The organism is Pseudomonas sp. FEN, from assembly GCF_904067045.1.
Taxonomy (GTDB): Bacteria; Pseudomonadota; Gammaproteobacteria; order Pseudomonadales; family Pseudomonadaceae; genus Aquipseudomonas.
Window position 1 is genome coordinate 287,748 of sequence record NZ_CAJFDC010000013.1, and the last position, 57,671, is coordinate 345,418.

Genomic DNA, 57,671 nt, shown 5'->3' on the forward strand with positions numbered 1-57,671 from the left:
ACATCGCCAGGTCAGCGGTATGGATCAATGTATCCATGCTCGACGCATGATCCGGAAATACCGCCACTCCCAGGCTGCAGCCGATTTGCGCCGATTGATCGCCAAGACTGATCGGTATCGACAACTCGCCGAGGATTTTCCCACACAGCAGGTGAACGTCCTCCAGCAGGCCATTGTCCTGCTGGGCCAGCCCTTCGAGGACCAACACGAACTCATCGCCACCGATGCGCGCCACCGTGTCCGAGCTGCGTATCAGGTTCTTCAGGCGGGTTGCCGTGGTGACCAGGATCCGGTCACCGGCCGCATGCCCGTAGCCATCATTGATGTCCTTGAAGCCGTTGAGGTCGAGAAACACCAGGATCACCCGGGAGGCCTGCTCGCGGGCATGCGCCAGCGCCCTGGACAGGCGCTCCTCCAGCACCAGTCGATTGGGCAGCCCGGTCAGCGCATCGTGGTGGGCCAGGGTATGCAGCTGGCTGGCCCAGGCCTTTTCCTCGGTGATATCCCGCACCACCCCCATCATCTTGATCGCCGAGTCGTGGACGTTTTTCACCACATTACCGGTCTCACGCAGCCAGTGGACACTGCCGTCCGGCCAGATCACCCGGTATTCCTCGTCGTGGTTCTCGCCGGTCTCGATACAGCGCGCCTCACCGGCCCGGACCCTGTCCCGATCCTCGGGGTGCACGCTGGCGCAGAACAGTTCGTAGGACGGGATCACCTCGCCCACCTTGTAGCCGAACATGCCATAGATGGCTTCCGACCAGTAGAGTTTCTCGGTATCGACATCCCAGTCCCAGGTGCCGATACGGGCAAAGTACTGGCTGCGCTTGAAGCGCTCGACATCGTCGCCGGTTTCGACCCGCCGCTGGCGTTCGCTCAATTGCTGCAAAAGTACCCGGCACTCGGCCAGCTCCCGGCGCGCCCTGCGCTCGCGACGCAACAACACACCGATCAAGGCAATCACGGGCACTGCGACAGCGACCTCAAGCCATGAGGTCAGCATTGGAAACCCAGGGATATGAACATGGACACACGACGAATAAATGGCCAGTGGCTATCTTAATCCACGCGTAACGTGCGCCCATGCTTTTTTAGTGATTCGTGGCTTCGGCCAGCAACGACTGATGAACACCGAAACCGGCCATCACCCCGGCCGCTGAAGCGAGCGTCGCGTTGTGCATCGGGCTGGCGGCATCCCCGGCGGCAAAAACACCCGGCACCGTCGTTTCCTTGCGGCCGTCCACCCGCAGGTAAGGTCCGCTCGGTCCTTCGTCGAACAGGCAACCCAACTGCTCCGCCAGCGGGCTGGCCATATGGGTTTTGGGGCCGGCGAACAGCGCCTGGACCTCGATCAGCCGACCGTCGCTCAGGCGCACCGCCTCGAGCGCCGGCGCCTGGCCCAGCAACTCGACCACCGGGGTTCGTTCGATCCGCACGCCGCGCGCTTGCAGATAGGCCAGTTGCTCAGCCTCGGGTTCATAGAGCCCCTGGGTGAAATACACCGTCGGGCCCCAATCGGGGATCAGCCCGGCCTGGTGCGCGGAGAGCGGCATGGTGGCCAATACCCCCAGGGCGCGATCACGCACTTCGTAGCCATGGCAGTACGGGCAATGCAGCACCGTGCTACCCCAACGCTCCTGCAGGCCGGGAATCGCCGGCAATTCATCGCGCAGGCCGGTGGCCAGGATCAACCTGTCCACCGGCGTTTCCTGGCCATCGGCCAGCACCACGGCAAACCCGGCCTCGACCTGACGCGCCGACACTGCCTCCCCCTGTACGAATTCGACGGTCGGATAACGCAGGAGCTGACGCAGCGCCTCATCCCGGATTGCCTGAGGTGACTGGCCATCCTGGCCGAGAAAACCATGGGCGGTCGCCGCGAACCGATTACGCGGCCGACCCGAATCGATCAACAACACCCGCTGGCGGGCCCGGGCCAACTGCATGGCCGCTGACAACCCGGCAAAACTGGCCCCCACCACCCCTACAAAATGTGACATGAGCGAAACTCCTCGTGGATTGAACTCACGAAACTTTATAAGTTACGTAACACTCTCGCGTCAACTCCCGTAACTCGTCTTGTTACAGACGGTCGATTTTGCTATACCTGCGTCTTGTTCTTTCACCAGCGAAACACCCCATGCGCAACGACAGTCGCCTCTCCCGCATGCTGCATGTGCTGATCCACATGGACCGACACGACCAACGCAGCACCTCCGAGACCATCGCGCAGATGCTCCATACCAACCCGGTGGTGGTGCGCCGGACCATGGCCGGGCTGCGGGATCATGGTTATGTGCACTCGGAAAAAGGCCACGGCGGCGGCTGGACCCTGGCCCGACCCCTGAGCGAGATCACCTTGCTCGATATCCATCGGGCCCTTGGCGCGCCAGAGGTGTTTGCCCTGGGCCTGTCACGGGAAGAACCGCAGTGCCTGGTGGAACAGGCGGTCAACGCCCGTCTCACCGATGTCCTGCAGGAAGCCGAAGCGCTGCTGATCATGCGCCTGGGACAAGTGACCCTGGCCGAGCTGGCGAATGATTTCGACCGACGCCTGGCACAGAAACGCCTGGAAAACCCCGAGCTGGAAATCCCGCACGGACCATCGACCCTGGAGAAGTCATGACAAACACTGAATTGCAGGTCACCGACCTGCTGGAAGGCGACGGCAAGACCGTGGTCAAGGGCGCCCTGATCACCACGCACTACCGCGGCACGCTCGAGGATGGCAGCGAGTTCGACTCGTCCCATGGCCGTGGCAAACCGTTCCAGTGCGTGATTGGCAGCGGCCGGGTGATCAAGGGCTGGGATATAGGCCTGATGGGCATGAAAGTCGGCGGCAAACGCCGGCTGTTCGTGCCGGCACACCTGGCCTACGGTGAACGAGGCATGGGCGCGCTCGTCGCACCGGGTGCCGACCTGACCTTTGAAATCGAGCTGCTGGAAGTGCTGACACGGGACGATTGAGCGCCCTTGCGTCTATCCTTGGGCTTTGATCGCGGCGATTCGTACCGAGGCAAACGCCGCTCATCGTCGTGTCATCCGCTCGATAACCGGAGATGTCCCATGCCCGATCCGCAGGTCAGCGCGGCCCTGGAAACGCTCTTGCCGCTGATGGTCGAACAGCCATTTCTGGTGCTCACGGGGGCTGGTATCAGCACCTCCTCCGGCATCCCGGACTACCGCGACAGCGACGGCGTGCGCCGTGGCAAGCCACCGATGATGATTCAGGAGTTCCTTGGCTCGCCCCAGGCCCGGCGTCGCTACTGGGCCCGGGCCATGCTCGGCTGGCCGCGGGTGCGCATGGCTCGACCGAACGCCGCCCACCGGGCGTTGGCCAGCCTGCAGACGCAGCAGCGTCTCAGCGGCCTGATCACCCAGAACGTCGACACCTTGCATGAGCAGGCCGGCAGTCACGATGTGATCGAGCTGCATGGCAGCCTGCACAAGGTCCTGTGCCTGGATTGTGGCATCCGCCTGGAGCGCGATGCCGTCCAGCTCATGCTGGAGGCGCAGAACCCTTATCTCGCCACTGTCGAGGCGGTCCAGGCACCCGATGGCGACACCCTGCTGGACAGCGTCTTCGAGTCGCGCTTTCAGGTGCCCCGCTGCCCGCGGTGTGCTGGCGAGCGCTTGAAACCCGACGTGGTGTTCTTCGGTGAAAACGTCGACCCGCTGACCGCCGCCCGGGCCCTGGCCAGCGCCGAGCAGGCGGCGGGCCTGCTGGTGATCGGTTCGTCGCTGATGGCCTATTCGGCCTTTCGGCTGTGCAAACTGATGGCCGAACGCGGCAAGCCACTGATCGCCATCAACCTGGGCAAGACCCGCGCCGATGAGTTGCTGAACTTCAAGTTCGAAGCCTCATGCGAGCAGTTGCTGCCGCTACTGGCCGAGCGCCTGGGCTGATCGGCAGGCGATAGACAACGCCTGGGGCGAACGGACGCAGCTCCTGCGCGCGGGTCGAGGCGTGCTGTTCCACCACCGTCCCGGCCCGCCGGGGCTCAACCCGGGATGGTCAGGCCCCTGATCACCGCCGGACGCGCCACGAACTGCTCCAGTGCGCGAAGCACATGGGGGAAGTCCTTGATGCCCACCAGGTCGCCGGCCTCGTAGAAACCGATCAGGTTGCGAATCCACGGGAAAGTGGCGATGTCGGCAATGCTGTAGTCGTCGCCCATGATCCAGCGGCGGCTTTCCAGGCGCTGGTCCAGCACGCCGAGCAGGCGCTTGCTCTCGGCGACATAACGGTCGCGTGGGCGCTTGTCCTCGTAGTCCTTGCCGGCGAACTTATGGAAGAAACCGAGCTGACCGAACATCGGCCCGATACCGCCCATCTGGAACATCACCCACTGGATCGTTTCATAGCGCCGGCCCAGGTCCTTGGACATGAAGCGCCCGGTTTTCTCGGCGAGATAGATCAGGATTGCCCCGGATTCGAACAACGGCAGCGGCTGGCCGTCGGGGCCGTTGGGGTCGATGATCGCCGGGATCTTGTTGTTGGGGTTCAACGACATGAATTCCGGCGTCAGTTGGTCATTGCTGGAGAAATTGACCAGGTGCGCTTCATACGGCAGGCCCAGCTCTTCGAGCAGGATCGAAACCTTGACACCGTTGGGCGTAGGCAACGAATACAGCTGGAGACGGTCTGGATGTTGAGGGGGCCATTTATGCGTGATGGTGAACTCGGAAAGATCAGTCATGGAAAGCATCCAGCAAGCGGTAGGGAATGCGGCAACGGGTCAGGACCATCCACCCGTCCGGGCGCTGATTATAGGCACAGCCGATGGCCATGCCTGTAGCGTCGGGCATGACATTTTTTTTGCACCACAAAGCGCCAATCACTGAAACAGAGAGGACGTCATGAATCTGAAAACTCTTAGCCTGCCGTTGCTGGCAGCAGCGTTCCTGGCCTTGGCGGGCTGCTCCACGCCCACCGTGGTGACCTTGCAGAACGGGACCCAGTACCTGACCAAGGACACGCCCAAAACCCACTCCGCCGATGGTTTCTATGAGTTCAGGGATATTTCCGGCAAGCAGGTGCGGGTCAAGGCGTCCGATGTGGCGACGGTCAAACCGAAGGATTGATACCCGGGGCCTTGATGAGTCGTGATCTTGCCCGCGAAGAGGCCGGCACAGACACCACACACCCAGTCCTCAGCGAAAATCCCGGCTGCGCACGCTGATATCCGCCAGCATCTCACCCAGGTCGCTCAGGCGCCCGGCAATCACATGCCGCACGTCGCCCTCGGTTTCCAGGCGTCCGTCGACTTTCAGCAGTTGCGCGCCCACCAGCACCTGCCGTTGCCGTTCGGCCAGGTCGCGCCAGACCACCACATTGACGTTGCCGAATTCGTCCTCGAGGGTGACAAAGGTCACCCCGCTGGCCGTACTCGGCCGTTGGCGACCGGTGACCAGCCCGACAATGCTCACTGGCCGCCCGTGTTCGACCTCCAGCAGCTCCCGCGAACTGCGACAGCGTAAAGCCTTCAACTGCCCGCGCAACAAGGCCAGCGGGTGCGGGCCCAAGGTCGTGCCGAGGCTGGCGTAATCCGCTTGCAAGTCCTCGCCGACACTCGGGCGCGGCAAGGCCACCGGCGTTTCGGTTGCCCTCGGCAACCCGGCGAACAACCCCAGTTGCGCCTCGACCCCAGCCACTTCCCAGCGCGCCTGATAACGATCACCAGCCAGACCGCGCAAGGCTCCGGCATCGGCCAGCAGTTCCTGGGCCCGGGTATCGAGCCGCGCCCGCTCGCCGAGGTCGGCGATATCCTCGAAGGCCCCGCCCCGGCGGGCCGTTTCGATCCGTAGCGCATCCTCCTCGCGAAACCCACGGATCATCCGCAAGCCCAGGCGCAACGCCGGCTGCGGGCCTTCGTTCGGCTCCAGGCTGCAATCCCAGGCGCTGGCCCGGACATCCACCGGACGAATCTGCAACCGGTGACGCCGGGCATCCTGGAGGATCTGGTCCGGGCTGTAGAAGCCCATCGGCCAACTGTTGATCAGCGCACAGGCGAACGCCGCCGGCTCATGGCACTTCAGCCAGCAACTGGCATAGGTCAGCAAGGCAAAGCTGGCGGCATGGGACTCGGGAAAACCGTAACTGCCAAACCCCTTGATCTGCTCGAAGATCTGCGCGGCGAACTCCGCTGAATAGCCGTTTTTCGCCATGCCCTCGGCCAGCCGCAGGCGATGCGGCTCAAGCCCGCCATGACGTTTCCAGGCCGCCATGGAACGGCGCAACTGATCGGCCTCGCCCGGCGTGTAATCCGCCGCCACCACCGCAATCTGCATGACCTGCTCCTGGAACAGCGGCACCCCCAACGTGCGTTTCAGGACCTCTTCAAGCGCCGGCGATGGATAGGTCTCGGGCTCCTCCTTGTTTCGCCGCCGCAGGTACGGATGCACCATGCCGCCCTGGATCGGACCCGGCCGGACAATCGCCACTTCGATCACCAGGTCATAGAAATTCTTCGGTTTGAGGCGTGGCAGCATCGACATCTGCGCCCGTGACTCGATCTGGAACACGCCAATGGTATCGGCCCGGCCAATCATCGCGTAGGTCGGCGCGTCGTCCGGTGGCAGGTTCGCCAGCGTCCAGCGTGGCCCACCGCGGTACTGCTGAACCAGGTCGAAACAGCGGCGCAGCGCGCTGAGCATGCCCAGGGCCAGGACATCGACCTTGAGCAAACCGACCTTGTCCAGGTCATCCTTGTCCCACTGGATAATCGTCCGCTCGGCCATGGCGGCGTTTTCCACCGGCACCAGGGTGTCCAGCGGCGCCTCGGAAATCACGAACCCGCCCGGATGCTGGGACAAATGCCGGGGAAAACCGATCAGTTGCCGGGTCAGCCCCAGCACCCGGCGCAGCACCGGGCTGTCGGGATCGAAGCCGTTCTCGCGCAGACGCTCAGGCGCTGGCGGCTCATCGCTCCAGTGGCCACAGGCGTCGGCCAGGGCATTGACCTGATCCGGCGGCAGGCCCAGCGCCTTGGCCACATCCCGCACCGCCCCCGCGCCATGGTAGGTGCTGACCACCGCCGTCAAGGCCGCCCGGCCGCGACCATAGCGCCGGAACACGTATTGCAGGACCTCTTCGCGGCGATCGTGCTCGAAGTCGACATCGATGTCTGGTGGCTCGTTGCGCTCGCGGGAGAGGAAACGCTCGAACAGCATGTTGGTGCGATCCGGGTTCAGCTCGGTGACGCCCAGGGCATAACAGACCACCGAGTTCGCCGCCGAACCACGCCCCTGACAGAGAATGCCCTGCTTGCGGGCGAAGTCGACGATATCCTGCACCGTCAGGAAATAACTGTCGTATTCCAGCTCGGCGATCAATACCAGCTCTTTTTCGATGAGGTCCCGAACCCGGCTACTGATCCCTTCGGGCCATCGGCGACGAACGCCCTCTTCTGTCAGGTGGCGCAACCAGGATGCCGGAGTCTGCCCTTCCGGCACCAATTCACGGGGATACTGGTAGTGCAACTGGCCGAGATCGAAAGTACAACGCCGGGCAATGACCTGGGTCTCGGCCAGCAAGGCCGCCGGGTAAATCCCGCGCAAGGTTTCGAGGCTGCGCAGATGCCGCTCGCCATTGGCATGCAGCTGCTGCCCGGCATCGGCCACCCGGGTGTGCAGGCGAATGGCGGTCATGGTGTCCTGCAGGGCACGGCGCGCACGCACGTGCATATGCACATCGCCGCTGGCCACGGCGGGAATCGCCAGCTCATCGGCCAGGGCCAGCAAGCGTGCCAGACGCCGGCCATCGTCCTGACCACAATGCAGCTCCACGGCCAACCACAGCCGTTCGGGAAAGCGCTCGCGCAACCAGCGGCCCTCGGCTTCGACGATGTCCCGCCCAGGCAGCCACAACGCCAGCAGCCCCGGCAGGTCCTGCAGGAAATCCTCCCGCAACACTTGATAACGGCCCTTTTCCGCACGCCGCCGGGCCTGGGTGATCAATCGGCAAAGGCTCTGGTAGCCCGCCAGGTTTTCCACCAGCAGTACCAGCCTGGGCCCATTCTCGACCTGCATTTCACTGCCGATGATCAACGGCAGGCCGCTGTCCTGCGCGGCCTGCCAGGCCCGGACAATCCCCGCCAGGGTGCACTCGTCGGTGATCGCCAGGGCTTGATAGCCCTGCTCCCTGGCCCGTTCGAACAACTCCTGGGCGCTGGAAGCCCCGCGCTGGAAACTGAAGTTCGACAGGCAATGCAGCTCGGCGTATGCGCCACTCATGCGAACCAACCCTGCAGCAGCAACGGGCCGCTTTCACCCACCGGACGATAGGCCCAGGCGTGGCGGCCGGCACGGGTCTCGATCAGGTAATAGTCACGACGCACATCCGCGCCGTCCCACCAGCCCGACTCGATCCGCTCCGGCCCCAGCAGGACCCGCGTCGACTGTTCGGGCAGTGCCAGCGGCACCTTGAGCAGCCAGCCGGGGCGCAACGGCCCAGCCACGGCCAACGGGCCGGGCGTGCTTGCCGGGAGCGGCTGCCAGGCGCACTCGGGACGGTGATCGGCCTGGAACCGCAGGCCCTGCACCGCGTCATCCCCCAGCCGGGCGCGCAGGCGTTCGCGCAACTGTTCCCAGGGCAAGGACTGTTGCGGGCGCTCGTCGAACAGTTCGCGGTGTTCCGGGACAAAGGCCGGCAGGTCCTCGGCCTCCAGGCGGAAGCCACGCACCGCCGCCTCGACCTGGACCTGCTCCAGGCGTCCGCGAGCCAGTTCGAAGAGCATTGCCGGATCGCGCTCGGCACTCAACAGGCCAACCTTGATCCGCGTGTCCGCGACTCCGGCATGCTCCAGGATCAGTTCGAAACGCTGCACACCGCTGTCACGGCCACAGAGAAACGCCGACAGGTCCGCGGTCAGGCGGCGCAAGGGAAACAGCAAGGCCTGATGCGAGGTCACGTCGAAATTCAGCTCGATCCGCGCCGCGAAGCGATCCGGCGGCAGATAGAACGCCAGGGCCAACGGCCGCTCGCCAAGCAAGGTATCAAGGTGCTTGAGCAGCGCCGCCTCGAAGCGTCGGGCCAGGCTGTGCCGGGGCAAGGCCAGCACTTGCGCCAGGGTTCGCAGGCCCATGCGCGACAAGGCCGTGGCCGCGTCTTTTTCCAGCCCGACCCGGTCGATCGGCATCTGTCCCAGGGTCTGGCGCAAGACCTCGTTGTCCGCCAGGGCCAGGCCATCGTAGGCATTGGCCAGGACCCTGGCCGCCGCCGGATTCGGGGCGACGACGATCCGATGGCGAAAGCCCAGGCCGGTCAGTTCCGCGCGCAAGCGCGCTTCCAACTGCGGCCAGGGGCCGAACAGGCCCAGGCTGGACTCGATCTCGAACAACAAGGTCCGCGGATAACGCAGGCTGACCTGGGAGCTGAAACGATAGGCCCAGGCGGCGAGAAACTGCTGCCACTGCTCGATTTCGGCGGGATCGTATTCGGCGCTGGCAAAGGCCTTGGTCAAGGCATGGGCGGCCGTCAGCGATTGCCCGGGACGCAGGCCCAAGGCCCGGGCCGCGGCGTTCACCGCCTGCACCACCCGACGCTGTGGCGAACCCGTCAGCAGCGCCAGCGGTGCCTCGGGCTCAGGGGTTCGACGCAGCACACCGTCCAGCGCCAATTGCGGAAAAACAATACAGACCCAACGCATGCCAACCTCAATGCCCCGTGTTGAAGGCAATCGGTGCCGAATGGGCCAAGCCACCCCGGCACTTGAGCACTCGCAACTGCGCGGGGCGAGCATCGACGGCAATCCGCAGGGCCGCCGGCGATGGATTGATCGCCTCCGCCAGCGAACGGTAGGCGAAGGCCAGGGTCTGGCCGGTTTCCGCCGCTACCTGCAAGCGCCGCAAGGCCCGGTCATCGGCCTGTTGCGGCCAGCACAGGACCGCCCCGCAACTGCCGGAACGCAGGCACTGCTCGGCCGCCCACAGGGCATCGCGCGGTGCCGCCTGGATCACCGCCAACTGCCGCAGGTCCACCCCCGCGCTCAGCCACGCCTGGGGGTAGGGCACATGGGGCGGCGCCACCAGGACGATGCGCTCGCCCCGGGCCGACAACCGCGCCAGGGTCGGCCAGACCAGCTGCAACTCGCCGACCCCCTCCCCGGCGATCAGGATCTCCGTCAGCGCCGCCGCCGGCCAGCCAGCACCGGGCAAGGCGGCGTCGAGGGCCGCATGGCCCGTGGGCTGGCGATCGGACTGCGGCTCGGCCAACGGCGCGACAGCGCGGCCTTTCCACACCCGCCGCTCGTCGAGCAGCGTGTCCAGGGCGACTGCCACGCCCCTCATGCCGGCCGCACCAGACCGCAGAACACGCCTTCGATGGCCAGCTCCTGATGTTCGGGATCGACGACGATGGGCTCATAGGCCGGGTTGCGCGCCAACAAACGGATGCCCGTGGCCGTGCGTTCGAAGCGCTTGATGGTGACCTCGCCGTCGAGCCGGGCCACGACGATCTGGCCGTTGCGCACCTCGCCGGTGCGGCGCACCGCCACCAGGTCACCGTCGAGAATGCCATCGCCGATCATCGAGTCGCCCTGCACCCGCAGCAGGTAGTCCGGGGTCCGGGAAAACAGCGCCGGGTCGAGCAGCAGCCGGCGATCCACCTGGGCATCGACATCGATGGGCCGCCCCGCCGCCACCCGGCCCAGCAGCGGAATATCCAGCAACTCGGCCCGGGGGGCTTGATCGAGCAGGCGGATGCCCCGTGCCTGATGGGCGTTGACCTCGATGAAGCCGCCCTCGGCCAAGGCCAGCACGTGCTTGCGCGCCACGCTGCGGGAGGCGAAACCAAAGGCCTCGGCGATCTCGGCAAGGCTCGGGGGCTGGCCGTTGCGCACGATGCGCTCGCGGATAAAGGTCAGGATGGCGGTACGGCGGGGGCTTAAAGTCGTCATGGAGTACATTTGTACTCCTGTGGGATTTCCCTGACAAGAGCCATCAGTCAGAGACACGAACCTGTACGCCACGGCACCGTGAACAGCGAGTGGCCCGGCCCCGATGGCAGCACGGGCGCTGCCTTGATGTGCGAACAAACCGACAGAATTATCCTGCATATAAAATATTGTAAGACTGTTCCGCAGACATCATTAATGTCTCTTTCAAATCCGCACTGCAAACTTCTTGAAAATTAATAACCACAACATTGAAAAATAAAATCACCTTGCTATATTCACTCAAACACTCCTTCACTGAAAACGGCCTCTCGGCCTGTTTCGTCCTGTTCAATTAAAAGTTTCAACCCTTATTGGAGATCGCCATGCCCGCTTCCCATACAAGCCACCAGGAACGTCTTGCAACCCTTCTGGGTCATGCGATAAGGGATGAACCATTCGCCATGGAGCTGCAGAAGAATCCACCCGGCGCCGCCAGGGGCCTGGGCCTGACCTTGCGTATCGACGAGGTGGTGGCGCTCAAGGGCCTGGACATTGGCCAAATGGCGGCGGCCGCGCAAACCCTGCGCAGCCCTCTCGCGACCCGCGCCACCTTCGACCAGCAGCAGGTGCGAACCGATTAAGCCCGCGCCTGCGTCCGTGCTGTATCGCGAAGTTTTCGTTACATACTCATTGAATAAATACCCCACGGGAAACTATTGATTCTCGCCGTTACCCAGGCACTGCCGAAACTATAAAAACCAACGCCTTTCTTTATTGAAGGCGCGTTATTGCATGTTTGTCATTCATCGAGTCAAACCCCATGAATAGCATGACCAGCCGGCTGCAATCCCAGCTCGACGAGCTTTTCCAGCACAACACTTTTTTACCCGACGCCACCCCGGAGCGCTTTCGCCGCCTGCTGGATCAACTCAGCCAGCAGCGCTACAGCAGGTTCGCCGCGCTCTATGCCGAATGTTTCCAAATCTTCGAGGGCAGTAGCAAGCTCGAACCGTTCTTCACCTGTGCGAACAACCTGATTCTGCTGCCGGTTACCCAGCGCCGCCTGGTCATCAACGACCCGGTGTTCCAGATCTGGATGACCCTGGCGTTTCAGCATGCCAATGCGGTATTGACCGACCTCGCGGACACCCCCTCGGCCTTGCAAAGCCTGCTCCTGGAGCTGCCGGCAGTCCTGCAACGCATCACCCAGACGGCGGTCGAGCACAAGTACTCGAACCACCCGCCGATCCGACGTTTCAATGTCGATCCGCTGATCGCCGCCGCGACCCCGCCCAACTATGAATTCCCTGAGGACGAAAGCACCCGCAAGCACCTGGAGCGCAGTGGTTACTCCATCCACTTCTTCCGCGACGTGGTCAGTGTCGCCCTGTCGCGCATCGCCAACACCTGGCCGGCCTGCTACGAACAGTTCAGGCATCTGGTCAAGCTGATCTGCCACCTGCCCGACGGCACCTTCCGCAGCTGTTCGGCGGCGCGCTATACCGGGGTCATCCTGTTGTCGGCCAAGGATCATTCGATCCTCGACATCGAGGAATCACTGGTTCATGAAACCACTCATCAACTGTTGTACAGCCTGGTCGAAGTCTGTCCGATCATCGATGAGCAGCACGCCGGAGAGCGCCTGTTCACACTCCCCTGGTCCGGGCTGAGGAGCGATCTGCATGGCTATGTCCATGCCTTTTTCGCCGCGCTCGCCCAGGTCAAATACCTTGAGCGCGTGCGCCAGCGCCCGGCCACGGAAATGCAACGGGCCGAAGAACGGTTGCTCGATCTCCTGAAGGGCCTGCTCAAGGCCTTGCCGGAACTCGAGGCCTGCGACGACTTCTCGCCCCGTGGCCGAACCCTCATGGACAATCTCGCCCAGGAGGTACATGCCCTGCGCCACCGCCATGCCGACCTGTTGAGCCGGCCGAGCGCGGCGACGGGCAGCCGGTCGACCCTGGGCATGAGCGTCTAGGAGCCGTCACCGGCGTGCGCCTGAGCGGCGCTCCCTCTGGGGGCGCCCAACCGGCTCGGAACAATCAACGAGGCTGATATCGACTATGCCTGCAGCCGTCTTACTCCCCCGCGGCGCAATGTCTAGACTCGCTTACCTCACCTGTTCCAGAGCCTTGAAGCCATGCCAACTCACCCCCATGCTGCCCCCGTGATGACCCGCTCCCTGGTGATGCTGTTCGCCTTCTGCTGTGGCGCCATCGTGGCCAATATCTACTATGCCCAACCGATCATCGACCTGATCGCCCCGGACCTCGGCATTTCCGCCCACAGCGCCAGCCTGATCGTGTCCCTGACCCAGATCGGCTACGCCCTGGGCCTGTTCTTCCTGGTGCCACTGGGTGACCTGCTGGAAAACCGCAAGCTGATGATCGGCACCGCGCTGATCGCCACGTTCAGCCTGGTGGCCGCTGGCCTGGCCCGGCAACCCGGGGTGTTCCTGGTGGTGTCGCTGCTGATCGGCTTCAGTTCGGTATCGGTACAGATCCTGATTCCCCTGGCCGCGCACCTGGCCCCTGAAGAATCACGCGGACGCGTGGTCGGCGGGATCATGGGCGGCTTGCTGCTGGGCATCCTGCTGGCGCGGCCGCTGTCCAGCGTGATCGCCGACCACTTCGGCTGGCGCACGGTATTTATCGCCGCCGCCGTGCTGATGCTGTTCATCATGCTGGTGATCCTCACCACCATGCCCAAGCGCCAGCCCAGCCACAGCGCCACCTACGGGCAACTGCTGGGCTCGCTGGGGAAGTTGTTCCGTGACCAGCCGGTGTTGCGCCAGCGGGCCTGGTACCAGGGCTTGATGTTCGCCACCTTCAGCTTGTTCTGGACCGCCGTGCCGCTGGAGTTGTCACGGGTTCATGGGCTGTCGCAGTCCGAGATCGCCCTGTTCGCCCTGGTCGGCGCCATGGGGGCCATTGCCGCGCCGCTGGCCGGTCGACTGGCGGATGCCGGGCATACGCACCGGGCCTCCTGGCTGGCGATGTTGCTGGCAACCCTGAGCTTTGCCCCGGCGCTGATCCATCCGGCCTACAGCGTGATCGGCCTGGCCGTGACCGGGGTGCTGCTGGACTTCGCGGTGCAGATGAACATGGTCCTCGGGCAGCGCTCGGTCTATGCCCTCGACGCCGCCAGCCGCGGTCGCCTCAATGCCCTGTACATGACCAGCATCTTCATCGGCGGCGCCATTGGCTCGGCCCTGGCCAGCGTGTTGTATGAACAAGGCGGCTGGCTGGCGATCATGCTGTTGGGCAGTGCGCTGCCGCTGGTGGCGCTGTTGAGTTTCCTGATAGTCGCGAACCGTGAGAAGCGGCAGATGGCGCTGGCATAGAAACATCTCCAGCGACCTCTGGGGCCCTTTCGCGGGCAAGCTCCGCTCCCACGGATTTGGCGGTACACACAGAACCTGTTTGGCAAGGCACAAGGAGCTTGTTTTTGCTGGGCACATGGAACTTGTGGTTGCCCCGGATCTAATGTGGGAGCGGAGCTTGCCCGCGAAGAGGATCTGACAAACACCACAGAGCCCCGACAAAAACACCGCTCCCCTTGTATGATCTGCGCTTTGCACACCACAGGGCGTGGATCATGACCGCAACGAAAGACCGGGTTCGCATCGTCGACAGCACCGTCCTCTCGGACGACTGGTACCTGCTGAAGAAGACCACCTTCGATTTCCTGCGCAGCGACGGCACCTGGCAGCGGCAAAGCCGCGAGACCTACGACCGTGGCAATGGCGCGACCATCCTGCTGTTCAACCGCGAAAAACAGACCGTGGTACTGACCCGACAATTCCGCTTCCCGGTGTTCGTCAACGGCCATGACGGCATGCTGGTGGAAGCCGCCGCCGGCCTGCTGGAAAACGCCTCGCCCGAGGACCGGATCCGCGCCGAGGCCGAGGAGGAAACCGGCTACCGCGTGCAGAACGTGCAGAAGATCTTCGAAGCCTTCATGAGCCCGGGCTCGGTAACCGAGAAGCTGCACTTCTTCCTCGGCGAGTACGATGGCGACAGCAAGGTCGGCCACGGTGGCGGCCTGGAAGCCGAGGGCGAGGACCTGGAGGTGCTCGAACTGTCCCTTGACGACGCGCTGCAAGCAGTACGACGCGGGGAGATCGTCGACGCCAAGACCATCATGCTGTTGCAGTATGTGGCCTTGAACAAAACCCTCGACACCCCGCGCTGATCCCTGCTCACACCGGCGAGCAGGGCAAGGCCCGCTTGTGCGCGGTCCTGGCGTAGGCCGCCTCGATGATCGCGCTGGCCTGCGCCGACACCGGCTGCCCCAACAGGTAGGCGTCGATCTCGGCATAGCTGCAGCCGTAGGCGAGCTCGTCCGGCTTGCCGGGCACCAGCTCCTCCAGGTCGGCCGTCGGCTCTTTGTAGACCAACGGTTCCGGCGCGCCCATGGCCGAGGCCAGCCGCCGCACCTGGCCCTTGGTCAAGCCGGACAAAGGCGCCAGGTCGCAGGCACCGTCGCCGAACTTGGTGAAAAAGCCCATCAGCGCTTCCGCCGCATGATCGGTGCCGACCACCAGCCCGTTGACGAAGTTGGCGAGCGCGTATTGGGTCATCATCCGCGCCCGGGCCTTGACGTTGCCTTTGACGAAATCCACCTGCGCCGGCGTTGCTTCCAGCGACTCGACATCAAGACTGCCCATCAACCCGTCCACGCAGGCCGAGATATTCGCGCTGCTGACCTGGTCCGGTTGGATAAATGCCAGGGAGGCCTGGGCGTCGCGTTCGTCAGCCTGGGTCCGGTACGGCAGACGCATGGCGATAAAGCGCGCCGTGCCGCCCTCCTCGCGCAACTGCTGCACCGCCAACTGACACAGCCGACCGGCGGTCAGTGAGTCGACGCCGCCGCTGATCCCGAGCACCAGCGCCTGACAACCGGAACCTTTCAACACGGTCTTGATGAAATCGATGCGCCGAGCCAGTTCCGCCGCCTCGTCACCCGCTGCCAGTTGCCGGTTCACTCCCAGCGCCATGGCAATACGATCCTGATTTTCGCGTCCCATTTCACACCTCCAGTTGCTGGTTGATTGGCGTCACGTTGAACACCTGCGCCGCATAGCGCAGGAACGACGGGTCTTCACACACATTCTTCACCGGGTCATCGGAAAACTTCACCACCGGTTCACCGTGGACCCGCACCAGTTTCATCACGATGCTCAGCGGCTCGACGCCGTCGACATCGCAAGCCAGGCTGGTGCCCATGCCGAAGCCGAACCGCGCCTTGCCCCTGATGTGACGCAGGATCGGCAGGCACTTCTCGAAGTTCAAGCCATCGGAGAACATCAGGTCCTTGGTCATCGGGTCGATCCCCAGTTGCGCATAACGTGCCAGCACCTTGTCGGCCCAGACAATCGGGTCGCCCGAGTCCTGGCGCAGGCCGTCGTAGAGCTTGGCGAAATACAAGTCGAAATCCTTGAGGAAAAAATCGGTGCTGATGCAATCGGTCAGAGCGATCCCGAGACGCCCGCGGTATTCACGCACCCAGTTTTCCAACGCCGCATTCTGGCTCTCGCGCAGGCGGCCGAGTTGCTGATGCACCATCAGCCATTGGTGGGCCATGGTGCCGATCAGCGGCAGATCGAACTTGTAGGCCAGGTGGGCATTGCTGGTGCCGACGAACACCCCGGGAAAGTCACGCCGCATGATATCCACCACCTCGCGCTGGGCACGGAACGACAAGCGCCGGCGGGTCGAGAAGTCCGAGACCCGCAGGTCGGCCAACTCGTCGCGACTGAGGTTTTTCTCCAACCACTCGAACTTCTGGTAGAGCTTGCGACTGACATCCTCCAGCGCCACCTCCGGGTATTTGTCGCGGTTGCGCAACTCGCTGACCAAGGCCAGCACCGGCTGTTCAAACATGATGCAGTGCAGCATCGGGCCACGGACACGGATGCTCAGTTGACCGTCGACTTCACCGACCTGGATGTAGCGCAGGTTGAACCGGAACAACTCGAGGAACTGCTCGAAGTCCGGCGTCAGGTACTCACGGAAACGCCGATTGAACAGGAAACGCAGTTCGCCTTCGCGCATTTGCAGGCCGGCGAGGTTTTCCAGCTCGACGCGCAGCTCAGGGATCAGATGCGTGAGTTTTTCCCGGGAGCGCACGATGAACTGATATTCCACCTCGACGTTGGGGTACTGGTGCAATACCGCCTGCATCATGGTGAAGGTGTAGTAGTCGGTATCCAGCAGTCCCTGGATGAGGCCGCCTTCGCGGTTGAATGCACTTTCCATGACTTACTCCTGGTGGCCCACGGCGCGGGCCAACTGTTCGCGACTGTTGACGACCTCGACACGCGCCTGTTGCAGGTCGTGGACCGCCTGCCGTGCGCCTTCGGCACTGATGGCGCGACAGGCCGGCAGGTAGACAATGACCTGGAAACCCGCCCCCGCCAGTTGCAACGCGGTGGTCTTGACGCAGAAATCCAGGGCCAGGCCGCCGACGATCACCTGCCGGACCCGCTGGGCATTGAGGTACTCGATCACCCCCGTGGACAGCTTGTGATGGAGGTCGTGGAAGCAGGCGCCGTAAGGGTGCAGTTCAGGCTCCACGCCCTTCCAGACGAAGTAGTCGTAATCAAGGGGCGTCGGCAACTCATCGAGCAGCGTGAAGCCATCGGTGCCGGGGACGCAGTGGCTGACCCAGGTCAGATCGGCGTGCTCAAGCCTCGTGGGCTTGAGCATCTGCTCGTGGGAGCCCACCACCCAGGGCGCCTGGGGACTGTGGGCGTCCTTGCTGCCGACGCGGATATCGGCCAGCGAGGCCATGAAGTTCAGCTCGACACCGATCAAGTGACCTCCCACCACCGGCAGCTCATCCGGGCAGAGTGGTGTGAAGCCCTTCTGGGCGTCGACATCGAAAGCGGCGATCTTGATGACTTGAGTGTTCATGGCGGGCTCTCCCTTGGCGATGGGATAAAGGTACACGTCATGTACTTTCAAATCAAGCACGATTTCACTCACTTATTCCTGACCAATTCAAATGGAAAGGAGTCATGAATTAGCCCTTGATACATAAGTACATGACGAGTACTTTTAAAACAAAGGAGACCGACTCATGTACGAACTCGCAATCTACGGTGGTGCCTTCAATCCTCCACACGCCGGTCACGCCCTGGTGATGATCGAAGCCTCCCGTCACGCGCGCTCGGTATGGGTGGTGCCGTCCTTCAGGCACCCCCACGGCAAACGCATGGCCGAATACGAACGACGCCTGGACTGGCTGCACGCGATCGTCGAACAGGTCCGGCCGGCCTGCTCGTCGGCGATTTCAGTGTGCCGGATCGAGCAGCAACTGGCCCAGGACAACGAGACGCCGGTCTACAGCTATGAGCTGCTGTGCGCCCTGGCCGGGATGACCGGCCTGCCCAGCCGCCAGATCGCCCTGGTGGTCGGGCACGATGTCGCCGCCCAACTGGCGGATTTCCATCTGGGCGCGCGGTTACTTGAACGTTTCTCGGTGCTTTGCGTGGCAGAACAAGCGGGCGTGCGCAGTACGCTGCTGCGCGAACGGCTGGCGCTGGGCGAAACATTACCGGCGCACTGGATGGCACCCGGGATGGATCCGGTAGACTACGACCTCTATGCCGCACACAGGAATTGATATGCCGGACCCAACACCCCGCGCGCCGAGGAAAAGCGACTACCTGCACACCATCGACTTGTGCGTGCTTTTCTACTGCCGGCACGCCCAGGCACTGCAGATCCTGCTGCACAAGCGCGAGGCCGAGCCGTTCCAGGGCCATTGGGCGTTACCCGGCCTGGTGGTCAACGGCGCGGTGCCCGACCTGACGCTGGAGGACGCGGTGGAACGCCTGCGCGCCAGTGACAAGGTCAACCTGCCGCTGGCCTGGATCGAACAGGTGGGTACCGTGGGCGATGCCTTTCGCGATCCGCGCTGCTGGTCGTCCTCGACCTTCTACCTGGCCATCGTCAGTGAAGAGCCGAGCCTGAACGAGCAACAAGCCTGGTTCGCCCTCGACAGCGTCGCCGACGGTTCGGTACGGCTGCCCTTCGATCACAACGCACTGGTGGCGGCGACACAGGAGCGGCTGTTGTCCAAATCGCTGTACAGCAGCCTGCCGCTGATGTTTCTCGGCGCCGAGTTCAGTGCCCCGGAAGCCACCGCGATCTTCTCCCGGGTGCTGGCGCGCCCGGTGCTCAAGACCAGCACCCGACAACGCTTGCTGAAGATGAGCGAAGCCGGCTACCTGCGGGAAACCGGACGCAAGAAACAGGGGGACGGCGGACGGCCACAAGCCACCCTGGAAAACCTCAAACCTGACGCGCTCTATCTGTTCGACCGCTGCTTTCTGGAGTAACGCCACGCATGAAGCCCGATACAGAATCCGAATGCCTGTTGCACACGCCCTACTTCGATGTGGTCAAGCAACGGGGTTATTTCATCGTCAAGGAACCCCAGGCCATCAATGGCGTGGTGGCGGTGCCCGTGCTGCCGGATGGACGCCTGATGCTGGCGGTGCTGCAACGCCGGGCCATCGGCGCCCAGTCGATCGAGTTCCCCCGTGGCGCCATCGACCACGGCGAGAGCGCCAGCGAGGCCGCCGCCCGTGAACTCCGGGAGGAAACCGGCTGGCCGGCCCTGAACGTCACGCAACTGGGCCTGCTGCACAGCAACACCTCGCTGATCGCCAGCGCGGTGGCTGTCTGCCGGGTGGACATTGACGGCCAGGCCGTCGAAAGCACCGATGGCGAGGTCGACAAGGTGCTGTTCGTCACCCTGGCGCAACTCAAGGCGATGATTGCCGCGGGCGACATTACCGACGGGCATACCTTGTCGGCGACCATGATGCTGATCGCCCACGCGTCGAGCCCATCGTTATAGATTCAGGCTGCCGCTGATGCAGGTCACGGCGGCACCGCCGACCCAGATCTCGTCACCCACCTGCTCCACCCGGATCCGCCCGGCACGTCCCATCGCCGTGCCCTGGCTGACCCGATACGACCGCGGCGCGCGCCCCTCTCCCAACAGCCAACGGGCAATACCGGCGTTCAGGCTACCGGTGGCCGGGTCTTCGCACATGCCTTCACCGGCGATCAGTGCTCGCACTTCGAACTGGCATTCGTCGCCGTCCAGCGCCGGATCCCAGGGGGCGATCAGCCCCACCGCCAGCCCTGTCAACTGGGCGTAGTCGGTTTTTACCGCCAGTACCCGTGCCCGGTCCGGCAGCATCAACACCAGCCAATCGATACCATTATCGACCCACTGGGCATCGAGCACTTCCTCCGGCGCCAGGCCCAGGCCCAGACGAACCCGCTCGCGCAGTGCCTCGTCCAGGGGGCCGGCACGACGCAGCGGCGGTGCGACAAACGCCAGGTCGGCGCCTCGACGTCGAATCCGCACCAGGCCGATCCCGCACTCCTGGATGATCTCCTCGCCCTGGGGCACGCCACCGGCCTCCAACCAGGCATGGCAGGAGCCCAGGGTCGGATGACCGGCGAAGGGCACTTCCTTGATAGTGGTGAATATCCGCACCCGATAGTCCGCCCGAGGGTCCTGGGGTGTCTGCAGAAAGGTGGTTTCGCTGAGATTGGTCCAGGTCGCGAAGGCCTGCATCTGTTCGGCGGTCAGAGCATCGGCGGCGAAGACCACGGCCAGCGGATTGCCCTTGAGCGGTTCCTGGCTGAAAACATCCAGTTGCTTGAAATCGTGCTGGCTCATGGTCGGACTCCCTGGCGAAAAACAGTCGGTATTCAGTGCGGGGATTTCATCACACAAACCGCTGCTTGAAACCACACAGTTGAGCACTTTCAACCCCTGCATCTGTATGCCGGGGCCGGCCCGGATCGGTACCGGCCGCCGTCATCATTGCCGTCGATGGTCACCATCGACCCAATGAAGTTCTCTTGAAAATCCAGGCGCGTAACCTTTGCTCCATACCCAACACACAACACCCGGAGCACACCACCATGAAACACCCACTCTTTCTCGGCCTTGCTTTCTCGGTACTGGCAGTCAACGCTTTCGCCGCCTCCTCGGCTCAACCCGTGGTCGCTTACACTCAACAGGCAGTGGCTGAAGGCGGTTCTGATCGCCTGATCGACCGCCGTGTAGCCGAAGGTGGCTCTGATCGCCTGATCGACCGCCGCGTTGCCGAAGGCGGCTCTGATCGTCTGATCGACCGTCGTGTAGCCGAAGGTGGCTCTGATCGCCTGATCGACCGCCGCGTTGCCGAAGGCGGCTCTGATCGTCTGATTGACCGTCGTGTAGCCGAAGGTGGCTCTGATCGCCTGATCGACCGTCGCGTTGCCGAAGGTGGCTCTGATCGTCTGATCGACCGTCGCGTTGCCGAAGGTGGCTCTGATCGCCTGATCGACCGTCGCGTTGCCGAAGGTGGCTCTGATCGCCTGATCGACCGTCGCGTTGCCGAAGGTGGCTCTGATCGTCTGATCGACCGTCGCGTTGCCGAAGGTGGCTCTGATCGTCTGATCGACCGTCGCGTTGCCGAAGGTGGTTCTGATCGCCTGATCGACCGCCGTGTAGCCGAAGGTGGTTCTGATCGTCTGATCCAGAATCGTGCATGAGTCGCTTTACCGCAGTATCCAACCAAGAGCCCGGCCTTATCAGCCGGGCTTTTCTTTGCGTGATGCACTGAGCGGTCAGACGCTCGACGCCCGGGCCATGCAGCGCTGGCGACGCTCATCGACACGTTTGGCGAACCAGGCCGTGGTCAGGGTGCGGGTGATCTTCGGGCTTTCCAGGGTGATGCCCGGCAGGATCGCCCGGGGCAGCGGCTTACCGGCCGCCTTGTCGGCCAGGGCGAAGACCTTCGTGTAGACCTCGGTATCTTCGAATGCCAGGCTGTCACCTTGCTCCAACTGACTGCGAATGCTCGGATTGCGCAGGCCCAATTGCTGGCCCAGCACACGCACCGCCCGCTCCGTGGCACCAGGCAGCAGCGCGTCGTAATTGATCACGTCGCCATCCAATGCCAAGGCAATCCCTGAAACCCGACTGACAGCACTCTGGAACGCGGCATTGCGACTGGCGTACCGCCCGGCATTGAAGTCGGCGAAACGATAGATCGTCTCGGGGTAACTCACCGGGTAATCCAGCAGGTGAACGATCCCGAAGTACATCCCGCCACGCCGGCTGAACACCTCATGACGGATCGTATCCTTGATCGGATAGGGATAACCCTGGGCCTGCTTTTCGGCAAAGGCGATGCTGACCTGCATGGGCCCCGCGGTGTGCACCGGATTGAAACCGCCGAACAGGGTTCGACCCAGCGGTACCCGACCGATAAAGTCCTCGAAGATCAGGCTGAGGTCCTTCTCCGTGCGGGCGTTGTTCAAGCGTTCGCTATAGCGCTGGCCTGTTGTGGAACTCAGCTGCAAGGCGGCGCTCACCAGCACGCCAGGCACATGGGCCTTGGCCGCGCGCCGGTCGATCTCCTGCCGGGCGATCTTGCCCATGCCCGGCACCGGCGGGTCGACCTGGAAGTTGGATTCCTGCTCGGTCACGGCCAGCACGGAGCAGATATTCTCGCTGGTCGGCGCGAGGTTCCGAGCGGTGAAGGCGGCCTGGATATCGGCGGCCCAACCGGCACGGTCCACGACCTTGGCCGGCAGCAGGCGGAGGATGTCCGCCCGTACTTGCGCCGGGCTTCTTGTCAGGCTTTCCTGCGGGCGTTGGGAACCGCAGCCGGCAAGTACCAACAAGGCGGCAAGGGTCGTGCTGAACCGAGGAAAACGCATAGGCGGGCAAAGGTCCCGAGGGTGGGCGAACCCTCAGGATGAAGCAAACGACAGCGGATATCGAGCGCCTGCTCAGATCCCGTCGCGAGCAATGTCCATCGCGAAGTAACTCAGGATGATGTCCGCCCCGGCGCGCTTGATCGCCCCCAGGCTTTCGCGAACGATGCGGTGTTCGTCGATGGCCCCGGCCTGGGCACCGAACTTGATCATCGCGTACTCGCCGCTGACCTGATACGCCGCCAGCGGCAGGCGCGAGGCTTCGCGGATATCACGGATGATGTCCAGATAGGCGCCAGCCGGCTTGACCATCAGCGCATCGGCCCCTTCCTGCTCGTCGAGCAGCGATTCACGCACTGCTTCGCGCCGGTTCATAGGGTTCATCTGGTAAGCCTTGCGATCGCCCTTGAGCGCCGTGCCGCCCGCCTCGCGGAACGGCCCGTAGAGCGCAGAGGCGAACTTGGTCGAGTAGGCCATGATCGATGTGTCGAGAAAACCGGCGGCGTCCAGGGCACTGCGAATGGCCTGGACCTGCCCGTCCATGGCCGCGGATGGCGAGATGAAGTCCGCCCCCGCCTGTGCCGCCACTACCGCCTGGCGCCCGAGGTTCTCCAGCGTGGCATCGTTGTCGACCGCATCGCCATGCAGTACGCCACAGTGCCCATGGGAGGTGTACTCACAGAAACAGGTGTCGGACATCACCACCATTTCCGGCGCCGTGTCCTTGCAGATCCTTACCATGCGCGCCACCAGGCCCTGCTCGTTCCAGGTGTCGCTGCCCGTCGCGTCCAGGTGATGGGACACGCCGAAGGTCATCACCGACTTGATGCCGGCGCGGGCGTAACGCTCGATCTCGCTGGCCAGTTTCTTTTCCGGAATCCGCATCACCCCGGGCATGCTGGTAATGGGCACGAAATCGTCAATGCCTTCCTCGACAAAGATCGGCAGCACCAGGTCGTTGAGGCTGAACTCGGTTTCCTGGAACAAGCCGCGCAGGCTTTCATTTCGACGCAGGCGACGCAGGCGCGTCGTCGGAAATAGCTGAGACATCGTGTTTCCCGAGGCGGATTCAGAAGCTGCCGAGCTTAGACCAGTATCGCGCCGGTTTACACGGGTAGACGCAGAAAGGTCTGTTACGAAAACCGCAACAGTACGACACCGGGAAAACTCACGGGTTGAGCCCCTCGGCGCCCTGGACCAGGACTTGTCGGTCACGTTCTGCCCATCCGGACCTTTTGTAAGGTTGTAAGAAATCACGACATTGCAATATGTAGTGCTTAAAAATATTCACTACAAAACGGTTGACGCCTGCTTTCGGTCCTTGCATGATGGACCCGTCTCCCCGATCGGGAGCGTTGCAAAAGCTGCTGTTGTTACAACAGGCTCGACAAGCCGTCGAGCTGTTCCGGATCTGTACTGCCCACAAGGCAGATTGATGAAGCTGACCTGTCGTGATCGTCCCAACGGGCGAGAAGCACCGGCCTAACGTCCTCAAAATGCTTGTGGCTGACTTCGTTACTGTCGTCGGCGCCGTTCAAGGATAGCGCTGCTGCTTCTTCTCGTTGAAACGTTGTGTGTAGCAGGCTTTCAGGCTCGCTACACGAATCACGCCCAGGACCGGCGCCACACTCGACGGACAGCATTGTCCGCGTGCGGCACCACAGCGATTCGCCGTCTTGGCATCGATACACGCGTAAACCAGACAGATAAACGAGTGGTCAAAGGGGCTTTAACATGAATCTGAACAATCAACCAACTATCGATCAACTGGCTCGACTGTTCGCAGCGCGCAAGGACAGCCTCGACGACCATATTCTCTGGATCAGCGAAACCGGGGATGTACAACTTGACGGCCGCTCGCCCTACACCGATGAGCGTGCCTTCAGCCAGGCCCAGCCCGCGCTGTTCGCCTGCATCAAGATGTACCGTCGCGGCCAGGGTTACGTCGGCAAGAAAGCCGCCGCGGACAAGGACTTCATGGCCCGCGTGCTGCAAACCCTGAAGTCGGAATGGGCCTCCCGCCAGGCCCTGCCGAAAAGTGCTTGACGACTTGCTGTAACTGAGTCGCACACAACGCCTCATACAAAACCCGGCCATCGCCGGGTTTTGTTTTTCTAGCAACACCCCTCGACGACACCTTACAGCCGTGCAGAATCCAGAATCATGCCGGATTTGTCCAATTTCCGCTCGCCCTACTCCTCCACACTTGGGCCATGGCCACAGCCCACGGCCCAATCCCAACGAGGAGAAACACCATGAGCGAATATGTATTCGCCCCCCACGCCATTCCATCCCTGGCCGTTGAAGGCGAGTCGGCACGCTTTCCGACTCGTCGGGTGTTCTGCGTCGGCCGCAACTACTCCGAACATGCCCGGGAAATGGGTCACGACCCGGACCGCGAACCGCCGTTCTTTTTCATGAAGCCCGCCGATGCGGTGGTGCCGGCCAGCGGCGTGATCGCCTATCCGCCACTGACCCAGGACCTGCACCACGAAATTGAACTGGTGGTGGCCATTGGTGAAGGTGGCACGGATATCGACCCGGCCGATGCCCTTGCGCATGTCTGGGGCTACGGTGTTGGCCTCGACCTGACCCGTCGGGACATCCAGGCCCAAGCCAAGAAGCTCGGACGGCCATGGGATTGGGCCAAGGGTTTTGACGAATCGGCGCCGTGCACGGCCTTGCGCCGGGCCAGCACGCTGGGGCATCCACAAAGCGGCGCGATCTGGCTGAAGGTCAACGATGTCGAACGCCAGCGCGGCGACCTGGCGGATCAGATCTGGTCGGTGCCGGATGTGATCAGCCACGTGTCGCGCTCGGTAGAGCTCCAGGCCGGCGACCTGATCTTCACTGGTACACCCGCAGGTGTCGGCCCGCTGGTCGCGGGTGATCGGGTCAGCGCGGGGATCGAGGGGATCGCCACGTTCGAGTTGAGCATCGGTTAACGCTCAGTCGCCAGCCATTCGTTTAGCACGGTCCATCGAAGATCCTGCCCGCAGACAAGGCGTGATCTTCGACGGTGCATCGCCTCAGTAAGTGCTATTCGAATCCGTCAGCTTTTACACCCTCTTCTTTGCTGGCTGAATCCGTTTTTTTCGACCGACCGATTTCACCGCAACCTTCCTCCCCGGCCATAGCGATATACCTAGCGCCATCAGAATCACGGCGCCCAGACCACACACCCCTATCATCAAGAAATTCGCCTTCCACTCCTCATTCGCGACAGCTTCGCTTCTCCACGCCATCCACGGAAGGCTTGGCGACACCCTCAGCCCTTCGGCTGCCGCCCTGTCGCAGAAACGTTTGGCGATTGCGCTTTGCTCACTATCGCTGACAACAGGATCAGGGTGACGGCTATATCTCGGTGTATCTGGCGGCGTCCAGGTTTCCTGATGGTGACGAGCGAAATCGTCGCCGTAGCTGAACGTCGCCGAAACGTCCCACCACGAGCTCTGTTTGCTGTAGCGCATGTTCATCGAACATTGATCGACTCGAGCCACAACCGACGGCCAGTCGCGCGCTTGCCAAAGCGTGGCGGCGTCGTAAAGCGCCATGCCAGCGCAAACGAGGAAGGTTAGCCCGAACAGCATGAGGACAATCGAACGAATACCGGAGAAAAAGGTTATGACCCAGGTAAAAAATCTCTGCATGATTTCCCTTGAGAGGTAGCCTTTAGTTTCTCAAATCGAACTCAAAGACCCGATACGCCCGCCACGGGAATACGTACCTCTGACTGACATCGTAGACATGCGGTTCACAGTGCTGCTTAGCTTCGCACCAAACGTTACGGTGCCTGATTCAATTTTTGCGACTGCGCACCTGGCTGTCCATGACCGGCAACGACGTCAGCAGCTCCCTACGGCAGACTTCGAGTATTTCATCCGCAAGAGGAGAGTCATCCGGACACGCCCTCGACAACATTACCGCACCTATTGCATGCGCCAGTAGATCGATCATTTTTGCTCGAACATCTTGCTGTGGTGCATCCCTTCCCGCCTGATACTTTTCCTCAAGCGCTGCCAGCAGGTTTTCAACTCCGCTGACAAAGGTCGCCTTCAACTCATCTGACTGACGGGCAGCATCACCACACAGCGCTGCCATGGTACATCCTCCTCCCCTGCCGTCTCGGTGATCCCTCGATACGTACACATTTATAAAGCCGGCAACATCGAGGTCATAGGTATTGGCGAGAGATTGTGAAAGGCTTTTCTCAGTCGCCTCGGCCATCAAATCTGCCTTGGAGCCGAAGTGTTTGTAAAAGCCGCCCTGGGTAAAACCGGCAGTGGCCATCAGCTCCGCCACCCCCACACCATCGTACCCACGCTCACGAAATAGCTCTGAAGCGGTCTCCACAATATGAGCTCGGTTGGCGAGCGATTGGGTCTTGGTGATCCTCATTACGTGCCCTCTGCCTGCTAAATCAATGGCCCGACTATACTATGATGTCGACCATAATCAAAACCGTTGACATTTTTGATTATGATCGACATCATAAATTCACTGTCGCAAATCTTTGCCGGCACGGCGCAGATCACCACCATCGATCAACGATTAGGGAATCGATATGAATGACGAGACTTTGTTTGAGCCTTACAGCCTCGGCTCGCTGACGCTTTCCAACAGAATCGTAATGGCGCCATTGACGCGAAACCGCGCCAGGGCAGATTTTGTGCCGAGTGAGTTTGCCGCCACCTATTACAGTCAGAGAGCTTCCGCAGGCCTGCTGATCGCCGAGGCTACCCAGATCTCACAGCAAGGACAGGGTTATCAAGACACACCTGGGATTTATACGCAGGCGCAGATAGAAGGATGGCGCACCGTCACAGAAGCCGTGCATGCGAAGGGTGGACATATTTTCCTGCAGCTCTGGCACGTCGGGCGAGTGTCCCACGTTGACCTCCAGGAAAATGGCGCAGCGCCAGTAGCACCCTCTGCGATTCGCGCAGCGACCAAGGTCTTCGTCAATAATAACTTCGTGGATGTTTCGGCACCTAGAGCGCTCGAAATCAGCGAACTTGCTGGCATCGTCAACGCGTTTCGACAAGCCGCAAAAAACGCGATTGTCGCAGGTTTTGATGGCGTGGAAATCCATGGCGCGAACGGCTATTTGCTTGATCAGTTCCTTAAGGACGGAGCTAATGTTCGAACGGATGCCTACGGTGGCTCGGTTGAAAATCGTGCTCGCTTGCTACTCGAAGTCACAGCGGCTGTAGTGGATGAAATCGGTGCTGAGCGAACAGGTATTCGTATCTCTCCAGTTTCCCCCGCCAATGACGTTTCCAGCACCGCCCCGCAAGCCCAATTCGACTACCTCGTCGATCAACTGGACGCCTTGGGCTTGGTGTACCTGCATGTGGTCGAAGGCTCAACCGGCGGGCCGCGCGACGTTGCGCCCTTTGACTTCGGCTCCCTGCGTCAACGCTTCAAAAATACCTACATCGCCAACAATGGCTACGACCTGAACCTAGCCATCTCGACATTGGCCGAAGACAAGGCCGATCTCATAGCCTTCGGACGTCCGTTCATTGGTAATCCTGATTTGGTGGAGCGCCTCAAGGCCGATGTCGCTCTGTCCGCATTCAACCCTGCCACTCTGTATGGCGGCGGCGCGGCTGGCTACATCGACTATCCGAGGCTGACTGAAAGCGCTCACCCAAAGTACTGATGCGCGCCTTCCAGGCGATGCATTTATTACCTTTCGACCTCTTCTGCAGAGAATCCAGCTATGAGCATCCCTACGAGCGCCGGCAGCGGCCTTCCTTCTTAGCAGTTTTACACCCGAGTTTTGTGACGAAAGCAACAGCATTCCTGGAAATCTGAAGCGGTTAGGCCCACTTGAAGCGATGAGAGTTGAATCAACATGAAGGCATTTACAATCGACCGTTACGGTAAAAAGAATGGACGCGTAAGCGAGGTACCTGCCCCTGAGGTGGGTGCCTATGACGTTCTTGTTCAAGTGCATGCCACAAGCGTCAACTTGCTCGATTCAAAGATCCGGACAGGCGAATTCAAACTGATCTTGCCGTATTCGTTCCCGTTGATATTGGGAAATGACTTGGCGGGGGTAGTCGTTAGCGTGGGGTCCGCTGTAAGCCGCTTTAAACCAGGTGATGAGGTTTACGCGCGCCCTCCACAGGAGCGCATAGGTACATTCGCCGAGCTGACTGCGGTGCACGAAGACGCGCTCGCGCTGAAACCCAGAAATATCAGCATGGGAGAGGCTGCCTCACTCCCGCTGGTTGCACTGACGGCCTGGCAGGTGCTGGTTGAAACCGCCAAGCTGAAAAAAGGCCAGAAAGTCTTTATCCAGGCCGGCTCCGGTGGAGTCGGCAGCATTGCCATCCAGCTCGCCAAGCATCTGGGCGCCTTCGTCGCGACAAGCACCAGCACAAGCAATGTTGAATGGGTCAAGGCTCTGGGAGCAGACGTTGTCATTGACTACAAGAAGCAAAACGTCGAAAGCGCTCTGCAGGACTACGACATAGTATTGAACAGCCTGGGTCCTGATGAGCTGGAAAAATCGCTGAGTATTCTCAAGCCTGGGGGCCAGCTCATTTCCATCTCTGGACCGCCGACGCCGCAGTTCGCGCAAGAGAAAAAGCTGTCCTGGGTACTTGGACTGGTCATGCGTGTATTGAGCAGCAGTATCCGCAGAAAAGCACACAGGAAAAATGTCAGATATGCGTTTGTTTTCATGCACCAAAGTGGTGTTCAACTGGATGAAATAGCCGCGCTTGTCGAGTCCGGAATAATAAAACCCGTGATCGATCGAACCTTCCCCTTCGAAGCGACAGCCGAAGCCTTGAGCTATGTCGAACAAGGCAGATCGAAAGGCAAAGTAGTGATTAAACTGGTATGACCGAACGCCTGAGTCGATCTCGAAATAATGACGAAAGCGAAACGGATAAAACTCAAGTAGATCACATATTAAACAACAGGTTCAGGTTGCCAGACGAGACGTCTGAACGTGTCTTACTCGGACGCTCAATTAGAGCCTCAAGACAAGGACGGTTTCATTATCACTGTGGGAGGTGATCGGGAACGGGCGAAATTCGCCATTGAACTGTGATCGCCATATTAAAAATATCAACGATAAAAAATCGTTTACATCTAGCCCTTACGGCATGGAGTATTAAATGAGTACATCTTCTGGAAGAACCGCGATAGTGACCGGTGCATCATCTGGTATTGGTCGTGCTACTGCTGAGGCTCTGGCGCGGGCCGGTTATACGGTGTTTGGCACGAGCCGTAAGGCCGTCGACAGCCCAACGCAGGTGTCCATGCTGACTTGTGATGTGACGGATGGTGATTCTGTAAGTGCTGTCGTTTCCACTGTACTCGCGCAGACCGGGCGGATCGACCTTTTGGTAAATAATGCCGGCGTCGGCCTGCTGGGGGGCGCCGAGGAGTTCTCGATCTCACAGGTGCAGGCGCTGTTCGATGTCAATTTGTTTGGAGTCATCCGCATGACTAATGCGGCACTACCGTCGATGCGGCAAAGTGGCCAAGGGCGCATCATCAATATCGGATCTATTTTGGGATTAGTGCCTGCGCCCTACTCCGCTCATTATTCAGCGGTCAAGCACGCTTTGGAAGGTTACTCGGAATCTCTCGATCATGAGGTTCGAGCTTTCAATATTCGAATCTCGGTCATCGAGCCTGCATTTGTGCGTACCGTCTTCGACCAAAACGGCATTGAGCCGGATTCGCGATTGAGTGAGTACGATCAAGCCCGAGCTGGGTTCAGGGCACTGCTTGGCGATGTGATGCCGAAAGCCGATCTTCCAGAAGTCGTGGCGGCTGTAGTAGTGAAAGCGGCGACCGACGACCACCCTAAGCATCGCTATACTGCCGGCAAGGTAGCACAGCAAATCCGTATGTTGCGCCGCTTTGCCCCCGCAAGTTTTTTTGATAAAACCTTGCGCAAGCAATTCCGCCTACCGGTCTGAACGCCGCTCAAATTGGACTCAAAGGCTCGGTACGCCGGCGACGGGAATACGCGCCTCTGATTGGGTAACATCGTAGACATGCTGTTCACAGCGGTCACCCACAAACTGAAACTCCACCAAATAAACCTTGCTTCGTTCCGGTTTGAAAGTGCTTCTGAGCGGACCGCATCGGTAGCGACTGCTGATGCTCTCGCCACTGGCGTAACCCAGCACCTCGAACGGTTGATCGGCGTCGGCCTGTACTTCCAACTGCGGGAAGTGCTTCAACGTTGCACTGTGGACCGTTTCGTTGAGCGTGGCAATCCAGCCGAACACCTTGCCCCGACCGGTATCCACCACGGTTCCCTGCACATCCATGCGCCGATCAGGATCGGTTGCGCGCCTGATCGAAAACTCTACTGGGTAGGTGGCACCCGACGCTTTCAGAATGGCCTTGAAGTGGGGGCACTCAGCGGGACGAAAGAGGCAATGAGCGATACCGCTCAAGCTGCATCGTCCTTGATGATTGCCAGGGGCGAATTGTAACGCAGCGCACACTTGACGTCTGTGACGATGTTGCCCGGCGCTTTCGTGCCCAGCGAGAGAACTCTCTTTCCCTTGAGTGAAATTTCCTAGAAAATCCTGAGCGCTTGTTTGCGCCTGATCTCGCGGCTAGGCTTCATTCCGTCACTGCCAAATCAGTGGCCGGGTTTAGCAGCTCGTTTTTACCGAGGCACGCAAGTGCTACCTTCCGTTCAAGCGGCGTTTTTTTTGCGTCTGCTGTTCTTTATGGTGGCTGTGCGTGGGGCACTTTCGAGTGCGCCGGGTCCCTTGGTAACCGGTCTGCTAACCCGCGTACAGTCGCCACCCATTTCGTTTAGCAGCGATGTCTGGCGACTCCACTTACCAAGGAGTTTTGCCATGTTCAAGGTCACCCCCAATCCACCTGCAACACCTGATGTTGAAAGCATCGACCCTCGTGCCGCCGACCGGGCTTTGTCTCACTACAACCTCGGTCCGGACGCCAGTTCGAAATCCGCCCAAAACACAGTGCTGCATGGCCATCTGCCTGCCCCCAGACATCAGGAAGATGCCTTGGTCAACGTCTACTCGATTCTGCAATCCGCCGCAGCAACCGCCTATGAAAACGCCGACAACCAAACCGGCTCGAACCGCAAGGTGGCCATGGGCGTGGTGCACTTGATTGAGCTGGCGCAGCTGAAAATGGACTCAGTACTGGATGGACAGGCCGTCAACTGACAGCACTCAATCATTGAACGGGAAGCTGTGCTTCCCGCTCCGTCGAAGATCATGCCCACTGACAACGCAAGATCTTCGATGGTACATCGCTTAAGTAAGCACTATTCAAATCCATCCCCTTTTAGTACATCCCCTTTTAGATACAATTCTATGGCTGATCGTACAGGCGGGTTCAGCACACGCAATGCGCGGCCAAACACCTGATTGGATTAACCACGAATGCGACGTTCAGTGAACTCATAATCTTCCTGACAATCGCCGGAAGGGTCTGACGCCACATTCACGTAATGCACCGTGTCGGCATCAATCAACTTGTAGGTGTAGATATCTGGCAAACGCACTCCATTGGTTCTCAATTCATTCCTGCCATTGGCAGCAGACCAGCTACCATGTTCGGTTTGAATCGGCTGTGTCTGCTGCGCATCCCGGAAAAAGGTGATGGTGAAGCTGCCGTCGGGTTTGAAGTCATTGTTCCAGGAGAGGAACCGGCATTTGCCGCTTTCAGTCCGCAGGCCTTTCCATGAACCAATCAAGGATGGGTCGTTGGCCGGCTTGTTGGTGGCACAGCCACCTAGAGTTGCAGCCAGGACGATAAGGGCCAGGGAGAAATTCCGTTTCACGTAGCACTTCCTTCTTCAAATGGATTCTGTGTGTTGCGACGGCTCAGCGTTGACTCAAATCGGCCTCAACGGCCTGGTACGCTGGCCACGGGAATACGCGCCTCCGATTGGGTGACATCGTAGACATGCTGTTCACAGCGATCATCCACAAACTGAAACTCCACCAAATAGACCTTGCTTCGCTCCGGTGTGAATGTGCTTCTAACCGGGCCACATCGATAGAGACGTCCAATGCTCTCGTCACTGGCGTAACCCGAAACCACGAACGGCTGATCGGCGTCGGCCTGTACTTCCAACTGCGGGAAGCGCTTCAAAGTTGCGCTGCTAACCGTTTCGTTGAGCGTGGCAATCCAGCCGAACACCTTGCCCCGACCGGTATCCACTACAGTTCCCTGCACATCCATGCGCTGGTCAGGATCCGTTGCGCGCCTGATCGAAAACTCTACTGGGTGGGTGGCACCCGACGCTTTCATAATGACCTTGGCGTGCTGCGCATCGACGGTCACTTTGTTCTGGCGCAGTTGGATACCGTCCTTGAGCAAACTGGGGGAAGAGTCTCTGACGTTGGATTTACACCCAGGTAATGTCAGAATCAGGCTCAACATTAGCAGTGACGTTTTTTTCATGAATACTCCATGTACACTGTTAAAAGTTACTTGTTGCCAGACTGAAATATCTCAGGCGCGGGCAACGTTATCCGTTATTTTTTTACAGCATCAGCAACTGCGAGAATAAGGGGCAATAGATTCAAACAAAAAGAGATGAATTTAGTCTCAGATACGGTTAACAGGACTACCTACTTACTCACGCACAAAAATAAATCAATCCCTTTTCAGCCTTATACCTTGCCGAATTTTTCACGAACCTCATCAACCATTGTTCGCAAGTAATACCTTGTGAACCCGGATAAAATTAGCATCCCGCCTTATCAACGAGTATCGCTCTTAGCTCGTCTTTCGAGGGCCTCAACGCCAGAAGCATATCAATCTCCAAAGCTCCGGCTGAAAGTTTTTCTTTCGGTTCAGAGGCAGTAACCATCTGGAGAGCAGAGATATCGCTATCAAACTCCTCAAGCCAATCCTGATAAAAATAGCAGCCTAGTAATTGCCCAAGCGCATTTAACCTTTCATATTTCATAACATTACTTTAAACACTACCGAAAGTAGACGGATTTATTTTCAATGCATCTTACAGGACTACCACCTTACTCACGCACAAAAATAAATCCGTCCACTTTAGGTCCTAACTTTCAGTTCCGAAAGAGCTAAGAAGCCTCACTCAAGCGTCTCCCCTTTTCTTCACAACACTATTCAACATTGTTCCTGTAGAAATATTTTTTCCCAGCCTCCCACTGCAGGGACGCAATTCTATTTACGTAATTCAAGACGTCTTGTACACATCTATCGTCCACATCCTGCCCATAGAACACAGGGCACTTTTCTCCACTCCAAACTGAAAGCAATGTTGGCGCATTGGCAAGCGGGAACTTTCTTTTTGAATGTCTCGACTGAGCAACAGCTTCAATCAAAGCTTTGCATAGCGCTCCTGGATGCACAAGCGCACCATCATAGTAATACGCTCCTTTCACAAGCGACTTAGCAAATCCAGAGAACTTCTTGGATAGTTCTGTCAGATCAACCTCTCCACCAACATAGCCCCACGGAAAAATCCTGTTGATAGCTGACAATATATCTTGTGAAATTGACTCATCGGCATACCCATCAAGCAAGGCAAACAAATATGGAACCACTTCTGGCGAAATAGTATCTGGCGCAGTAACAACAATAGTCAACACATCATCATAATCAAGCTTTTCAAGGAGACCGCATAAAAATGCAACATCCTGATGGCGAGCAGTATAGCAATACAGTCGAATTGCTTGTTTTCTTACTAACGTATCCCCACAAGAAATAATTAGCTCTTGGAGTCGCGTCCGAACCGAAAAATCACCGTGCTTCAGACACTCACAAACAAACTGAAGCTCACCAAGTTCGCCGACAGGATTCAAGAGAATGTTTTCTTGAATCTCCGATTCCGGCCCGAACCATACTCCTGGGTGCAGGATATCAAATCTCGACATTTTTTCTCTCATTAACGAAGCCCCTGCTGTCGCTGCCATAATAACACTTGGTTCTGAAACGTCGTAGCCTCAGTATGGCTTGGATTTAATCCAAATTGAAACACCCCATCTGGTGAACTTTGATAAATTTTCAAAATAGACGCATTTGGCTTTCCATAGCCAAGATCACTATAGAACGATAAATCAAGCCCATCTAGCTTCGACGCGCGGATAGTAGACTCACCGGTGAATGTGATATTAGATACTGTGTTTTCACCCCCAAAGGAGAGTCCTTGGATATGGTGTCCCTTTGGCAAGTCACCCGATTGCGCTGCTGCCTGATATTCCGCTCGCGCCGCTTGGAGATCACCACCAGAAACGATCGCTGTACCAGGAGCATCGGGATCTGGAAAAAAACTCGGATTCTGAAGATGTAACTGCTTTGCCTGTTCATAGTACGGGCCATATACCTGCTGTCCTGCGGTAGAAGCTTGATCCGCTACCGCTGCGCCATCGCCCCCTAGTCCGCTGCTCCCCCGCCCAGCGTCATCTACAAAATGCTCGCTGACAGCTATCGTCCCAGAAGGATAGTCGCCGGATAGCTTTCCAGGCGAGCCTTTTGTGCTGGCACCAACCTCTATAACATCTACTGCCCCTTTTACATCATCTACCCCCCGCCCAGCCAGAACCAACTCGTCGCTAAGTTTAGCAAGGTTACTGAGCTCCGTAACCTTGGTTACCTTTCCAACCCCAGCAACCTCACCCGGCCCCGGAATCAGCAGCGTCGCCAGATCAACGGTGGTTTTCCCCGTTTGCAGCCCCTTCTCGTATCTATTGTTTTGCAGCCCGAAAACAAAATCTTGACCACTTTTCGTGGTCAGCCAGTTGGTAACCATGTCCGAGCTAGGCTCGACAAAAGGATCGAGAAGGCTATTCGCGGCGTCTAATGGGTGACCGGATAAAAGCTCATTCCCCAAAGATGCGATTGATCGGACGCCAGACCAGGCACTTAACCCCCCACCTACCAACCCACCCAAGTACGGATCAGTCGCTCCGTGCTTGCTGTCACTGTAATCAAGATTCAGCTTGTAATAGTCAACCAGATTGGCCGTATTGAACCTGTCGGAATCGCCCAAATATCTAATATTGACATTGTAGTCCTTGAACTCAGCCGAGTGAGCAACGTTGTAGTTCTTTATCAGACTCAACGTTTCATCGGGGGTATAGGCCTTCCCCCCGTTTTCAAGCGTTGCAGCAACACTGTCATACCGAGCTGCCAGTGGTGAAAGCGCACTTCCCAGATGCTCCAACGTTTTCGCATCGAACTGACTGTCCGCCCCCCCTATCGTTTGCTTCCACTGCGCATCCGTATAGAAAGCAAACGCGCGCGCCATTCGCTTCTCGGCTTCGGCCGGAGTGATACCCAACTGGGCGGCCAGCTTAGGGGCTTCTTCTTCGATCAGGCGTGCTTCTGTAGGGTGAGCCTGACGGTTGTATTTATCGATATTGCCAGCAATAAGGGCTCCGCTCGCCTGCGCGACCGAACCATTGCCGCCTGCCATCGCGGCTCCCACGCCGGCGGCGATCCAGGTGCCGAGAGCATCGCGATTCTCTGGTCCGATACCGTTATTTTTCAGCACCTGGTCCAAGGTCGGCATAACAGCCGCCGATGCGCCAGCGCTCAGCGCGCCATTCGCCGCCGTACCGCTGGATAAGCCCTGCAATGCACCAGCCAGGCTATGCAGCAAAATACGCGCCGAGCCACCTTCAGCCCACACCGCCTGCTGGCTCGTGTCCTTGCTGCGCGTCGCATCGGCCAATTGCTGGTCAGCATAATCGCCGATTTTCTTATAGGTATCCGCCGCCGTGGTATTGGCCACGATACCCAGCGCCGTCCCCCCTCCCGCGCCACCCAACCCAGCGGCAAGCAGGCCCGTGGCGATATCGGCCATGATTCGCTTGTCGCCACCGATGTTCCAACTGGCCGCATCTGCCGCAGCCGCTTTCGCAGTTGCATTCGCGGTCGCTAGCTGCGCATCCGACATTACCCCTTTTGACTCTTCCGCCTCTTTTGCCAGTTTATTCGCGGTATCCGACTTGGCTTTGGCAACCGCGCTTACGATGCCGGTGGCCAATTGCACGGTGCTTTGAATAAGGTCGATGCGCTCCTGCATCGCTTTCTGGTCAGGCTTGTCCAGCTTCTGGTTGGCGTTCGCGGTATCGCGATTGAGTCCGACCAGGTCATTCGCACCCTCGGCACTACGCACGACTATCGTGCCTTCGCTGACCGCACTGCGGGTTTTGCTGTGATCCGATTCACTGAGTGACAGCGGAACGCTACCCCCACGGTCGACCCGGAGTAGCTGCCATAGGACAGCGACAGGCCAACCGACTGACTCTTGATATCGCTGGTGTTTTTAATGTCGCTGACAATCAACCGATTCGTATCGAGCAGGTTCTTGTCCGCGGAGGCGTCACTGGCAATCACCGCGCCTTGCAGCGTGGTCTTGTCGCCGACATGAATGTTGTAGCCTCCGGCGCCTGCGAACAGCCCGCTCTGATCCGTCACGGCCTTGTAGTTGCTGTTCATATTGCCGGCAGCCAGGCTGGCGGAAGCCGTCACGGGCGAGCCGAAGCAGAACGGCGGAATGCAGATACTCGCGCCGAAACCGGCACTGCCCTGCTCGCTCTTCTGCGTCTCGCTGTCCTGACGCGAGGTGATAGTGAGATTGCCGCCGATATCCGCCTTGATACTCTCCGCCCGGACCTGCGCGCCAGCCAGAGTGGTGTCCTGCCCACTGCGCAGCACCAGGGAACCGGTATCCAGCGTGCTGTTGACCTGGGTGACCGAACCACCGTTGCCCAGGCTCTTGGCGATGGACGCGCCCAGGTCGAGGGTGAAGCCATTCTGCTCGCCGATATTGAAACTGGCACCGATCGCGGTTTTGTCGTTATTGCTGTCGTTGGCCCAGTTCGCGGTGCTCTGCGCGCTTTCCAGGGTGATGTTGTTCTTCGCCAGCAACAGCGTATCGGCCGCTTTCATGCCACTGCCAATGATGTGAATATCGCCCGCCGTCCCCGGTGCACTGCCATCGGCGATGATCGTCAAGGTTTTACCGGCCGTGAGCGAGCTTTGCTTGGCCGTCTGGCTGTCGTACTCGCTGGTGCTGGTACTGTGGGTGCTGGCCAGCTCGGTACCGATCTTGATCAATGAACCATTGCTGTTAGCACTGCCCGTCTTGTTGCTATAGCCCGCCCGACCATCGTAGGCATCCGACGATGCCCCTCCCAGGTTGTACCCCGCCAACGCCGCCTGCGCCCACTTCACCGCCTTGAGTCGAGGGTCGTCCGCGCTGTTCGCGGCTTTTATCGCGCTGCGCATGGTGTTGTAGCTATCAACCACCGTGCCGCCCAGCACTCGCCCCACCGCCAGGCTGCGGCTCTCGTCGGTACTGCTCTGACTCGCGCTTTCCATTCCGGCGGCGATGCTCACGTCGGCACCGGTCAGGCTCATGCTCTGGGTGCTGACCAGGTCGCTGGCGATCACGCTGAGCGAGCGGTCGGCGTTGAGCGACACATTGCCGGCACTGGAACCGAGGGTGCTGCCGGTCAAGGTGGTTTCCGAGGACTGGCCGGTGTGATTCTGGCTGCTGATGGACAGGTGCTGGTTGCCGGTCATGTCATCGAGGCCCAGTTTGTTCCCCGTCAGCACGCCGGTGAAGTCGTGGTTCTTTTCCTTGTGCAGTTCGTTGCGGGTGAAGGTGTTCTGCGCCGCATCGATCCGCAGATCGCGCCCCGCGTTGAGCGTGATGTCCGCCGTGCTCACCAGCGACGATCCGCGAACCAGCCCATCCTGGCCGGCCTGGACATTGACGCTGTCGCCGGAGACCAGGCTCCCCACCGCCGTGGTCCGGGTTTCGCTGACCTTGTCGGTGACTTTGCTGGCCTTGAATCCACCCAGGCTGCGGCTGTTGCTGTCTTTGTCGTGGCGCGTCTGCGTGCTGTCGACCGCGGCAATAATCGAAACATCCTGGCCAGCCTGAAGCTGCGCCACACCTTTTTCCGCGACCACTTCACTACCCTGCACCAGCAGGTTGCGTCCGGCCTGGACCGCCAGTTGCTGCGCATCGAGGTGCGAGCCCTGGGCCGTGGTTTCATTGACCGAATCGCGGGTGGTCGTGGTCTTGCTGGAGAGGAAGCCATTGCTGCCGGTGACCTTGTGCGCCTCATCAGCACTGCGCGCGTTCTCGCCGGCGGTCAGGTTGACGTCCCGCGTCGCCTGGGCAATCACCGCACCCGCGCTGCTGCCGAGGCTGGCGGCGCGCGCGTTGAGATCGTTGCCGGCGCGAAGGCTCAGGTCACCCTGGGTTTTAACGCTGCTGCCGCTTTCGCTGCGGCTCGCTTCGGTACGCCAGTTGTCCGTGTCCCAGTGGTTGCTCTGCTCGCGGCTCTCGATCACCGTTGTCAGGTTCAGGTCACGACCGGCGGACAAGCGGCTGACGCCAGCGCTACCGCTATTGGCCACTTGCGCGCCCTGCAGGTTGATATCACGTCCGGCGCTGGCCAACAGGCTGGCCGCCGGATCGGAAACGAACAACCCGGCAACCCGCGACAGGTTGGTCTGGCTGCCCTGCGCACTCTGGGTGGTGATCGTGCTGGACTGCACATTCAGATCGCGCCCGGCGCTGACCATCAGGCTCTTGTCAGCCTTGATCTGGCCGCCGAGGTTGTTCAGGTCCTGCGTCGCCTCAAGGCTGACGGCACTGCCTTGAATGCGCCCTTCCAGGTTATTGAGCGTGTCGGCCTTGATGGCGACCACCTGACGTCCCGACAAGCTCGCGCTGTTGACCAGATTGCCCGTCACATTCAGGTTCAGTTGCTGCCCGGCCATCAACCCGCCCGCGCCGTTGATATCGCCGTCCCGTACCCGCACATACACCTGCGGCACCAGCACGCTGCGCACTTCGCCGCTGGCCAGGGTGACATCCTTGGCCACCAACCAGACGATATCACTGGTCAATTGGGCCATCTGTTGCGCGGTCAGGGCCACGCCAGGAATCAGCTTCCAGTTATTGGCGTAGGTGACGGCGTTGTCGATCAGGCCTCGGTACTGCGCTTCGTCACTGGCATAGCCGTCGACGAAACGGCGTCCGGTCAGTTGCACGACCTGCTCGCGAATCAATTTCTGCTCATAGAAACCATCGCCCATGCGTTGCTGGGTCGCCGCTGGGTTCAGGTTGAGCCTGCCGAGCATGTAATCCGAAGATAGCCATTGACCGTAATTGGTGAATCGCGGATCGGTTTCGATCAGATAGCCGGAAGTGCTGCTGGGCAGCGAATGAAACAGCGCGTTATCCGGCAAGGCACTGTTCACCCCGCCCGTGAGAATACGCTCCGCCACGCCACCGACATTGTTGGTGGAATTGGCCAATACCGCGCTGATCGGCGTGAGGCTGGGCTCATGGATAGCACGGCTGGCCACCTCGGCAGCGCCCACCTTTCCAAGGCTCAGACTCGCGAGCTGGGTGCCACTACCTTGAGGGGCGGTGTTCTGCTCATAAACCGTCGGTTGCAAGGAAATCGCCTGCACGCTGGCCGCCGGGTTGTAGGCGGCGGAATTGATCCCCTGACTGTCGCGCCCCTTCTCCTGGATGCGATAGAAGTTCGTGAGCGTGCCGTTCTCCGTGGTGACCTGCTGGCCGGCGACTTCGGTGTTGGTCAGGCTGTTGGCGTTGGCTTGCAATACGCCGCCGGCAATGATCCGGCTCTTGTCGTTGAGGATCTGGTCGGCGTTGATGCGCAGATTGCCGCCAGCAAGTATTTGCCCGGGGTCGGAACTGGCAATCTGGGTTTGGGTCACGACGCGGGTCAGGTCGTAGCGATTCCATTCGTCATTGCTGCCTTCCGGGGTTACCAGAATGTCGACTTCGTTGTTATAGATCGAAATCTGATTGGGATCGTAACGATTGACCGAACCCGACAGTTGATACTGTTGCAGTGCCTGGCGCGAAACCTCGACCACGCGGGTCGAGAAGTGTTCGTTGGTGTTGCGCACCGAGGCCGCGTTCAAGGTCAGGCCGCCGAGGGCCTCGACGGTCGCACTCGCGTTGTTGAGTTCAAGCGCCTGGCCGGTGGCCTTGTAGGCGCTGTCCAGCGCGCCGCCGATGGCCATGTCACCGGCACTGAAGATCAACCCGTGTTCGCTGTTGTTCAGGTATTGCGCACCGATATCCAGGCTCACGCGAGCGGCAATCACCGCCGCCGTGCCGTTTTCGACGGTATTGGTCAGCGTGCCCGCCGCCAGCGCCAGCTCGTCGCCGTAGATGCGCCCGGTACCCAGGTTGCTCAAGGTCGGCGCGCTCAAGCGGGTGTACTGGCCATTGATCAAGCCGCGGTTGACCAGCGATTCGCTGGCACTCAGTTGCACCTGCAAGGCACTGATCTCACCGGCGGCGGCGTTATCGATTTTCCGCGCCGACAGCGTCAACAGGTTGCCCGCCTGCAAGCCGGCCTGATTGCTCAGCAGCCCAGTGGTTGCCACGCTCAGGTTACCGTTGGCCTGCAGCAGGCCGGTATTGAAGTAGTCGCCGTTGAGCGTGAAAGACAGATCGCCCAGGCTCAAGGCCCGGCCGTTGCCGGCATAGCGGGCGCTGTTGAGGGTCAACGAGCGCCCGGCGACCAGCGTGCCACCCTGGTTGCTGACGGTTTGGGTCTTAGCCGCCAGGTTGCGGTCGGTCAGCAAAAACTGCGTGCCGGCCGAGATCTTCCCGGACTGATTGTCCACCGTGCCACTGCCGGTCACGGTCAAGGCCTGATCGGCAATGATCGAGCCAACCTGGTTGCCCAACTGATCGGCGCTGAGGCTGATGGTCCGCCCTTCAATACCTTGGTCCGAGCCTTGAGTGCCGGCGTTGTCAATCTGCGCCGCCGTCATCAACAGATCGGCGCCGGTGCGAATCAGGCCGGCGCTGTTATCGAGCTTGCCGTCGATATCGAACCTGAGGTTGCCCAGTGCTTCGATGCGACCGCCATGATTGTCGAGGCTGGTAGCAACGAGGGTCGCAGTGGTACCGCTCTGCAATTGCCCATGATTGCCATTGCCGATGGCTCCGGTATGGATGTCCAGGGCTTGCCCGGCACCGATGAAGCCCGCGGTGTTGAGCAACTGGTCCGAAGTCAGCGTGATCGATTGCAGCGCCTCGAGGTGACCGTCACTGTTGTCCAGCAGGCCGTCCGTGGTGGTCAGCGTCAGGCTCGACTTTACCGAAGCGAGGCTGCCTTGGTGGTTGCTCAGCGAGGCGGCGGTGACCTGCAAGGCGCCCTGGCTGGCGATCACGCCCTGGCTGTTATCCAGCGCCCCCTGCAATTCAATGCTCGCGACGGCAGGACCGCTCTGCAGCACTTCGCCTTTCACATTGGACATCGCACGGGCCTTGAGCCGTACCTGGGCCGCACTGACTTTGGCGCCATCGCTGCGCAGTACCTGCGCGGCGCTGACGCTCAGCGTGTCCTTCGCGGCCACGCGGGCGCGGCTGACGTCGACGTCGCCCTGGTTGCTGGTGAGTGTCAGTTGGGTGGCGGAAGTCTGGCTGTCACTCAGGTCGACGGTCGCGGCTTGGGCCTGCAGGCTTTCGGCGGCGATATTCTGTCCCTTGGCGCTCAGCTGGCCGGAAACATTCAGGCTCAGCGAACCGGTCGGCCCCAGCTTGCCGCTGCTGTCGACCCCGGCGGCCAGGGTCGAGCCGCTGGTGCTGCGCAGGCTCCCGGCCGTCAGCCGGGTATTGCCCTGGGCCGCCACGATACCGCTGTTGTCGATATCGGCCGCCGTGTTGAGGGTCAGGTCGCCCTTGGCGTACAGCGTGCCACTGTTCTGGACTCCGGTGCCTGTCTCGACCTGCGTCAAACCGGCGCTGCTGATCTGTCCGCTGTTCTCCAGGCGCCCGTCGGCACGGATCACCACATCACCGGCACTGGCGCCGATCTGTCCGGCGTTGCGCACCCCGACACCGGCGCCATTGCCCACCAGGACGATCTTGCCGGCATACATGCCGCCCAGTTGCGCGACATCGATGCCGACCACCGGCGCGGTCGCAGTGCCGCTATCGGCCGTGGTCTTGCCGGCCTGGACGCTCAAGTCCTTGGCCCAGATGCCCGCATTGACCTCGACGGTGCGCGCGATGACTTCGGTGTAATCGCTGTCGCGGGTATCCATCCCGGCACCGTTGATGCTTATCTTGCCGCCATCGACTTGATAGCCGCGCAGTTCGCCGTTCTCGAATTGCGCCTTGCCGGTGGTGAGGGTCGCGCGATTGGCGTTGATGAAACCACAGCCGTCACAGCTGATCCCGGACGGGTTGGCGATCACCACCTGCGCCCGGGAACCGGCGACTTCGACATAGCCGTTGAGCTGACTCGGATTGCTCGAATTGACCTCGTTGAGGATCACCCGCGCCGTGCCACGGCCCAACGCCGGGTTGCCGTCCACCCAGCCGCCCAGTTGGGTCTGGCTGTTGGTCGCCGAGTTGTTGAGGATCACGCCACGCCGATCGACGTCGAACTGTTGATAGGTGTTGCGCGACACACCGCCCGCGCTGGGTGCGGTGATGTTGACCTGGGGCACCCCGTTCCCGGTGATCCCGATGCCCGGCTGCTGCGCGGCAGGCGCGCCAGGATCGGCGACCACGGCCGCCTGCGCCGAGGCGGCGCCCAGCGTGATCAGGCCAAGCCCCGCCATCAAGGCAAAACGCAGGGGGGTCAGGCGTACCACGCAGCCGACGCCAGACACCGCGCCTGTCACTCCGCCGCCCGTTGCTTTCGAGCCGCTGCTCACATTTTCGGCCACCACCATCAACAGGCCGCGAGCCTTGTTGAAAATGATCCGATACAGATGCTTGTTAATGTTCAATTCCTTTTGAGCCGCGCCAATTCGCAGAGGCGCCCGAGATCAAGATAAGGTGTTGCGAACTACGAGACCTGAAGCAACGGGTGGGCGGCGAACCAGGCCCGCGCCTCGGCGGGCATGATTCCGATACCCTGCCACGTCTTGATACTCAAGCCGCGCTCATTGCCCCGATGCCCCAAGTGACGGCCAAGACGCTGCGTCCAGAGCCGGTCATGGAGCAATTTCGACAGTTGTCGGGTATGCCCGAAAGGCGCCACCCAGTCACTGATCCAGAGACGCTCGCCACTGTTCCAGTCAGCCTCGGGCATGCACACCGGCGGGTTGTGCAGATAGCGCTGTTCGGCCTCGGCACTGAGGCTCATCCACGCCATGTAGAACACTGGCGTGCCTTGCTCGCTGGCGAGCATGAACTGACACCGTTTGATCGCCGGCAGCAGCAGCGCCGACAAGGTATGCAACGGTGCCTCGCGATGGGCCGCCGACTGCATCCACAGCCAGACGGCGGAACCGAGCACGCTCGCTTCGCTCCAGGGCTCGTCGAACTGCTCGGGTGCAAGGATTTCAAGACTACCGAACTGCATGCCTGCCTCCGTCAAAATGACCAACTGAGATTGAAGCCAGCGGTGACATCGGCTGTCTCGAAATGGCTGGGTTTCATCAGTGGTTGGCCGACGAACAGGTCGTAGGACATCTGCTTGTAGCCACCGCGCATACCGATTACCGCACCGGCCAAGCGGTTCCCGGACAGGTACTGGCTGGAGTGTCCGCCGACCTCGCCATAGTCGACGCCGAGATAAAGTTCCTGGCTGTTCTGAAAGACGAACCAGCCCAGGTCATTACGCAAGGTCCAGCCTCGCTCGGCGGACAGGATCTGCTCGCCATCGAAGCCACGGACGCTGTAGCGCCCACCGATGGAGAAACGATCCTGCGTCACCAACGACGAACGATTCCACTGGCCGCGCCAGGCGCCGATATAGCGAAATTGCTGAGTTCCCAGACGAAACGGGGTTTGCAGTTGAGCGCTGGCGTAGATGATCTTCGGCCGCGACGTCCCCTCGCCAAGGTCTTCTTCCGGTGCGCGCAAGGCATGGTCTGCTCCGGTACCACGTCGATAGCTCAGGCCCAGATCCAGGGTATTGCTGCCCATGAATTCGCGGTGATCAAGCCCCAACTGCCACCCCGCCATGCGCCGGCGCTGCACTTCAATTTCGGTGTCGTCGATGGCGTTGCTGGAGGTGCGCGTCCAGCCACTGGCCCAGGCCGTTGTCTTGCGCACGGCGTCACGGTAGATCAGTCGAGAAAGTTTCAGCTCGTTGTTGCGGCTGCGGCCCTGATAGTCGTAGCTCTGATTGTTCCCGGCCACGGTCTGGTGATAGCTGTACTCGCTGGACGTCAGCCCCAACTGCCAGTAGTCGTAGGGGATCGAGTAGTACAGGGTGTGCCCTTCGGAACCGCGATCACCACTTCTGCCACCGCCCAGGTTGTGGCTGAAACTGGCATAGAACAGGTCATTGAGACTCAGCGGATTATCCAGCGACAGCGCGACATTGCCTTGATATTGACCGGTGTCCCTGCTGCCCGAGTCGTCCATCGACAGGCTCAGGCGAGCCACGGACGCTTGCTTCCAGAGGATCACCACATCGCTTTCGCCTGGCTTGGCATCGGCATCGGTTGCCGGAGTAATCTGCACGTCAGCCTCGGCGGTGGGCACCCGTTTGAAGTTCTCCAGGGCTTGTTCGATGTCCCGCAGGTTCAACAGATCACCGGGTTGGGCGGGCACGGCGTTCCACAACGTCGCCCGCGATGAAGTGCCGTCGGCAAACCGAATGTGTTTGATGCGTCCTGGAATCAGCACCAGGGAGAGCGTTCCCTGGCTCAGGTCCTGAGGGACGGCCAGTACCCGCGTGGTGATGAAGCCGCGCGCGATGATCAGGTTCTGTATGCGTTTCATCGTCAGGTTGATGCCCGCCGCGCCCAGGCAACGGCCCTGTGCGGGATCGGACGCCGGGTTGGCGCCACGCAGGGCCCACTGGAAGGCCGCCGCGCCCTCGCCTTCGAGCACGATATGGCGAATGGTGAAGCAGGGGGTTTCATTGACCGGCAACCGGCCCTGGCCATCATCCGCGGCCGCCTTGAGGCGTACGTCAGGGGAGGATTCGCGCTGTTCACGCTCGACCCGTTCGCGCTCCTGCTGGCGCAACAACGGCTGTTCCGGCGCCCTCGGCTCCGCCGCCATGGCCGCGAGGCTGGCAAACAGACTGACGATTGCGAGGGGGTACAACGAACGTTGCACGACGAACCGGCCACGCACGCAAGCGCGCAGCCGGACACACGAATAAGGCTTGAACAACACGACACATCCCTGATGTATGAAACTTCCCGCAACGTGCCGTGAATCAGCGCATTGTCGAACAATTGTAATGAGGAGCGGACAAGAGCGAAACAATTAGATACATCGACTCAGAAAAGTTCCACCCCCCGAGAAACAAAAAAGGCGACGACAAACCAACACGAGCCAGAATCCATGCAACGCGTCGCAATGGCCTCCCTCGCCCCTTAGAATGGTGGCATCCCGGTTCAGTCGTTAAGGACAGTGTCGATGTCGAGTTCCTCCCGTGTGCGCACCTACGGCATGCAGCAACGCAGCGACCGCCCGGATTTCTATATCCGTGACAAACAGGCCCGCCCGGCCATTGTCACCGCACACCGACATGACTACTTCCAGATCCAGATCAACCTGGGTGGCGACACCGTGCAGCACATCGGCGGCGCCATCCGGCCTTATCCGCATCAGGCCCTGGCTTTTATCCTGCCCCATCGCCTGCACCTGATCCCGCACCCGGAAGACGGCAACTTTGTCCTGATCAATTTTTCCCAGGCGTTTTTCCTGCCGCACCTGCACTGCGACCCGCTGGACCTGGAAGACCTCTCCATCCATGACCTGCCGGAACTGTCACCGTTCCAGCATCAGGAGCACCTGGATTTCATCCTCGCCGACCAGGACTTCGCCGAAGTCCTGGTCCTGCTGGAAAAAATGCGCGAGCTGGACCAGAGCCGCGACCTGGGCACCCGGCAGGCGCTCAAGGGCTGCCTGCTGCAACTGACCGGCAAGGTCTGCAGCCTGTACGCGAGCGAGTTGCAGGCCTTGTCGGCGAACAAGGCCGCACGTCGCGGTCGGCGGGATGCGCTGGCACGGGTCTCGGATTATCTGCGCGAACATATCGCCAACCCGGCGCTGAACCTCAAGGACACCGCCGAGGCGGCCTTTCTGTCAGCCAACTACCTGACGCACTTGCTGCGCAAGGAAACCGGCAGCAGCTTCTCGGAGCTGGTGCTGGAACGCCGCATGCGCCTGGCGCGCACGCATCTGCTCAATAGCGAAAAACCGGTGAGCCAGATTGCGCAATTGTGTGGCTTTGCCGACGAGGCCTACTTCTCGCGCCGCTTCAAGGCCACGCAGGGCCTGCCGCCGGGTCAGTTTCGACGTCAACGGCCAGAGTCCTGAATCAGGCACGCCACGCCACGCTCAACACACCGTCCACCAGCGTCATACGAGCAATCCTGAGCGGCAGAAAACTCATGCATAGCTGTAAACCATTTCCCTCAGGTAACGGTCCAGGCGCGGACTGTCTTCCCTGGTACGCGGCAATGCCGGCACTGGGCACTCCAGCTGTGTCTCGATAAATCCATGCAACGCCGGACGCCGAGGCCCGTGGGCCGATTCATCGACACTGCGCTTGAGCCTCAGCAACTCATCGACCTCCTCCAGCAGCAGCGGATCGTCGATGGTCTTGAGCAAGGCGTCGAACGTCATCGGCGGGCGCCCCAGGCCCATGTCGATCCAGCGCACCGCCAACAAGGGTCGTAGCACGTAGAAATACTTCTTAAAACGCACTGTTTCGCCTTGCAGGTAGCCGCGGAAATTCTTCCTGGCCATCGACAGGTAGTGATTACGCGCGGCCGGCGGGCTGTAGAACGCCTCCGCCAATTCGTACAACTGCCGGGTAGCCGGTTCTTCGCGGTGGTACACCAAGGGCGAGTCGAGCCATTCGAGCAAGGCTGGGTTGGACTTGCGCAACAACCCGAGGGTCTTGCGCAATTCCCAGCCACTGATATCCAGTTCGTCGTCCAGGGGACGTTCAATCACATCCCGTGCTTCACTGACCTGGATGAACCAGTCCGGCTTTTCCACGTAGACAAAACGCACGTCGTAATCACTGTCCGTCGAAGAAAAGCCCCAGGCACGACTACCCGACTCACAGGCATACAGCACCTTGACGTTACGTTCGCGTTCTATTCGCGCAAGCTCCTCCAGCACCCGGGCACGCATGGCGCTATCCAGCGGGTGACGTTCTGCATGTTCCATTTTTATTTCCTTTCAATCCGTTGCACTGGCAACCAGCGCACTCAGTGTGCGACGCCGAGGGTTCCAGACGGTCAGGCACCAGACACCCCACCACTCCAGTCCATCGTCGAAGTAGTTACTCCACGGAATCGTGTTAGGAAGCCCCTCAACCCTGTCACTATCTGCCTGGAAACGATCGACCCAGTTCAACACCACAATATCGTCCTGCTCATCAAGTCCGAGCTGCTCCAGCCACTCCTTGAAGAGCACCACGACCGACTCGCCAGTAATGTTGATGCTATAGGGGGGATCGCAAAAAGCATCAAACAACGTTGAATGACTCAACCGAGGAGACAGAGTGATGCTCAGATCAAACACCTTCGCCCGATCCAAAGGCGTGGCCACCGCCTGATCCAGCTTCCAGGTCAGGGGTGGTATCCGGTCGATACAGTCCGGTCGCAGTCGAATCAGTGACTGGCGCCACTCATGCTGGCTGACCATGATCTGTTCATACATTGCCATCAGGGCCTGTCGATGCAACGCCTCATTCACCGAAATCTCAGGCTCGACGACCAGCACCACAAACTCGAAGACGCAACCTGCGCGGCTCATTCGCTCGCGCAATGAAGCAATTTCTTGCGATTCAATGATCCTCAATTTCTGCAGGTTCGACATAACGTTATTTCCCTATTTCTCACTTCAGCAGACTGACACTCCCCCTGGGTAACGCCCCTGCCTCTTCCAATTCCTGCAATCGCTGCTGCAAATCCTGGCGCTGCATCTTGGGCGTACTCGAATCCAGCAGAGTGCTCCTCGTGCTGCAACAACGAGCCAGTTGATAAAGCCAGTAAGTCGACTCATCACGCCCCTGCTCATGACGAAGCAACAAGTACTCCAATTGCCTCCACCCCGGCTTGAGCGTCAACAGCAGCCAACGACGTGCTTCAGGCAGTTGATACCAGTGTGTGTTCAAGAGACGCTCCAGCGATGCCTCGAAACGAGACCAAGGCTGCTGGCGCAATAAAGCAATCGCCGCGCTGAAAACCTTGTCCGACGAATCGCCCAGCGCCTCAATCTGCTGCGTCACTCCGCGCTCACCTAGTGCTTGCAACGCCTGTAACCGCACGCTGGCCGAAGAAGACATCAATGCCCGAGCCAGCATCGGGTCGGCCAGAGACTCATTCAGTTCCTTGGCCAAACCGATCAACCCTAACCATTCGCGTTTACTGTCGGGAACAGGGCCAACCAATCGACTTAATAGCTCTTGCCTGCAATCCAATTGCCAACGCGACGCAGCCCAACGGACCAAGCAACGCATGGCAGCAGACGCGTCAAACATGGCCGCCCGCAAATACGCTCGCGGGTCCTCGACCCGCGTCAACAGCACCCGCAGCGCCTTGACCCTAACGCTGGCACCCGAGGACTGCATCGCTCGTTCCAGCAATGGCAGCGCTTGTATCGCAGGCAATCCAATACAGGCATCCACCGCCAACTGCCGCACTGTCAGATCCCGATGAACTACTGAGCTTTCCAACAACGCCATGCGCCCTACCGATTCTTCGATCAATACACCGAAGAGAAATCGCGAAGCTTTTCCCGTTGAACCAAAAAAGGCTTCTTCCACTTGTCGGCGTATAGACCCCGTCCGCAACAAAGCACGAGCCCTGGCAAAGGTGACCCCATGATCTGTGCGCTGCTTGTTGGTCAGTGCCAGCAGCCCTCCCAAACCTCGAAGCAGCAAGTCAGCCCGCTCAGGCACCAGATACTTTTCGAGCCCCTGCGCCGCCTGTTCCCGTACTTGTGGCACCCAATCATTCAGACGTTCGAACAGCACCCCCAGCGCCTCGGCACTCACATGATCAGACAATCCACGCAACGCGGCTTCGCGAACAAAACCGTTGTAGGATCGACTCAATATCACCCAGGCACTGCAAGCAGTGTGATTGTCCAACACATCCCGGACGCGAGCGGCTTCGTAATCAGTCAATTGGTAGGGCCAGTGCCGCATTCCCTTCAATTCGTCTCTATCATTCATCGTGCTACCCCTTTACACACACCATCTGCCGCAAGGTATGCAGCACATCCACCAACTCGCGCTGGGCATGCATGACTTGGTCGATGTCCTTGTACGCCATCGGAATTTCGTCGATCACCGCCGCATCCTTGCGGCACTCCACATGGGCCGTTGCGCGGACCTGATCCTCGACAGTAAACAGTTGCTTGGCCCGGGTGCGGCTCATGGCCCGACCAGCGCCATGGCTGCAGGAGCAAAACGACTCCTCGTTACCCAGCCCACGCACAATGAAGCTCTTGGCGCCCATGGAACCGGGAATGATGCCCAACTCGCCCTTCTTCGCCGACACCGCGCCCTTGCGCGTCACCAGGATGTCTTCACCGAAGTGCCTCTCCTTCTGTACATAGTTGTGATGGCAGTTCACCGCCTCCAGCGCTACGTCAAAGGGCTTGCTGATCACCTGGCGTGTCGCCGCGATCACTGCCTGCATCATCAGCGCACGGTTCTGCCGGGCGAAATCCTGGGCCCAGCCGACCGCTTCGACGTAATCGTCAAAATGCTGGCTGCCCTCTTCGAAGTAGGCCAGGTCCCGATCCGGCAAGTCGGCAATGTGCTCGCGCATATCGGCCCGGGCCAGTTCGATAAACAGGTTGCCAATGGCGTTGCCGACGCCGCGCGAACCGCTGTGCAGCATGAACCAGACGCGGTTCGCCTCATCCAGGCAGACTTCGATGAAGTGGTTGCCTGAACCCAGGGTCCCCAGGTGGTTGCGGTTGTTGGTCTTCGCTAGCTTGGGGTACTTGTCGGTGATCGCCTTGAAACGCGACTCCAGCGCCGACCACGCCACATCGGCCGAGGTCGGAATATGATCCCAGGCGCCCTTGTCCCGCCCACCGCGAGTGCCGCTACGACCATGGGGCACCGCCCGTTCGATGGCTGTACGCAAACCGTGCAGGTTGTCCGGCAGGTCACTGGCGATCAGCGATGTGCAAGCGGCAATCATGCCGCAACCGATATCCACGCCGACCGCTGCCGGAATGATTGCTCCCATCGTGGGGATCACACTGCCGATGGTCGACCCCTTGCCCAGGTGCACATCCGGCATCACCGCCATGTGCTTGAAGATGAACGGCATCTTCGCCGTGTTCATCAACTGCTGACGCGCCTCGGGCTCGACCGGAACACCCTGGGTCCAGAGTTTGATCGGCTTGCTGTTGGCAACCTCGAGCATGGTGTAGGTCTGTTCTTGCATATTTCATTTCCTGATGGCCGGTACGACGGCCTTATCCTGATTGAGCAGCACGCTACCGGGACGCTTTCGCTCTACCGTCTTGCCTGCTGACAACGGTAGTGCAGCCAAGATGCCAAGTTTTAAGAAGACAATGAAAATATTTATAACTTATTGTTTTAAAACAACTTTAAATTTAATAGAGGCTATCTGGTCATTTCAGCAGTGACGGCGGCACTTCCTTTTTCTATCCTTTAATATCTGACTTTATCCTAGAGCATAAAGATGCTAGCAAAGCGTTGTGTCACCCTCGGCTTTATCGGTTCCACCCTCGATCGCGTCGGCAAGGGCGCCAACCGCTGGAGTCACTGGCGGCCAAGCGTGGGTTTATGCCAACAGCCTGATTTGCTGGTGCACCGCTTCGAACTGATCCACGGCACCGACGCCCGGGATGTAAGCCTGGCCGAACGGGTACGCAACGACATTCAGCAGGTATCGCCGGAGACCGAAGTGCGCCTGCACCCCATGACCCTACGCAACCCCTGGGATTTTGAGGAGGTGTACGCCACGCTGCATGACTTCACCACCGAATACTCCTTCGACACCGAGCATGAGGAATACCTCGTGCATATCACCACCGGCACCCATGTGGCGCAGATCTGCTGGTTCCTCCTCACCGAGGCGCGCTACCTGCCAGCTCGGCTGATCCAGACCTCACCCGCCCGGCACCTGAATGAAGAAGCCCGGGTCATCGGCACCCACGCGCTGATCGACCTCGATCTGTCCCGTTATGACCGAATCGCCACCCGCTTTACCCACAAGCGCCTTGAGGGACTGGCATTCCTCAAGTCCGGGATCGCCACCCGCAATGCCGCCTTCAACCGTACCATCGAGCAGATCGAACGCGTAGCCGTACGTTCACGCGCACCAATGCTGCTGATCGGCCCGACCGGCGCGGGCAAGTCTTTTCTCGCCCGACGTATTTATGAACTCAAGCGCAGCCGGCATCAGATCCAGGGACGGTTTGTCGAGGTCAATTGCGCCACCTTGCGCGGCGACGGTGCCATGTCTGCGCTGTTCGGCCATATCAAAGGCGCGTTCACTGGCGCGCAAAACAATCGCGAGGGCCTGTTGCGAGCGGCTGACACTGGCCTGCTGTTCCTGGATGAGCTCGGTGAGCTGGGCCTGGACGAGCAGGTAATGCTGCTCAAGGCCGTCGAGGAGAAACGCTTCTTCCCTCTAGGCTCGGATAAAGAAGTCGACAGCGACTTCCTGATCATTGCCGGCACCCATCGCGACCTGCGTAGCCGTGTTGCCGAAGGCCTGTTTCGTGAAGACTTGTACGCCCGAATCAACCTGTGGACCTTCGACCTGCCGGGACTCGCGGGTAGACGAGAAGACATCGAGCCGAACCTGGATTTCGAACTGGAACGTCACGCTCGGGAGCAGGGTCATCTGGCGCGCTTCAACGCCGAAGCCCGGCGCCGCTACCTGACATTCGCCTGTTCCAGTGAAGCGAGCTGGCTCGGCAACTTCCGTGAGTTGTCGGCCTCGATCACGAGAATGGCCACCCTGGCAGACAGCGGGCGTATCGATGAAGCCCAAGTCGAGGACGAGATAGAACGCCTGCGTCGCGCCTGGGGCCTGGCGGAACCGCAGGACGCCCTGGATCAGCTACTCGGAGAAAATACCCGGGAATTCGACCTGTTCGATCGCTTGCAACTGAAAGCCGTGATCGAAATCTGCCGCCGGGCCAGCAGCCTGTCGGATGCCGGACGCCAACTGTTCAACGCCTCTCGCCAGACCAAGACCAATCCGAACGACGCCGACCGCCTGCGCAAATACCTGGCGCGATTTGGCCTGTACTGGAAGCAACTGAACAACGGGAACGAAGTTTTTAACTCAGAGAACAGTGAGCATCTGCGCAAAAAAACGGTGCAGTGACGTTTTTTCAGCGTCCAAACGCCGCTTTCCGTATTACCCTCGCGGTATCCGTCTACGATTCTGTAAGAACGGTCACAATGGAATCTGACCGCCCCCAACAAGAACAGCAAGAGAGAACCGTCCATGAAAACCGTCGCAGAGCTGTTGAAACTCAAGGGTAGCCAGCATCAGGGGGTCCATACGATCGCCCACAACCATACGGTGTTCGAAGCACTGATTTTGATGGCTTCGAAAAATGTCGGCGCCCTTCCGGTACTCGAAGACGGCCAGGTAGTGGGCATCATCAGCGAACGCGATTACGCCCGCAAAGTAATCCTCCACGGGCTCAGTTCGGTCACCACCAAGGTCCACGAGATCATGAATGCCCCGGTGATCACCGTGGACTCGCACCAGACGGTGGAGTCCTGCATGAGCATCATGACCGACAAGCATCTGCGCCATCTTCCAGTGGTTGAAGGCGGACAACTGATCGGCCTGCTGTCCATCGGCGACCTGGTGAAGGAAGCCATTGCCGAACAGGCCGACCTGATCCGACAACTGGAACAGTACATTCGCGGCGAATAGGTTCAACCACAAACCATCGTAGGAGCGAGCTTGCTCGCGATAGACTTGAGAGCAGCATGGCGTTTCAGCTACCCACGCCATGCTTGAGTTCATCGCGAGCCCCCCAAGCAACGACCCCCTCCACGGGCGCCCAACAAAGTATTACAAAATGTTTATGAAACCCCACTAGTACGGGGCTCCTGGCGCTCTTTCCAATTTTTTCACAACCCTTTCACCTCGCTCCCACCTGTGCGTCTCTACATTCCCCTGCGTCCTCGCCCGGTCTTGTCTATCCTTTACAGTTTTTAAACATCAACACCCTGGATTGGGCCCTCAAGTACATGCATTGTGCGTGATCCGCTTAAACCCCAGCCGCGGCGCTCACCGCTAAGGTCGACTCATGAACCCTCACGTATTCCCTCTCTCCGCCGCAACGCTCAGGCGCTGGTCCGTACCGCTCCTGATACTGGCCTTCGCGGTGTTCTACCTGCTGCCCATGACGGGCCACGGTTTGTGGATTCCCGACGAACCCCGCTACGCCCAGATCGGTCAGGAGATGTTGTTGAGCGGCAACTGGACCTCTCCACATTTCATGGGCTTGCGCTACTTCGAAAAGCCCATCGCCGGCTACTGGATGATTGCCATCGGCCAGGCAATATTTGGTGACAACCTTTTCGGGGTGCGGGTGGCGTCGGCCGTGGCCACTGGCCTCAGCGTGCTATTGACGTACCTGATCGCCCGGCGCCTGTGGAACGATCCGCGCAAGAGCTTCGCCTCGGCCTTGCTGTTCATGAGTTTCGGCCTGATTGCCGGACAAGCCAGCTATGCCAACCTCGACCCGCAGTTCACCCTGTGGTCGAACCTGAGCCTCTTTGCCTTCTGGTTCGCGGTCGACAGCAGCGAGCGACGCCATCGCCTGTACGCCTGGGCCGGACTCGGCCTGGCTTGCGGCATGGGTTTCCTGACCAAGGGTTTCCTGGCCCTGCTGTTACCGGTACTGATCGCCCTGCCCTACATGGTCTGGCAGCGCCGCCTGGGTGAACTGTTGCGCTATGGCCCGCTGGCCGTGGTAGTGGCGATCATCATTGCCCTGCCCTGGGTGCTGGCGGTCAATGCCCAGGAGCCCGACTACTGGAATTTCTTCTTCTGGCACGAACACATCCAGCGCTTTGCCGGGGACAACGCCCAGCACGCCCGGCCCTGGTGGTTCTACCTGCCGCTGCTGGTGGTGTCCTGCCTGCCATGGTCGGTGCTGCTGCTGCCGACATTCAAGCAAGCCTGGGCAGAGAAGCGCCAGCCCGGTACCGGTTTCCTGTGGTTGTGGTTCCTGTTGCCCCTGGCCTTTTTCAGCCTGAGCCGAGGCAAACTGCCGACCTACATCATGCCGTGCCTGTTGCCACTGGCCCTGATGATGGGCAATGCGCTGATCGATCGCGTGGCCCGCGCCGAAGGCCGGCTGTTGCGGATCAATGGCTGGCTCAACCTGATCCTCGGCGTGGTAGCCCTGGCCGCCTTGATCTACCTGCAAACCAGCCGTTCGATCTACGCCAACAGCCACGCGGAAGTCTTCAATCTCTCGCTGGTGTTCATCATGCTGATGGGCTGGATCATCGCCAACGCCCTGCAAGCGCTACGCCCGCTGACCCTCTGGGCCATGCCGGCGCTGGGGATCGGCTTGCTGGTGGCGCTGCTGCCGGCGGGCATGCCGGCCAATATTATCAACGACAAGATGCCGGACCAATTTATTGCAGAACATGTCGAAGAATTGCGCCAGACCAACCGCCTATTGAGCAACGAACTGGGGGCGGCCTCCGCCCTGGCCTGGCGTCTGCAACGTCCGCGAGTGGATTTGTTCAACACAGCGGGTGAATTGAAGTACGGTCTCGACTATCCTGACGCCGCCGAGCGGAAGGTCACCTCCGCCAGCATCGAACAATGGATGACTGAAGCCCGTAAACAAGGCTCGGTCGGTGTAGTCATGCGCGTCAAGAGCGTGGACGAAATACGTGAAGTCGAGCAGCTCCCACTGGACGGCAAGCGTTATCAAAAGGGTAATACCATCATCATGATCTTCCCGCAGACCCAACCATGAATCAGAGTTTCTGGAAAACAGACAAGGGCGCGCTGACGCTCCTGCTTATCGTATCGGCCATCCTTCTGCTGGTGGGCCTTGGCCAACGAGAGTTGTGGGGCGCGGAAACCCGCTGGGCCAACATTGCCCTGCAGATGCTGCAGTCGGGCAACTATTTCGACCCCTACCTCAGGGGCTCGCCCTATTACGACAAGCCACTACCGTCCTATTGGCTGATCACCGCCAGCGCTGGGCTGATGGGTGGCCTGGGCCACTGGTCGTTGCGCCTGTCGTCGGTGATTGCCGCCTGGCTGACGGTCTGGCTGGTCTATCTGATCGGCGAGCGTCTGTGGCGCAAAGGCACTGGCCTGATCGCTGGCTGGATGCTGGCCACCACCTTCTATTTCGTATTCTGGGCACGAGTGGCGACCGCTGACATCCTCACGGTGTTCGGCGTGGTCGCGGCCATCTGGTGGTACTGGCGCGGGCCGGATGACACCCGCCTGGGCCGCTACACGGTGTTTTTCCTGATCCTGGCCCTGACTTCACTGCTCAAGGGGCTGATCGGCTTCGTCCTGCCGGGACTGATCCTGCTGCCGCACGTGCTGGCCGACGGGCGCTGGAAGCGTCACCTCAACCCACGCGTGTTCGTCGCCCTGGCCATTGCCGGCGCGCTGTACGCCATCCCGTTCGTGCTGTCGCATTTCTATGGTTCGCCGACCTACAGCGAGAGCGGCCTGGCGCTGGTATTCAGGGAAAACGTGGTCCGGTTCTTCAACCCCTTCGACCATATGGGCCCGATCTACACCTACCTGATCTACCTGCCGGCCTACACCTTGCCCTGGGCACCGTTCTGGATGCTCGGCCTGTGGGTCGCCCTACGCCAATGGAAGAAGATCGAGCCCAACACCCGCTGGCTGGTCTGGGCACTGGGGCTGTTGTTCCTGTTCTTCACCCTCAGCGGTAGCCGACGCAGCTACTACGTGCTGCCTCTGGTGCCATTCGCCCAATTGCTGGCGGCCTGGTGGGTGACCCGGCGCCTCGAAGAGAAACGCGCGGCCGGCAAGGTCGCCGGTCCCGGCTGGGCGAAAGGCTTTGGGGCCGCGGCGCTGCTCCTGGTGCTGGTGATCGGCGTGCTCTACCCGTGGACCAACGGCGGCGGCGGCGTGATCAAGTTCGCCGATGACGTAAAGGCCAAGGCGACCCAGCAAATGCCCTGGAATGAATGGAAAATGGTCATGATCGAGATCGACAACAAAGTGCCGATGTACATGAACAACCAGGGCACGCCGTTCTACTACGTCAATAACTCCCAGGACTACCCACGTACCGGCGACAGCGCTGCATTCATGGCCTGGCTGGAGAAAACCAGCGGCCAACGCTGGGACCCGTCACGTACCCTGATCGTCACCAGCTACAGCAAACACGACGAAGTGCCGTTGAGCTACCTGGCGGCCGACCATGAGGTGGTGACCACCGAGCTCACCAATGGCGCGCGGATTGCCAAGAAGAAAGAAAGTGGCAGCGTGGCCTACATCCCCAAGGCCAAGGGTCTTTAGCCAAAAGCAAGGGCACCGAAAGGTGCCCTTTTTGCAAGGAAGCGCGATGAAACCCAATATACGGACATGCCCTCTTCCCGCCGACTCGGCCATCCATCAGTACCTGCCGGGGGCGAGCTTCGTCGATAGCCACTGCGTGGACGTCGACAACACCGAGCGCACTGCCCTGCGACATGCCTTGAACCTGATGTCTATGACACCAGCCTGGATCGACAGCCTGATGGGTTTGCGCAATCGTCTTGTGCGGATGTTCGGGCTCAAGGACCTTGGGCGCCTGACCCGGATCGACCTGTCCAGGGATGATGCGTCCTATGACGTAAATGATCGGGTGGGTATCTTCACCCTGATCGCCAATCGACCCGACGAGGTGGTACTCGCCGATCGGGACAAGCACCTGGACGTCTACCTGACGCTCAACCGCTCGGCCATGACGCCGGAGGGTACACGGACGATCACCCTGTCGACGGTGGTGCGTACACATAATCGCCTGGGCAAGCTCTACATGCTTCCTGTGGGGCCTTTTCACCGGGTTATCGTGCCGATCACCCTGAAGAACATCGCCCGATTCTAAACGAGT

The 57,671-nt window shown here is 60.2% G+C and carries 52 protein-coding genes (1 of these 52 only partly in view); 24 read left to right on the plus strand and 28 right to left on the minus strand.

Annotated features, from left to right (window positions below; translation table 11 throughout):
• Positions 1–1,006, minus strand: partial view of a sensor domain-containing diguanylate cyclase gene (locus PFEN_RS15680; RefSeq protein ID WP_191487722.1) — the 5' portion only. 74 nt of this gene lie to the left of the window's left edge; only the first 1,006 of its 1,080 coding nucleotides appear in the window; the start codon lies at positions 1,004–1,006; its stop codon lies beyond the left edge, outside the window.
• Between the two features lie 88 nt (positions 1,007–1,094).
• A complete protein-coding gene (locus tag PFEN_RS15685) occupies positions 1,095–2,003 on the minus strand; it encodes an NAD(P)/FAD-dependent oxidoreductase (protein WP_191487723.1) in 909 nt (302 codons plus the stop codon).
• A gap of 140 nt (positions 2,004–2,143) precedes the next feature.
• Between PFEN_RS15685 and PFEN_RS15690 the strand changes: the two genes are divergently transcribed.
• The 3 genes from PFEN_RS15690 to PFEN_RS15700 all read left to right on the plus strand — a co-directional run bounded on the left by PFEN_RS15690 (position 2,144) and on the right by PFEN_RS15700 (position 3,909).
• Entirely contained in the window at positions 2,144–2,629 is a 486-nt protein-coding gene (locus tag PFEN_RS15690; protein ID WP_191487724.1) for an RrF2 family transcriptional regulator, read from the plus strand.
• Positions 2,626–2,970 (plus strand): FKBP-type peptidyl-prolyl cis-trans isomerase, encoded by a 345-nt coding sequence (locus PFEN_RS15695; protein ID WP_191487725.1) that lies wholly within the window; start codon positions 2,626–2,628, stop codon positions 2,968–2,970. Before PFEN_RS15690 ends, PFEN_RS15695 begins: the two co-directional genes overlap by 4 nt.
• Before the next feature lie 99 nt (positions 2,971–3,069).
• Positions 3,070–3,909 (plus strand): NAD-dependent protein deacetylase, encoded by an 840-nt coding sequence (locus PFEN_RS15700; protein WP_191487726.1) that lies wholly within the window; start codon positions 3,070–3,072, stop codon positions 3,907–3,909.
• A gap of 95 nt (positions 3,910–4,004) precedes the next feature.
• Here PFEN_RS15700 and PFEN_RS15705 read toward each other — a convergent pair whose 3' ends face one another.
• Positions 4,005–4,703, minus strand: a complete 699-nt coding sequence (locus PFEN_RS15705) for a glutathione S-transferase N-terminal domain-containing protein (protein WP_191487727.1) — start codon at positions 4,701–4,703, stop codon at positions 4,005–4,007.
• 160 nt (positions 4,704–4,863) lie between these two features.
• Between PFEN_RS15705 and PFEN_RS15710 the strand changes: the two genes are divergently transcribed.
• Positions 4,864–5,088: a YgdI/YgdR family lipoprotein gene (locus PFEN_RS15710; protein WP_191487728.1), complete on the plus strand. Its 225-nt coding sequence runs from the start codon at positions 4,864–4,866 to the stop codon at positions 5,086–5,088.
• A 69-nt stretch (positions 5,089–5,157) separates the two neighbouring features.
• Here the strand turns inward: PFEN_RS15710 and PFEN_RS15715 are convergent, their stop codons facing one another.
• Genes PFEN_RS15715 through lexA form a run of 4 tightly spaced genes read right to left on the minus strand, consistent with a single transcriptional unit; the run spans position 5,158 to position 10,910 of the window.
• Entirely contained in the window at positions 5,158–8,238 is a 3,081-nt protein-coding gene (locus PFEN_RS15715) for an error-prone DNA polymerase (protein ID WP_191487729.1), read from the minus strand.
• Positions 8,235–9,653: a Y-family DNA polymerase gene (locus PFEN_RS15720; protein WP_191487730.1), complete on the minus strand. Its 1,419-nt coding sequence runs from the start codon at positions 9,651–9,653 to the stop codon at positions 8,235–8,237. Before PFEN_RS15720 ends, PFEN_RS15715 begins: the two co-directional genes overlap by 4 nt.
• Positions 9,654–9,660: 7 nt before the next feature.
• Positions 9,661–10,293: a translesion DNA synthesis-associated protein ImuA gene (gene imuA, locus PFEN_RS15725; protein ID WP_191487731.1), complete on the minus strand. Its 633-nt coding sequence runs from the start codon at positions 10,291–10,293 to the stop codon at positions 9,661–9,663.
• On the minus strand, positions 10,290–10,910 hold the full coding sequence (gene lexA / locus PFEN_RS15730; protein ID WP_191487732.1) for a transcriptional repressor LexA: 621 nt from the start codon (positions 10,908–10,910) through the stop codon (positions 10,290–10,292). The genes imuA and lexA overlap by 4 nt, the downstream gene beginning before the upstream one ends.
• Before the next feature lie 353 nt (positions 10,911–11,263).
• On the opposite strand from lexA, the gene PFEN_RS15735 reads away from it, so the two are divergent.
• From PFEN_RS15735 to PFEN_RS15750, 4 genes are all read left to right on the plus strand, one after another.
• Complete coding sequence (locus PFEN_RS15735; protein ID WP_224770975.1) at positions 11,264–11,521, plus strand: Os1348 family NHLP clan protein; 258 nt, start codon at positions 11,264–11,266, stop codon at positions 11,519–11,521.
• A 179-nt stretch (positions 11,522–11,700) separates the two neighbouring features.
• Positions 11,701–12,858 (plus strand): aKG-HExxH-type peptide beta-hydroxylase, encoded by a 1,158-nt coding sequence (locus PFEN_RS15740; RefSeq protein ID WP_191487734.1) that lies wholly within the window; start codon positions 11,701–11,703, stop codon positions 12,856–12,858.
• Positions 12,859–13,020: 162 nt separating this feature from the next.
• A complete protein-coding gene (locus PFEN_RS15745) occupies positions 13,021–14,223 on the plus strand; it encodes an MFS transporter (protein WP_191487735.1) in 1,203 nt (400 codons plus the stop codon).
• Positions 14,224–14,477: 254 nt separating this feature from the next.
• Positions 14,478–15,074, plus strand: coding sequence for an NUDIX domain-containing protein (locus PFEN_RS15750; protein ID WP_191487736.1), 597 nt, complete (start codon positions 14,478–14,480; stop codon positions 15,072–15,074).
• Positions 15,075–15,081: 7 nt separating this feature from the next.
• Here the strand turns inward: PFEN_RS15750 and nadE are convergent, their stop codons facing one another.
• The 3 genes from nadE to PFEN_RS15765 are packed head-to-tail and all read right to left on the minus strand — an operon-like array spanning position 15,082 to position 17,797.
• Complete coding sequence (gene nadE, locus PFEN_RS15755) at positions 15,082–15,909, minus strand: ammonia-dependent NAD(+) synthetase (protein ID WP_191487737.1); 828 nt, start codon at positions 15,907–15,909, stop codon at positions 15,082–15,084.
• Between the two features lies 1 nt (position 15,910).
• A complete protein-coding gene (gene pncB, locus PFEN_RS15760; protein WP_191487738.1) occupies positions 15,911–17,140 on the minus strand; it encodes a nicotinate phosphoribosyltransferase in 1,230 nt (409 codons plus the stop codon).
• A 3-nt stretch (positions 17,141–17,143) separates the two neighbouring features.
• Positions 17,144–17,797 carry an isochorismatase family protein gene (locus tag PFEN_RS15765; RefSeq protein WP_191487739.1) on the minus strand — a complete coding sequence of 218 codons (654 nt, stop codon included), beginning with the start codon at positions 17,795–17,797 and terminating at the stop codon, positions 17,144–17,146.
• Positions 17,798–17,963: 166 nt separating this feature from the next.
• Between PFEN_RS15765 and PFEN_RS15770 the strand changes: the two genes are divergently transcribed.
• From PFEN_RS15770 to PFEN_RS15780, 3 genes are read left to right on the plus strand one after another with little or no spacing between them, the layout of a single operon-like run.
• Entirely contained in the window at positions 17,964–18,509 is a 546-nt protein-coding gene (locus PFEN_RS15770; RefSeq protein WP_191487740.1) for an adenylyltransferase/cytidyltransferase family protein, read from the plus strand.
• A gap of 1 nt (position 18,510) precedes the next feature.
• Complete coding sequence (locus PFEN_RS15775) at positions 18,511–19,227, plus strand: NUDIX hydrolase (RefSeq protein WP_191487741.1); 717 nt, start codon at positions 18,511–18,513, stop codon at positions 19,225–19,227.
• 8 nt (positions 19,228–19,235) lie between these two features.
• Positions 19,236–19,751 carry an NUDIX hydrolase gene (locus PFEN_RS15780; protein WP_191487742.1) on the plus strand — a complete coding sequence of 172 codons (516 nt, stop codon included), beginning with the start codon at positions 19,236–19,238 and terminating at the stop codon, positions 19,749–19,751.
• Here PFEN_RS15780 and PFEN_RS15785 read toward each other — a convergent pair.
• Entirely contained in the window at positions 19,746–20,588 is an 843-nt protein-coding gene (locus PFEN_RS15785; protein WP_191487743.1) for a PhzF family phenazine biosynthesis protein, read from the minus strand. The two genes, PFEN_RS15780 and PFEN_RS15785, sit on opposite strands and share 6 nt — an antisense overlap.
• A 248-nt stretch (positions 20,589–20,836) precedes the next feature.
• On the opposite strand from PFEN_RS15785, the gene PFEN_RS15790 reads away from it, so the two are divergent.
• Positions 20,837–21,451 (plus strand): phage infection protein, encoded by a 615-nt coding sequence (locus PFEN_RS15790; protein ID WP_191487744.1) that lies wholly within the window; start codon positions 20,837–20,839, stop codon positions 21,449–21,451.
• A gap of 75 nt (positions 21,452–21,526) precedes the next feature.
• On the opposite strand, the gene PFEN_RS15795 is transcribed toward PFEN_RS15790, so the two are convergent.
• Positions 21,527–22,624, minus strand: coding sequence for a DUF1615 domain-containing protein (locus PFEN_RS15795; protein WP_191487745.1), 1,098 nt, complete (start codon positions 22,622–22,624; stop codon positions 21,527–21,529).
• 72 nt (positions 22,625–22,696) lie between these two features.
• Entirely contained in the window at positions 22,697–23,671 is a 975-nt protein-coding gene (gene hemB, locus PFEN_RS15800; RefSeq protein ID WP_191487746.1) for a porphobilinogen synthase, read from the minus strand.
• Positions 23,672–24,355: 684 nt separating this feature from the next.
• On the opposite strand from hemB, the gene PFEN_RS15805 reads away from it, so the two are divergent.
• Together PFEN_RS15805 and PFEN_RS15810 are read left to right on the plus strand one after the other, a co-directional pair.
• Positions 24,356–24,667 (plus strand): hypothetical protein, encoded by a 312-nt coding sequence (locus tag PFEN_RS15805; RefSeq protein ID WP_191487747.1) that lies wholly within the window; start codon positions 24,356–24,358, stop codon positions 24,665–24,667.
• Between the two features lie 209 nt (positions 24,668–24,876).
• Complete coding sequence (locus PFEN_RS15810; protein ID WP_191487748.1) at positions 24,877–25,566, plus strand: fumarylacetoacetate hydrolase family protein; 690 nt, start codon at positions 24,877–24,879, stop codon at positions 25,564–25,566.
• 114 nt (positions 25,567–25,680) lie between these two features.
• Here PFEN_RS15810 and PFEN_RS15815 read toward each other — a convergent pair whose 3' ends face one another.
• On the minus strand, positions 25,681–26,271 hold the full coding sequence (locus tag PFEN_RS15815) for a hypothetical protein (RefSeq protein WP_191487749.1): 591 nt from the start codon (positions 26,269–26,271) through the stop codon (positions 25,681–25,683).
• A gap of 148 nt (positions 26,272–26,419) precedes the next feature.
• A complete protein-coding gene (locus tag PFEN_RS15820) occupies positions 26,420–27,019 on the minus strand; it encodes a TetR/AcrR family transcriptional regulator (protein ID WP_191487750.1) in 600 nt (199 codons plus the stop codon).
• A 166-nt stretch (positions 27,020–27,185) separates the two neighbouring features.
• On the opposite strand from PFEN_RS15820, the gene PFEN_RS15825 reads away from it, so the two are divergent.
• From PFEN_RS15825 to PFEN_RS15835, 3 genes are all read left to right on the plus strand, one after another.
• Complete coding sequence (locus PFEN_RS15825; RefSeq protein WP_191487751.1) at positions 27,186–28,286, plus strand: alkene reductase; 1,101 nt, start codon at positions 27,186–27,188, stop codon at positions 28,284–28,286.
• A gap of 195 nt (positions 28,287–28,481) precedes the next feature.
• Complete coding sequence (locus tag PFEN_RS15830) at positions 28,482–29,480, plus strand: NADP-dependent oxidoreductase (RefSeq protein WP_191487752.1); 999 nt, start codon at positions 28,482–28,484, stop codon at positions 29,478–29,480.
• 277 nt (positions 29,481–29,757) lie between these two features.
• On the plus strand, positions 29,758–30,570 hold the full coding sequence (locus PFEN_RS15835; RefSeq protein ID WP_191487753.1) for an oxidoreductase: 813 nt from the start codon (positions 29,758–29,760) through the stop codon (positions 30,568–30,570).
• 18 nt (positions 30,571–30,588) lie between these two features.
• On the opposite strand, the gene PFEN_RS15840 is transcribed toward PFEN_RS15835, so the two are convergent.
• A complete protein-coding gene (locus PFEN_RS15840; protein WP_224770976.1) occupies positions 30,589–31,056 on the minus strand; it encodes a hypothetical protein in 468 nt (155 codons plus the stop codon).
• A 414-nt stretch (positions 31,057–31,470) separates the two neighbouring features.
• On the opposite strand from PFEN_RS15840, the gene PFEN_RS15845 reads away from it, so the two are divergent.
• On the plus strand, positions 31,471–31,809 hold the full coding sequence (locus tag PFEN_RS15845; RefSeq protein WP_191487754.1) for a DUF6124 family protein: 339 nt from the start codon (positions 31,471–31,473) through the stop codon (positions 31,807–31,809).
• A gap of 209 nt (positions 31,810–32,018) precedes the next feature.
• Here PFEN_RS15845 and PFEN_RS15850 read toward each other — a convergent pair whose 3' ends face one another.
• From PFEN_RS15850 to PFEN_RS15885, 8 genes are all read right to left on the minus strand, one after another.
• Positions 32,019–32,429 (minus strand): hypothetical protein, encoded by a 411-nt coding sequence (locus tag PFEN_RS15850; protein WP_191487755.1) that lies wholly within the window; start codon positions 32,427–32,429, stop codon positions 32,019–32,021.
• A 65-nt stretch (positions 32,430–32,494) separates the two neighbouring features.
• The gene (locus PFEN_RS15855) at positions 32,495–33,055 is read right to left on the minus strand and encodes a hypothetical protein (RefSeq protein ID WP_191487756.1); all 561 of its coding nucleotides are present in this window, start codon (positions 33,053–33,055) and stop codon (positions 32,495–32,497) included.
• Between the two features lie 286 nt (positions 33,056–33,341).
• On the minus strand, positions 33,342–33,566 hold the full coding sequence (locus PFEN_RS15860) for a contact-dependent growth inhibition system immunity protein (protein WP_191487757.1): 225 nt from the start codon (positions 33,564–33,566) through the stop codon (positions 33,342–33,344).
• 169 nt (positions 33,567–33,735) lie between these two features.
• A complete protein-coding gene (imm47, locus tag PFEN_RS15865; RefSeq protein WP_191487758.1) occupies positions 33,736–34,548 on the minus strand; it encodes an Imm47 family immunity protein in 813 nt (270 codons plus the stop codon).
• The gene (locus PFEN_RS30640; RefSeq protein ID WP_224770977.1) at positions 34,521–36,755 is read right to left on the minus strand and encodes a hypothetical protein; all 2,235 of its coding nucleotides are present in this window, start codon (positions 36,753–36,755) and stop codon (positions 34,521–34,523) included. Before PFEN_RS30640 ends, imm47 begins: the two co-directional genes overlap by 28 nt.
• A 2-nt stretch (positions 36,756–36,757) precedes the next feature.
• The gene (locus PFEN_RS15875) at positions 36,758–43,393 is read right to left on the minus strand and encodes a hemagglutinin repeat-containing protein (RefSeq protein ID WP_191487759.1); all 6,636 of its coding nucleotides are present in this window, start codon (positions 43,391–43,393) and stop codon (positions 36,758–36,760) included.
• Positions 43,394–43,452: 59 nt separating this feature from the next.
• Entirely contained in the window at positions 43,453–43,971 is a 519-nt protein-coding gene (locus PFEN_RS15880) for a toxin-activating lysine-acyltransferase (RefSeq protein ID WP_191487760.1), read from the minus strand.
• Positions 43,972–43,982: 11 nt separating this feature from the next.
• Positions 43,983–45,743: a ShlB/FhaC/HecB family hemolysin secretion/activation protein gene (locus tag PFEN_RS15885; RefSeq protein ID WP_224770978.1), complete on the minus strand. Its 1,761-nt coding sequence runs from the start codon at positions 45,741–45,743 to the stop codon at positions 43,983–43,985.
• A gap of 246 nt (positions 45,744–45,989) precedes the next feature.
• Here PFEN_RS15885 and PFEN_RS15890 point away from each other — a divergent pair, with 246 nt between their 5' ends.
• Positions 45,990–46,895, plus strand: coding sequence for a helix-turn-helix transcriptional regulator (locus PFEN_RS15890; protein ID WP_191487761.1), 906 nt, complete (start codon positions 45,990–45,992; stop codon positions 46,893–46,895).
• Between the two features lie 72 nt (positions 46,896–46,967).
• Here PFEN_RS15890 and PFEN_RS15895 read toward each other — a convergent pair whose 3' ends face one another.
• The 4 genes from PFEN_RS15895 to PFEN_RS15910 are packed head-to-tail and all read right to left on the minus strand — an operon-like array spanning position 46,968 to position 51,001.
• Positions 46,968–47,756 carry a nucleotidyltransferase domain-containing protein gene (locus PFEN_RS15895; RefSeq protein WP_191487762.1) on the minus strand — a complete coding sequence of 263 codons (789 nt, stop codon included), beginning with the start codon at positions 47,754–47,756 and terminating at the stop codon, positions 46,968–46,970.
• A 12-nt stretch (positions 47,757–47,768) separates the two neighbouring features.
• Complete coding sequence (locus PFEN_RS15900; RefSeq protein ID WP_191487763.1) at positions 47,769–48,410, minus strand: hypothetical protein; 642 nt, start codon at positions 48,408–48,410, stop codon at positions 47,769–47,771.
• A 19-nt stretch (positions 48,411–48,429) separates the two neighbouring features.
• Entirely contained in the window at positions 48,430–49,770 is a 1,341-nt protein-coding gene (locus PFEN_RS15905; RefSeq protein WP_191487764.1) for a HEAT repeat domain-containing protein, read from the minus strand.
• Positions 49,771–49,774: 4 nt separating this feature from the next.
• Positions 49,775–51,001 carry an RtcB family protein gene (locus tag PFEN_RS15910; protein ID WP_191487765.1) on the minus strand — a complete coding sequence of 409 codons (1,227 nt, stop codon included), beginning with the start codon at positions 50,999–51,001 and terminating at the stop codon, positions 49,775–49,777.
• A gap of 261 nt (positions 51,002–51,262) precedes the next feature.
• Between PFEN_RS15910 and rtcR the strand changes: the two genes are divergently transcribed.
• The 5 genes from rtcR (at position 51,263) to PFEN_RS15935 (ending at position 57,665) form a co-directional block, all read left to right on the plus strand.
• Entirely contained in the window at positions 51,263–52,921 is a 1,659-nt protein-coding gene (gene rtcR, locus PFEN_RS15915) for an RNA repair transcriptional activator RtcR (RefSeq protein WP_191487766.1), read from the plus strand.
• A 123-nt stretch (positions 52,922–53,044) separates the two neighbouring features.
• Positions 53,045–53,485 carry a CBS domain-containing protein gene (locus tag PFEN_RS15920; RefSeq protein WP_191487767.1) on the plus strand — a complete coding sequence of 147 codons (441 nt, stop codon included), beginning with the start codon at positions 53,045–53,047 and terminating at the stop codon, positions 53,483–53,485.
• 379 nt (positions 53,486–53,864) lie between these two features.
• Entirely contained in the window at positions 53,865–55,556 is a 1,692-nt protein-coding gene (gene arnT / locus PFEN_RS15925; RefSeq protein ID WP_191487768.1) for a lipid IV(A) 4-amino-4-deoxy-L-arabinosyltransferase, read from the plus strand.
• Positions 55,553–57,094: an ArnT family glycosyltransferase gene (locus PFEN_RS15930; protein WP_191487769.1), complete on the plus strand. Its 1,542-nt coding sequence runs from the start codon at positions 55,553–55,555 to the stop codon at positions 57,092–57,094. The genes arnT and PFEN_RS15930 overlap by 4 nt, the downstream gene beginning before the upstream one ends.
• 46 nt (positions 57,095–57,140) lie before the next feature.
• The gene (locus tag PFEN_RS15935; RefSeq protein ID WP_191487770.1) at positions 57,141–57,665 is read left to right on the plus strand and encodes a DUF2867 domain-containing protein; all 525 of its coding nucleotides are present in this window, start codon (positions 57,141–57,143) and stop codon (positions 57,663–57,665) included.
• The last annotated feature ends 6 nt before the right edge of the window (positions 57,666–57,671 follow it).

Bases quoted from the DNA above. Each gene is read 5' to 3' on its own strand.
- PFEN_RS15810 (WP_191487748.1), top strand. From the start codon at position 24,877: ATGAGCGAATATGTATTCGCCCCCCACGCCATTCCATCCCTGGCCGTT.
- PFEN_RS15845 (WP_191487754.1), top strand. From the start codon at position 31,471: ATGTTCAAGGTCACCCCCAATCCACCTGCAACACCTGATGTTGAAAGC.
- PFEN_RS15750 (WP_191487736.1), top strand. From the start codon at position 14,478: ATGACCGCAACGAAAGACCGGGTTCGCATCGTCGACAGCACCGTCCTC.
- PFEN_RS15860 (WP_191487757.1), bottom strand. From the start codon at position 33,566: ATGAAATATGAAAGGTTAAATGCGCTTGGGCAATTACTAGGCTGCTAT.
- PFEN_RS15790 (WP_191487744.1), top strand. From the start codon at position 20,837: ATGAAACACCCACTCTTTCTCGGCCTTGCTTTCTCGGTACTGGCAGTC.
- PFEN_RS15910 (WP_191487765.1), bottom strand. From the start codon at position 51,001: ATGCAAGAACAGACCTACACCATGCTCGAGGTTGCCAACAGCAAGCCG.
- PFEN_RS15820 (WP_191487750.1), bottom strand. From the start codon at position 27,019: ATGAGGATCACCAAGACCCAATCGCTCGCCAACCGAGCTCATATTGTG.
- PFEN_RS15835 (WP_191487753.1), top strand. From the start codon at position 29,758: ATGAGTACATCTTCTGGAAGAACCGCGATAGTGACCGGTGCATCATCT.
- PFEN_RS15775 (WP_191487741.1), top strand. From the start codon at position 18,511: ATGCCGGACCCAACACCCCGCGCGCCGAGGAAAAGCGACTACCTGCAC.
- PFEN_RS15855 (WP_191487756.1), bottom strand. From the start codon at position 33,055: ATGAAAAAAACGTCACTGCTAATGTTGAGCCTGATTCTGACATTACCT.
- PFEN_RS15715 (WP_191487729.1), bottom strand. From the start codon at position 8,238: ATGAGTGGCGCATACGCCGAGCTGCATTGCCTGTCGAACTTCAGTTTC.
- PFEN_RS15700 (WP_191487726.1), top strand. From the start codon at position 3,070: ATGCCCGATCCGCAGGTCAGCGCGGCCCTGGAAACGCTCTTGCCGCTG.
- PFEN_RS15935 (WP_191487770.1), top strand. From the start codon at position 57,141: ATGAAACCCAATATACGGACATGCCCTCTTCCCGCCGACTCGGCCATC.
- PFEN_RS15880 (WP_191487760.1), bottom strand. From the start codon at position 43,971: ATGCAGTTCGGTAGTCTTGAAATCCTTGCACCCGAGCAGTTCGACGAG.
- PFEN_RS15765 (WP_191487739.1), bottom strand. From the start codon at position 17,797: ATGAACACTCAAGTCATCAAGATCGCCGCTTTCGATGTCGACGCCCAG.
- pncB (WP_191487738.1), bottom strand. From the start codon at position 17,140: ATGGAAAGTGCATTCAACCGCGAAGGCGGCCTCATCCAGGGACTGCTG.
- PFEN_RS15720 (WP_191487730.1), bottom strand. From the start codon at position 9,653: ATGCGTTGGGTCTGTATTGTTTTTCCGCAATTGGCGCTGGACGGTGTG.
- PFEN_RS15770 (WP_191487740.1), top strand. From the start codon at position 17,964: ATGTACGAACTCGCAATCTACGGTGGTGCCTTCAATCCTCCACACGCC.
- PFEN_RS15825 (WP_191487751.1), top strand. From the start codon at position 27,186: ATGAATGACGAGACTTTGTTTGAGCCTTACAGCCTCGGCTCGCTGACG.
- PFEN_RS15930 (WP_191487769.1), top strand. From the start codon at position 55,553: ATGAATCAGAGTTTCTGGAAAACAGACAAGGGCGCGCTGACGCTCCTG.
- nadE (WP_191487737.1), bottom strand. From the start codon at position 15,909: ATGGGACGCGAAAATCAGGATCGTATTGCCATGGCGCTGGGAGTGAAC.
- PFEN_RS15920 (WP_191487767.1), top strand. From the start codon at position 53,045: ATGAAAACCGTCGCAGAGCTGTTGAAACTCAAGGGTAGCCAGCATCAG.
- PFEN_RS15895 (WP_191487762.1), bottom strand. From the start codon at position 47,756: ATGGAACATGCAGAACGTCACCCGCTGGATAGCGCCATGCGTGCCCGG.
- hemB (WP_191487746.1), bottom strand. From the start codon at position 23,671: ATGTCTCAGCTATTTCCGACGACGCGCCTGCGTCGCCTGCGTCGAAAT.
- PFEN_RS15705 (WP_191487727.1), bottom strand. From the start codon at position 4,703: ATGACTGATCTTTCCGAGTTCACCATCACGCATAAATGGCCCCCTCAA.
- PFEN_RS15830 (WP_191487752.1), top strand. From the start codon at position 28,482: ATGAAGGCATTTACAATCGACCGTTACGGTAAAAAGAATGGACGCGTA.
- lexA (WP_191487732.1), bottom strand. From the start codon at position 10,910: ATGTACTCCATGACGACTTTAAGCCCCCGCCGTACCGCCATCCTGACC.
- PFEN_RS15695 (WP_191487725.1), top strand. From the start codon at position 2,626: ATGACAAACACTGAATTGCAGGTCACCGACCTGCTGGAAGGCGACGGC.
- PFEN_RS15740 (WP_191487734.1), top strand. From the start codon at position 11,701: ATGAATAGCATGACCAGCCGGCTGCAATCCCAGCTCGACGAGCTTTTC.
- PFEN_RS15745 (WP_191487735.1), top strand. From the start codon at position 13,021: ATGCCAACTCACCCCCATGCTGCCCCCGTGATGACCCGCTCCCTGGTG.
- PFEN_RS15890 (WP_191487761.1), top strand. From the start codon at position 45,990: ATGTCGAGTTCCTCCCGTGTGCGCACCTACGGCATGCAGCAACGCAGC.
- PFEN_RS15710 (WP_191487728.1), top strand. From the start codon at position 4,864: ATGAATCTGAAAACTCTTAGCCTGCCGTTGCTGGCAGCAGCGTTCCTG.
- PFEN_RS15805 (WP_191487747.1), top strand. From the start codon at position 24,356: ATGAATCTGAACAATCAACCAACTATCGATCAACTGGCTCGACTGTTC.
- PFEN_RS15685 (WP_191487723.1), bottom strand. From the start codon at position 2,003: ATGTCACATTTTGTAGGGGTGGTGGGGGCCAGTTTTGCCGGGTTGTCA.
- PFEN_RS15735 (WP_224770975.1), top strand. From the start codon at position 11,264: ATGCCCGCTTCCCATACAAGCCACCAGGAACGTCTTGCAACCCTTCTG.
- arnT (WP_191487768.1), top strand. From the start codon at position 53,865: ATGAACCCTCACGTATTCCCTCTCTCCGCCGCAACGCTCAGGCGCTGG.
- PFEN_RS15795 (WP_191487745.1), bottom strand. From the start codon at position 22,624: ATGCGTTTTCCTCGGTTCAGCACGACCCTTGCCGCCTTGTTGGTACTT.
- imm47 (WP_191487758.1), bottom strand. From the start codon at position 34,548: ATGGCAGCGACAGCAGGGGCTTCGTTAATGAGAGAAAAAATGTCGAGA.
- rtcR (WP_191487766.1), top strand. From the start codon at position 51,263: ATGCTAGCAAAGCGTTGTGTCACCCTCGGCTTTATCGGTTCCACCCTC.
- PFEN_RS15900 (WP_191487763.1), bottom strand. From the start codon at position 48,410: ATGTCGAACCTGCAGAAATTGAGGATCATTGAATCGCAAGAAATTGCT.
- PFEN_RS15780 (WP_191487742.1), top strand. From the start codon at position 19,236: ATGAAGCCCGATACAGAATCCGAATGCCTGTTGCACACGCCCTACTTC.
- PFEN_RS15690 (WP_191487724.1), top strand. From the start codon at position 2,144: ATGCGCAACGACAGTCGCCTCTCCCGCATGCTGCATGTGCTGATCCAC.
- PFEN_RS15815 (WP_191487749.1), bottom strand. From the start codon at position 26,271: ATGCAGAGATTTTTTACCTGGGTCATAACCTTTTTCTCCGGTATTCGT.
- imuA (WP_191487731.1), bottom strand. From the start codon at position 10,293: ATGAGGGGCGTGGCAGTCGCCCTGGACACGCTGCTCGACGAGCGGCGG.
- PFEN_RS15905 (WP_191487764.1), bottom strand. From the start codon at position 49,770: ATGAATGATAGAGACGAATTGAAGGGAATGCGGCACTGGCCCTACCAA.
- PFEN_RS15785 (WP_191487743.1), bottom strand. From the start codon at position 20,588: ATGAGCCAGCACGATTTCAAGCAACTGGATGTTTTCAGCCAGGAACCG.